Below are 57,671 nucleotides of genomic sequence, written 5' to 3'. Positions count from 1 at the left end.
TCTACCACCCTGATCCATTCGCCCGACACCGGTTTTCCCAGCCGATCCGCTCGGGGATCCGGCCTGCTGTTCAGCGCCTCAACGCGCAGCCCAGGACCCCGAGAACCGCAAGGCAGGCTTCTGACGCACAGACAGCTGACGGCCCGCCGGAGCAAGCCGACGGACCGTCACGCTTTGGCCTTTCAGTCCGCGGCAGAGCCGGCCCCCGGGTGGCCCACCACCACAGGCACCGGCACTGCGCGACAGACTCACAGAGGACGACGCACCACCGGCCAGGCCGCCGTCACGGGGCTGCGGCATGTCAGGCGGTGCCGAAGACACCCTTCTTCACACCGTGAATGAACGCGGCGAACCCCTCGGCGCCGAAGGTCAGCGCCGGCCCCTCGGGATCCTTCGAGTCCCGGATGGGGACGGAGCCGAGGATGTTGGCGGCCACCTCGACGCACGCACCGCCGTTGCTGCTGTAACTGGACTTGAACCACTCAGGGGTGGGGGTCACGGGAGCTCCTTCCGCGCTGTCCAATCAGATCGATGGATGCGCCCCGCGAGAGCGCGCCTCCATCCGTAGATGATGGCAGGCAGTCAATAGCGGACGCACGGCTTCGGGATGACGCTCGAAACTCTCGGAGTAGTCACCGACGCCCCTAGCGGGAACGAGCCCGCCGACCAGCGCACCAGCACCAAGCTTCCCTCCGCTACACCCAGCCGCTGCGCGTCAGCGCACTCTTGACGATCCACCAGACTGACGATCTGACATTCAGCCTGCCTTGACCCGGGCCGCCCAGTATCGGAGCATGACTACTGGACCAGTCCACCGAGCAAGTTAGGAGCAAGGTATGGCACTCCCGAAGTATGAGCAGATCGCTTCAGACCTGCGCGGCCGTATCGTGCGGGGAGAACTGTCACCTGGTGATGCACTTCCCTCCGAGCGGGAGTTGACCGAGCGTTGGAAGGTCTCCCGAGCGACGGTCGTCAAGGGGCTGGAGGTCCTGCGGAACGAGGGTCTGATCGAGACTCGGCAGGGCCTTGGCAGCGTCGTTCGCGAGCGCGCTCCACTCGCTCGAACCGCAGGTGAGCGCTACCGAACGGCCGTGGAGACCGGCAACATCTACACGTCGGGCGAGTACGCCGAGATCTTGGCGGCGGAACTGGTTCCGGCCCCGGACGACGTCGCGGCTGCGCTCGGCATTCAGCCGGGCGAGCAGGTTGGGCGCCGGCACCGCCTCACCTTCGAAGGCTCGACCCCCAGCGCTCACAGCATCTCGTGGTTCACGGCTGATGTGATCGAGGCGGCCCCGCGGCTACTGCTTCGCGAGCGGGTTCGAGAAGGAACGACTCGCTACATCGAGATGCAGACCGGTCGTCGCCCGCACAGCGGCCGCGACTTGTGGGGCTCGCGCCTGGCGAACGATGAGGACCTGGCCCTGCTGCGACTTGAAGCGCCGAGCGCGGTCTCGGAAGTACGACACACGGTGTACGACGCCGATGGCAAGCCCCTGGCGTACGAGGTCGGCATCAACCCGGGCGACCGCTGGGCTCGCACGGAGGAGTACAGCCTGACGAACTGACGTCTCGTCAAGCTCTTTCAAGGCCCCCGCCATTGGCAGGGGCCTTTTTCTCGTTCGGCTTGACTGGACCAGTCAACCGGTGGACTATTCATGTGCGCTGTGTCACGCACTGATCACGCGGCTCGCCGCTGCGCGCGACACTCCGTTGTGCAGCAAGACCCCCGCGACCGTCCTACCGGCCCGGGGGAATGGCCAACCTGACGGAAGCAGGCCGACATGCAGGATGCTAATGGTCCATGCGTGGAACTGGTTGTGATCCACCAAAAGCCGCCGGGGCTTTCGCAACCGGTGGCGCTCGGATGCTCGGCGTGGCTTCCGAGCAGCAAGAGAGCGGCGCCCCTGGCTCGCGCGCTTCTGCGAGCCTTCCTCAGAAAATTCTCCATCTCTGAACTGTTCAGCCCTGCTGGCGAGTTGGTGATCAGTGAGCTGATTGCGAACGCTGTTGTCCACGGGTCCGCGGGGTTGGATGAACCGATCTTCTTGTGGTTCGAGGGATCCAGCGAGTGTCTGCGGATCGAGGTGCGCGACTCCAGTGCCGAGCCGCCGACGGTCCGCCCGGTCGAACCGGAGGATGAGTCCGGACGGGGGCTCTGGCTCATCAACGAGCTCGCGCTGACGTGGGGGCATGGTCCCCGTGACGACGGTCCCGGCAAGCGCGTGTGGGTGAGCATCGCGCCGGCGCACATGGGTCTCTTGTGACTTGGGGCGCTGCGTCGGGCGGCAGAGCCCAGAGGACCAAGTGCCGGACCTGTGAGGGTCTGGCCGCGTTGGAGGCGACGGAGGGTCGTTCGGATCGGGCGGTCGCTTCGGCGATTCGGCGGGCTCGGGCCATCCATGCTCCTCTGTGTCCGAGGGGGCAGCGATGACGGAGGGTTCGCCGCTTGATGGCATCGGGCCGGAGGTGTGGGCGTTCCTGTGGGTTGAACCGGATCACACCCGCAATCACCGGGCATTCCCTCGGGAGCACCTGGCCCTGCTGATGGTGAGTGAGGAGTACCGGCAGGCCGTGCGTGACAGCGTCGTGAGGACCGCTCAGTTGGTTGCGCGTCACGGTCTTCCCGCCGGTCTTGACGATGGCGAGGACGACGGTCTGAGCGGCTGGTTCAGCTGACGTTCTGACGGCTCCCACACTGCTCATTCGATGGAGCTGGGCGGTGTGGGGCTCCTGGGAGGCGCTGCCTCCTGGGGGCGCGCCCGCGATACCTGATGCGTCCGGGTGTCGGGGCGAGGGGTTCGGCGCCGGGTTGACCGGGTCGGCGCCGGGTCCGGATCCCGCTGAGTGGCTAGTGAGCGCAGTGGCGGGACCACTTCTGATCGCTTCTCAGGTGCCACGTCCCTGAGTTGAACCGGCCATTCACGTTCCTGGAAGTTCGAGTGCAAGGAGAGCCATGTCCAGTACCGGCGGGTCGAGGGGCAGGTTGGGGTGTGGGTCGCGGGTTCTGGCGGCCTTCGACAAGGCGGGGAGGCCGCACGCGGGCGTGGCCGCCCGAGTGGCCGCGCGGCTCATCACCGAGCGGGAGCCGGACGGGGACGGGCGGCAGCAGAAGGAGGGACATGAAGATCGATGACCTCACCCACGTCTGGTTGGAGCGCGACGGCGCGGCGACCTGGCCACAGGAGGACCAACTGCTGGAGTGCTCGTGCCCGCTGCGCGCGGCGGGGGGCTGCGTGACGGCGGGCAAGGTGCTGCCGGCACTGGGGGCGAGCTTGTCCGACTCGCGCGGCAACCTCGGCCGACTGGTGGCGGTGCGACGGGAGTTCGGCGCCACGGGTCACGTGGTGCGCACGGCGGTCGGGCTCCACAAGGCCGGGTCGCTGAGCCTTCGTTCGCGCTCATGGGTGTATCAGTGCGCGGTGGACCCGGCGGATCGGGTTCGGCCGGTGAAGGGGCGCTGGATCTCCCCCAGCCGGGCGTACTTGACCGCGCTGTACGAGCGCACGGGCTCGGTGGACGGAGTGGCCGACGCGCTGCGCATCTCCTCCGGGTTGGCCCGCCGGGTCATGCGGGACGAGGAGGTGCCGCTGCTCCCTCGTGGCACGCGGGCGTCGTCAGACCCGACGCACACGAGGCCTTGATCCGGCCATTGGCCGTCGTCTTCTCCAGTGATCAACGTGACGAGCGAAAGGAAACGATCTTCATGGACAGGTCGAACTACGTGAGCCCGCCCCCGCGTCGGATCGGGGCGCAGGCGGTGCTGCTGCACCCGGACCACGACCAGGTGATGGTCCTTCGGATGCGGGAGCGCCGTTGCGGTTGGCTGCCAGGTGGGCACTGTGCCCCGGACGAGTCGGCGTTGGTCGCGGTGCAGCGGATCGTGCGGTTGCAGTTGGGCATCGCGGTGCCGTTCGGCGGGGCGGACCTGGCGGTGGTGGACTACTCGCCGTCGAATCGGGAGCCGGAGGCGCGGGAGGGATACAACTTCGTCTTCGTGCGCCGACTAAGCGTCGAGCATGCGGGATCGGCCCGGCCGCAGGAGGTGGCGGGGCCGGACCTGCTCGGCTACGACTGGGTGCACGTGGGCGAGTTGGCGAACGCGTGCCTGCCGTACCACGTGCGAAGGATCACGGGAGCGCTGGCTGCCGTTGGGACGGGGCCGGTGCCGGGCCGGTTCCTGATGCAGGGGCAGGTGGCGTAGCAGCGAGTCGCTGATGGTCCCGGCCGGCGCGCCCGGAGGCCTCAGGCCCGCAGCAGGTCGGTCGAGACCGTCCAGAGGCGCTCGGCGAGAGCGGGATCGAGCGCCCATTGTTTGACGCCGTGCGGATGGTGCGCGAGGTCGGCGTCGTTCGGCACGGTGTAGGCCTCCCGCGAGTCGTCGAGGTAGTGGCCGCCGGAGTGGGCGAACTGTGGGGCGACGGCCGCGACCATGGTGGTGGCGGCTCCCTGCTGGACCGTCTTGTACCTGAAGACACCGGCGGCCTCGGCCGCGTCGAGCGACTGACGCTGCTGCGTGGTGAAGTTCCGTTGCAGACCCGTCGCGACACCGCCCGGGTTCACTGCGTTGGCGACGATGCCGTCGGACGCCCACCGGCGGGTCGCCTCGACGGCGAACAGGGAGTTCGCCGTCTTCGACTGGGCGTAGGCGATCTGCGGGTCGTAGCTACGCTTCTCGAAGTGGAGGTCGTCGAAGTCGACGCCGGACCGCATGTGCGCCGTCGAGCTGAGCGAGACGATCCGCGCCCCGTCCCGCTCGGACGCGCCAAGAGCCAGGGCATCGTGCAGGCCGATGGCGAGTGCCAGGTGCCCCAGATGGTTGGTCGCGAACTGCAACTCCCATCCCTCGCGGGTTCGTTCGAGACCACCGGTGACCACGCCCGCGTTGTTCACCAACAGGTGGAGCGGGCCACTCCACGCGGCGACGAACGAGCTGACGGTGGCTTGGTCGGCCAAGTCCAGCCGGCCGACTCGGGGCCGGCCCCTTCCGGTCGAGCCCTCGATCGATCCAGCGACGGCGTCACCCGCAGCCGTGTTCCGCACGGCGAGCGTCACCTGCGCCCCGGCTGCGGTCAACGCGCGAGCCGTCTCGATCCCGATTCCGGAGGAGGCTCCCGTCACGATCGCGCGGATGCCGGTGAGGTCGACGCCCCGCACAACGTCGTCCGCTGTGCTGGAGGCGGTGAAGGAGGTGGAGAGGGGTTCGCGAGCCGTCATGACAGCGAGGCTATACAGACTGGATGGACACCGGACACCACGGGGCCGGGTCGAAGGGTCGAAGGGTCGAAGGAGTTGATGGGCGGCTTCGAGGAGGCGGACATTCTCGACACCGATCACAACCCGCTGTACGGCAGCGCCCTGCGAGCGGGCTGCGCCCCCAGCTGAGAAGACAGAGCGGGAGCACAACCCGCGGGCGTGGGCCGTCCGTTACTCCTAGGTGAGCTGCACGCCGCCGGGCTGGACCGCGCCCCCGCCGGTGAAATCACCCGGGTCCGGGGAGACGGTGGAGCGGTTGATGACCCCGCCGATGTTCGCCGGGGCCGGGGCGCTGTTGGTCGAGTGCACGCCTCCTGCCAACGGGCGGGCGGTGCCGTCAGCGCCGATGCTCACGCCAACGGCCGGGGCAGTGACGCCTGCGGCGAGAGCGAGGACTGCGACGGCCTTGGTGAAGCCTCCGGTCATGCCTCCGGGCATAGTTCCCCCTTGGTGCGCGACCCTCCCCCCTGGTGGGCCTCTGCGCAGTGAGTTTACCTGCTGCCTGGCAACCGCGCGGGCTGTTCCGCACGCTACCGGCAGTGCCAGCAGCGCCAGTTGGAGCTACCGAGGTGTCAGCGATCCCCAACTGCTTGACCAGGTAGCCTGTCACCACCAGCGGCACCTGCCACGGGTCAGACATGAACTGCCCCAGGAACCGCACCGTCGTCAACTGCGCCGCGAAGCCCGGCCGGTTGTGCGCACGCCGCCTCGCCTCCAGACGGCACCAGCGGCGTCTGGAGCCGCTACGCCCCCGGCGACCACACCGGTGAGCCGGCCCGTTGTATCCCGGTTGGCCACACTCGCCGCTCTGGCAGTGACTCGCGCATCGCGCCCAACACGGTGTTGCGGACGTGGAGTTCGAAGACGTCCAGTAGCGCGGTGCTCATGTGCATCCTGGTGCGCCCAGGACCCGCAGACCTCCCGGCACTCTGTGGTGGGTCAGGCCTTGGGCCAGGCCAGGACCATGGGCGGGCCGGGCCATTCCAGCAGCCCGCCGGCCCGCTCGACAAGGCTTTCGAGCGCGCCGAGCGGCGCAACCAGGTGCTGTTCAGCGAGGACCCGCCGGAGGGCTGGTTCGAACTCTGGCTAGCACGTCGGAACCACCGGCAGTTTCGCCATCTACCTGTTCAGCGACCTGCCGGGCGACGGCGTCGCCTATACGGAACAGGACATGGCCTTCAAGGACCAGCCCACGAAGCTCGCCCGCCACAACCGCCAGTTTGAGCTGCTGATGTCCCAAGCACTCGACCCGCAGGCGACCCGGTCATACTTGCAGGCAACCCTGAAGAGCAAGAGCAGTTGGGCTGACTGAAAGGATGATCATGCAACATGGCACCACCCTCGACCAGGGCGGCTACAGCTGGGCCAAGTCCAGCTACAGCAGCGAGGCCGGCAACAGCTGCGTCGAGGTCGGCCGCACCCCTGCCGGCGCCATCCCGGTCCGCGACACCAAGCAGCACGGCCGCGGCCCGGTCCTGAAGTTCGAGCCCGCGGCGTTCCAGGGCTTCCTCGACGCTGTCAAGGCCGGGGAGTTCCCGGTCCAGCTGTAACGGGTGAACAGGTGAGTGGGTGGACCCTGACGACGGAAGCGCCAAGGTCCACCCACTCACCTACATACCATTCGGCTGTGACAAAGAGCGCAAGCACCCCTTGCTGCAATTCCGGTATGCATACCGTAATTGTCAACTGACGCCTGGTCAGCAATAGCCGTGGACCCGAGAAAGCCGCGAGAGCGCGGAGCTGCTGCTGCACGGCTGGCGCGGCGACCCTCGCCGATTTGCGCGCGGGGCATACGGCTCGCCGGACGCGGTGCGACGACGGCCCCGGAGGTGCCGCGGATCGGCCGGACCAACGCCGACATCCTCTCCTGGGAGACCCAGGAGACCTGGCCCGAGCTGCGGCCGGCCTTCGATCGTGCCACCCGTGAGGAGACGGAGGTGCTCGGACTGCCCCACCTCCCCCGTGAAGCTAGCCGCCTGAGCACCCATCAGCACTCGTCACGTCTGAGCGGCGAGCGCGGCGCCCAGGACCGCGACGCCGACCGCGAGCCAGGTCGGTCAACCTGCGCACACGGACAGGCTCTGCCACCACACCCCCAACGGTCGGACCCACGGACGTCGCCGCACCTCCAACCGCCCGCAGCACCAATCCGGCGAACCATCCCGGTCAGAGCAACTAGCCGAGGTCGCCGCAGAGGTTGTGGACAGTGCCGTGCACGAGCGTGACGGTCTTGAATCCGGTCGCGCTGTACTCGATCCGGTAGACGCCGTCGATGGTGTAGAGGCCGCGCGGCAGGTTGCTGCGGCCCGCGGGCGCGAGCGCGATGACCGGCCCGACCACGTGCCAGACCATTGAGCCGTCGGTGCCGTAGTCGATCACAGCACTGCCACTGGCGTCCACGAGGGTGCTCGCGCCGGTGGCGGCGTTGCTGACGTTGAGGAACAGCGCACCGGTGGCCAGCTGCCGCTCGGGCTTGCCGTCCGGGTAGGTCTCGACGACCTTCGTGCGCACCTGATTCACCGTCACGTCCCAGTGCACGGGGAAGTCGCACAGCAGCCCGGCGGGCGCGTCATATGACGGCGGGATCGGATCGGGCACCCAGCCGTCGTGTGACGCGGCAGACGGCGCGGACCGCGCGTCGGCGCTGCTCGCGGCGGCGGACACCGTGCCACCTGCGAGTAGGGCGGAAACGGACAGGGCAACCACCAGGAATCGACGCACGAGTACTCCTCATCCTCTGCTTCTGCTGACTGACAGTGAGCGGCAGGGCAATGACTGCCCGGCCGAGTTCCACTGTCCGCCCCGGGATACGCGGCGCATATCCCTAGACCTAGGGGGAGCCGGTTGCGATACTCCTGCGGTGTCCCCCGCGCCCGCGCCACTGCTCGTCGCCCACGCCGCGCGGCAGGCTGCCGCACGCGCTGACAGCCTGGCCGACCTCGGTGGCGAGCTGGCCCGCCAGCTGCACCGGCTCGTGCCGCACGACGGGTACATGCTTTCCGGCAAGGATCCGGTCACCGGCGTCGGCTGCTTCCTGGTCGAGCACCAGGGCTACAGCTGCGCCCACTTCCGCCGCATCAAGGCGGCCGGGCTGCTCGATCAGCAGCCTTACCCGCCCCGGCGACCCGCCGACCGGCCCACGAGCCGCCCAACTGTCGCGGTGCGGGACACGACGGCCACCGCGCCGCCGGGCGTCGTGCCGCTGCTCGACAGCATGGCCGACGACGGCTGGGGCAGCGAGATGCGGCTCGACCTGGTCGATCGCGCCGCGCACTGGGGCACGCTGATCCTGCTGCGCGAGCGTCGCCGCCCGCCGTTCACCCCGGCCGACATCGACAACGCGCGGCAGGTCGCGGCGCCGCTGGCCGCCTCGCTGCGCGGTTACGTCGGCCGCGCCAGGCCGCATCCCCTGCGCACCGCGATGCCGCCCGGCGTGCTCGTCATCGACGAGAACGACGGCCTCGCCTCCGCGACCCCGACCGGGCGCGAATGGCTCCGGACGTGCTTTCCCGACTTGATCCTCGACACGGACGAGGACCTCTCTCTGACCCTCTGGAACGTCGCGGCCGCCGCCCGCCGCCAGAGCGAACCCGTGCTCAGCCGCATCCCGACCAGCCACGGCTTCGCCGCGCTGCAGGCCCAACTGCTGACCGGCGCCCGACGCGGCGAGGTGGCCGTCACCATCCAGGCGGCCGGTGCCGGCCAACTCCTGCCCGCGGTCGCCGCGTGGTACGGCCTCACACCCCGGGAACGCACGGTGATCGACCAGGTCCTGGACGGCCGCTCCAGCAAACAGATCTCCCACACCCTCGACCTGTCGCAGCACACGACCAACGACCATCTCAAGGCCATCTACCGCAAGATCCGGGTGAACGGCCGCGACGAGTTGGTCGCTACTCTCTCCTGCTGATCGGCCTATCCGTGCACGACGAGGTAGCCGTCGCGGTTCAGCACGACACGGAAACCGTCGTCCTTGGCGGCGACGATCAGCTGGTCGCGCTGCGCGGGCGTGAGCGGGAAGGCGTCGTCGTCCGCGCTGTCCTCGGAGATCCGGTCCACGTTCGGCAGTTCGCGAGGATCGAGCAGGGTGCCCCTGCCACCGCCGCCGCTCTCCCACCCGTCAGCTGACCGCCCTGAACCCGCCGTCTCCGCCAGGCAGCCCCCGCTACCGTTCCCGCACGGTCGAATGGGTCTGGGCACACGTCAAGCGCGCCCTCGCCAACCTCGCCGTGGTCGCGCTCGACCGACTCGAAGCCCTCGTCCGCAACCGGCTCAAGCGCCCGCAGTACCAGCCCGACACCCTCAACGGCTTCATAGCCGGCACCGGCCTGACCCTCGCCCCCCAACGTCACCCTGACGAGCCGAAGCCAGTAAGTATCCAAGAACGGCTCGCTCCACTGGGTCGTCCTCCGCCCTGAATTCCGGTGCCCCCTGGTCGGCTCGGCGAGCTGCGCGGCTGATGGGGAATCACTTGCCTTTCCGCCTGGGGAATTGGCTCTCCGTCGACAGCGGGCATCTGCTCGCTGATGACGGTGCACCCGCTACGGCGGGCCTTCGCGCGAGCTGGGGCCAGGGTTGCACCGGCACCGGAGGTAGCCGAACCGGTGCGGCCTCGACGTACGGTCGATCACAGCTCACCTGACCTGCACCGGGACAGCCCGTATCACGCACTCGCCCGCACTGGGACCAGGTGCTAGGAAGAGGTTTACGGACGGGTTTTCCGTCGATTCTGGGCTCCAGCCGCGTCCAGGTTCATCGGAAAAGGGTTGGCGTGATCTTTTGAGTTCGCAGGAAGGAAAGCGCACCCGGGTGGAGCACGAGCGCGAGGCTCCTCACCGGTCTCCAGCGGAGCGTCTGCGCTCCGTGCCGGGCCTTCGCAGTATCGCGGGTCAAGTGTTCGCCTCGCAGGTGGTGGTCGTGGTGCTTCTCATCGCCGCCGCGGTTGTCGCGCTGGTCCTGCAGGCTCGGCGTGACAGCGAGAACGAGGCCGGTCGGCGGTCACTCGCCGTCGCTGAAGCAGTCGCTCACGCCCCGGGGACCGTAGCGGCGCTGACCAGCGCGGATCCAGCCGCGGTGTTGCAGCCGCAGGCACAGGGAACGCAGCAAGCGGCCGGTGTCGACTTCATCGTGGTGTGGGGCTCGAATGGCATCACCTACGCCAACCCCGACACTGCCATGATCGGCACGCATGTCACCGGTTCGGGCACGCCCCCGGACAAGGCCTCGACGCTCACGACCAAGACGTCCGACGGCTTGGCCGTGGTGGTCGCGCTCGTCCCCGTCACCCAACCGGAGGGTCCGGCCGTCGGCACGGTCGGCGTCGGCATCAAAGTCAGGAACGTGCACAACGCGGTGGACCGACAGCTGCCGGTGGTACTGGGAACGGCAGCGGGGGTGCTGGCGGTGGCCGCAGGCGGGACGGCACTGGTATCGCGGCGGTTGCGGCGTCAGACCCGAGGGCTGGGGCCGGCCGCGATGACCCGGATGTACGAGCACCACGACGCCGTACTGCACGCGGTGCGCGAGGGTGTGGTGATCGTCGACGGGGACGGGCAGTTGCTGCTGGCCAACGACGAGGCGCGACGACTGTTGGACCTGCCGCCGGACTGCGAGGGGCGGCCGGTCACCGGGCTGGGCCTGGAGGCCGGGGTGGCCGGGCTGCTCGCCTCGGGGCGGGTGGCCACGGACGAAGTCCACCTGGCCGGGGACCGGTTGCTGGCCGTCAATGTCCGATCAACTGGCCCGCAGGAACCGCCGGGCTGGGTGGCGACCTTGCGGGACACCACCGAACTGCGGGCGCTCGCAGGCCGGGCCGAGGTGGCGCGGGAGCGGCTCACCCTGCTGTACGAGGCGGGGCTCAGGATCGGCACCACCCTCGACGTGGCGCACACGGCCGAGGAACTGGCGCAGGCGGCCGTCCCACGGTTCGCCGACTTCGTCACCGTCGAGTTGCTGGACCTGGTGTTGCGCGGAGAGGAGCCGGCCGGCGCGAGCACCGAGATGCGGCGTGTCGCGGTCAGTGGCATCCACGCCGATCACCCGCTGATCCCCGTCGGTGAACTGATCCGGTTCGCCCCTTCCACTCCGCCGGCCGCCGTGGTGGAGCACGGCCGCGCGGTGATCGAGGCGGACTTGCGGGCTGCCCACGGCTGGCGGGCCCAGGACCCGGAGTCGGCTCGCAGGATCCTGGCGTACGGGCTCCACTCACTGATCACGGCGCCCTTGCAGGCCCGCGGGGTCGTCCTGGGGATGGTCAACTTCTGGCGGGCCGAGAACGATCCGTTCGAGCAGGACGACGTGACCTTCGCCGAGGAGCTGGCGGCCCGGGCGGCGGTGTGCCTGGACAACGCCCGCCGGTACACCAGGGAACACGCCCTGGCCGTCGCCCTGCAGCGCAGCCTGCTGCCCCACGGGGTGCCCGAGTTGTCCTCGCTGGAGGTCGCCCACCGATACCGGTCCGCCCAGCCCGGTGTGGGCGGTGACTGGTTCGACGTCATCCCCCTCCCGGGCACCCGGACGGCCCTGGTGGTGGGAGACGTGGTCGGCCACGGCCTGCACGCCGCGGCCACCATGGGCCGCCTGCGCACCGCGGTGCACAACTTCTCCGCTCTCGACCTGCCTCCCGACGAGATTCTCGCGCGCCTCGATGAGCTGGTCGCCCGGATCGACCGGGACGAGGCTCGCGAGGAGCAGGGAGCGGGAATCACCGGGGCCAGGTGCCTGTACGCCATCTACGATCCGGTCTCCGGACGGTGCACCGTGGCGCGGGCCGGCCACCTCGGGCCCGCCCTCGTCGGCCCCGACGGCACCGTGACGTTCCCGGATGTTCCCCTCTCCCCGCCCCTTGGCCTGGGCGGGAGCCTGCCGTTCGAGGTCGCCGAGCTGCAGCTGGCGGCGGGATCCAACCTGGTGCTGTACACCAACGGGCTCGTCGAGGACCGCGACCGAGACCTCGACGTCGGTCTGGACTCGCTGCGGGATGCACTCGGCGACGCTGCGGGGCGGGCCCCGGAGGAGACCTGCGAGGCGGTCTTCAGCGCGATGGTGCCTGCCCGCCCCCGCGATGACGTCGCACTGCTGGTGGCCCGCACCCGGCTGCTGGACCCGGTGAGGGTCGCCGACTGGGACGTCCCCAGCGACCCGGCCGCCGTCGCCCCCATCCGCACCGAATGCGCCCGTCAACTGCAGGAGTGGGGGCTGGAGGAGATCCAGTTCAACACCGAGCTGATCCTCAGTGAGCTGATCACCAACGCCATCCGGTACGGCACCGAGCCGATCCATGTCCGGCTGCTTCACGACCGAAGTCTGGTCTGCGAGATCTCCGACGCCAGCAACACGTCCCCCCACCTGCGGCGGGCCCGAGCCTCCGACGAGGGCGGACGGGGGTTGTTCCTGGTCGCTCAGTTCGCCGAACGCTGGGGCACCCGCTACACATCCCGCGGCAAGGTCATCTGGACCGAACAACCTCTTCACGACGGGGTGGGGGAAGAAACCGGCGGCGATCTTGGCGACATCCTGCTGGCGCAGTGGGACGACGACCTGCTCTGAACACGGGTGTTCCAGGGGGCGGACCGGCTGCACGCTCTCCGGGCACCGCGCTAATCGCGGGGCGCGGCGCTTGCGCACCCCGGGCAGCAGGTGCTGGCGGTTCCCGGCGTCAGTACGGTCACCTGCCCATCGGGCCATTCGATGCGTGCCCGCGTGCCGGTGGGCACCGTGGTTCGCACCTCGAAGCGCGACTCGTGCAGCTCCCAGCGGATCGCCACCCTGCCGTACGGCGACTCGTGGGCCGCGCCGGCCCAGGTGATCCCGCCGCCCGGTCGTGGCCGGAAGACGATGTCGCGGTAGCCGGGGGCCGCAGCGGTCAGGCCTGCGACGGTCGTGTGCAGCCACTCCGCGACCGCGCCGAGGGCGTAGTGGTTGAACGAGGTCATGTCGCCCGGGTTGACGGTGCCGTCCGGGAGCATGCTGTCCCAGCGCTCCCAGACCGTCGTGGCGTCGTGCTTGAGTGCGTACAACCAAGACGGGCACTCCTGTTGGAGGAGCAGGGCGTAGGCGGTGTCGGTGTGCTGAGTGGCGCTCAGGGCCGGGGCCACCAACGGCGTACCGATGAAACCGGTCTGGATGGTGTGCCCGCCGGCCGCGACGAGTTCGGCGAGCCGCTCCCCTGCCTCCGCCCGGGCAGCGGGGCCGGGCAGCAGGTCGAACTGCAGGGCGATGGCGTACGCGGTCTGGGTGTCGCTGGTCATTCGCCCCTCGGACGGCACGTACTCGTCGATGAACGCCTGGCGCACCCGCAGCGCGAGTGCCTCGTACCGGAGCCGGTCGTCCTCGTGGCCCAAGACGCCGGCCATCAGCGCCAGGTGCCGTGCGGACCAGGCGTAGTACGCCGTGGCGATGAGATGCCGGTCGGTTCGGCCCGCGCCCGGATCCTCCGGCGGGGCAGCGGGGTCCAGCCAGTCACCGAGCTGGTAGCCGAGGTTCCACAGCCCGGAGGGGCCCGCGAGCCCGGTGACGAGGTCGACCCAGCGCCGCGCGCTGTCGTACTGCGCGGCCAGCAGGCCTGCGTCGCCGGAGTCGAGGTACAGCGCCCACGGTGTCAGCGTTGCCACGTCTCCCCAGCCCGCACCCGGCCTGGCCGGGGTCCACTGGGAGCCGCCCGGTATCGCGGGGACGTACCACGGCACGGTGCCGTCCTCCAGCTGTTCGGCGGCAAGGTCGCGCAGCCAGGACGAGAGCATGCCGTGGCAGTCGTACAGGAAGCCGGCCGTCGGCGCGAAGACCTGGATGTCGCCGGTCCAGCCGAGCCGTTCGTCGCGCTGGGGACAGTCGGTGGGCAGATCGACGAAGTTGCCCCGCAGACTCCACACGACGTTCTCGTGGAGGCGGTTCACCTGTTCGTTGGAGCAGCTGAACCAGCCGGTCCTGGCCATGTCGGTGTGGTGGACGCGAGCGACGATGTCGCGCTGCGGATCCCCGCCGCGCCAGCCGGTGATCTCGGCGTACCGGAATCCGTGGAGGGTGAACCGCGGCTCCCAGGTCTCGGCCGCCGCGCCCCGCAAGATGTAGCGGTCGACGGACAGCGCACCGCGCAAGGGGCGCACGCACAGCTCTCCGTCCTGGAGCACTTCGGCGTGGCGCAGGATGACGGTGTGTCCGGACGGACCGCTGACGGTGATGCGGACCCGACCGACGAGGTTCTGCCCGAAGTCCACCAGCAGGCGGTCCGCATCGAGTGTGGTGATCCGGATCGGGGCGATCTCCTGGGTGCAGCGGACCGGTGGGCCAGTAGGGGCGAACAGCGTCGCCGGGTCCCGGGGGACCGGGCCGACCGGCGACCAGTCGGTGTCGTCGAAGCCGGGCTCGGACCAGCCCGGCCGTTCCTCTCGTGCATCGTAGGTCTCGCCGTCGAGCAGGCCGGAGGCCAGGACCGGCCCGAACGCCGCACGCCAGGAGGCGTCGGTGCCGTGCACCGTGACGGTTCCGTCGCCGTGGACGATTTCGAGCTGGGCGAGCAGGGCGACGCGGTCGCCGTAGAGGTTGGCGTGGCCGCCGTGGAAGCCGAGCCGTCCGCGGTACCAGCCGTCGGCGAGCCAGGCGCCGATGGCGTTGGCGCCGGGCCGGACGTGGTCGGTGACGTCGAAGACCTGGTAGCGCAGCCGGTGTGCGTAGCTGGTCCAGCCGGGCGCGAGTGCGTGGTCACCCACCCGTCGGCCGTTGATCTCGATCTCGTACAGCCCGTGTGCGGTGACGTAGAGCCGTGCGCGCTCGATGTCCGAGCCGGCCCCGAACTCCTTGCGCAGCAGGGGCGGACGCCGCACGCCGTCGAGTTGCTCGGGCCACTGCGGCGAGACCGCCTGCGCCGTCCAGTCCGTGGGCTTGAGCAGGCCCGTCTCCAGTTGCAGGGGGGCGCTCCAGGAGCTGGCGGTGCGGTCGGCGCCGCGGACGCGGACGCGTATCCCGCAGCGTTCACGCGACTGCAGCGGGGCGGCCGGCCAGGGGACGAGGACGGAGTCCGCCGAGGTGACCCAGTCCGTGCGGTGGGCTCCGCCGTCACGGGTGAGTTCGATCTGGTAGGCGTGCTGTGCCCAGCCCGCCGGAGCGGTCGTCTTCCAGGAGAGCCGGGGCGTCGGCTCGCCGATGCCGAAGGGCTCCCGGTGGTGCTCGGCGGTCGGCGGGGCGACGAGCGGGGCCGGCTGAGGGGTCATCCCTTCACCGCCCCGGCCGTCAGGCCCTTCATGATGCGCTGGTTGATCAGCAGGTACAGCACGAGAGCTCCGAAGACGTTGATGCAGATCGCGGCGAACAGCGGCCCGTAGGCCGTCTCGCCGTACTGCCCGGTGAAGTTGAGCAGACCTACTTGCACGGTGCGCAGGTCGTCGTTGTTGGTGAAGGTCAGTGAGATGAGCAGGTCGTTCCAGATGAAGAAGAACTGCACCAGTGCCACGGTGAAGACGGCGTTGCGGACCATGGGGAAGGCGATCCGCCAGAAGGCCGTGAGGATGCTCGCGCCGTCGAGGGCCGCGGCCTCGAAGACCTCGCGCGGGATCACCCGGAAGTAGGTGGCCATCATGAAGACGGTCAGTGGGAGTCCGGTTGCCGTGTAGGTGATGATCAGCGGCCAGAGGGTTCCGGACAGGCCGGCCTGGAAGTAGACCCGGAAGAGCGGCAACAGGATCATCTGACTCGGCACCATGATGCCGAGCAGGAACACCAGCAGGACCCGGTTGCGTCCGCGCCAGACCATGACCTCCAGGGCGAAGCCGGCCGCGGTGCCGAGCAGGATGATCAGGGCCAGCGACGGGATGGTGGCCAGCAGGCTGTTGCGGACGTAGAGCGCCACGTGGCCGGTGGTCCAGGCGTCGGTGTAGTTGTGGAAGCTCCAGCTCTTCGGAAGCGCCCAGGCGGGGTCCCCGACGAACTCGCTCTGGCTCTTGAAGGAGCTGAGCAGCAGCCACAGCAGTGGCGCGAGCTCGACCACCACGAGCAGGGTGACGAGGGCGTTGCGCACCAGTCGGCGGGTGCCGCGGCGCAGGCGAAGGGCTGCCGGCGCCGGCGCCCGGGTCGGGACCTCGCGCCGCGGTGCCGCGATGGAGTCGATCATTGGAGTTCAGCCCTTGCTCGGGTCGCGTCGCGAGAAGCGGAAGATGATGAGGGTGACGCCCAGACAGACCACCGTGAGCAGCAGGGCGATCGTGCTTCCGTAGCCGTAGTCGCCGTAGTTGAACGCGGTGCGGAACATGTACAGCGTGAGCGGCGTGGTGTCGCTGCCGGGCCCGCCGTTGGTCAGGGCCAGCACCGAGTCGAACACCTTGAGCGTTCCGTTGATGCTGAACACGAGCGAGGACAGCAGCACGGGCCAGGACAGCGGCACGATGATGTGCCGGACCAGCCGCCATCCGGTGGCACCGTCGAGCCGCGCCGACTCGATCGTCTCCTCCGGGATGTCGAGCAGTCCGGCGTAGATGAGCACGGCGTAGAAGCCCATGGAGCGCCACACGTCCATCACGACCAGCACGAGGAAGGCCCCCGAACTGCTGGCGAACCAGTCGCCGTGGTGGATGCCGAGCGCCTCGACGGCGATGTTGGCCAGGCCGTTCTGCGGTGCGACGGCGAAGAGCTTCTGGAACATCAGCGCCACGGCGACCGTCGGCAGGATCACCGGGAAGAACACCAGCGTGCGGATCAGCGCGGACGACCGGCGCAGGACGAACACGTACAGCAGCGCGAGCAGGTAGCCGCAGAGCACTTGCGCGACGGTGACCGCCAGCGCGTATGTGAGCGTGAACATCAGGGCGCTGTGAGCTTCCTGGTCGTGCCACAACTTGACGAAGTTGCCGACCCCGCCGAAGGAGAATCCCTCGATGACGTTGCCCTTGAAGAAGGTGTAGCCCAGGGACCAGCCCATCGGGACCAGCATCACCAGCGTGTACACGAGAAGCGCGGGACCCAGTAGGACGAGGATGGCGCGGCGGTCTCCCAGAACGGAACGCATGTCGGCTCTCTCAGAGGGGTTCGGTACAGGTCGCGGAGGGTGGGGCCGGGTCAGCCGTTGTCGAGGTCGTTCTGCACCTTCTGCATGAAGTCCCGGGCGGAGATGGCTCCGGTGACCAGCGGTGCAGCGTTGGTCTGACTGGTCTCGGTGGCCTTGGTGTTGAAGAGCGCCTCGAACCACAGCGTGCTGGTCGTGGTCCTGCCGATGGTGTCCTGCACCAGCTGGGTGAGCGGCGGCAAGGTGCCGGTGTCGCCGGCGGGCTTGAAGCCGGAGATCGTGCTCTGGTCCTTCAGGGAGGCGGCACCGTAGTTCTTGGCCGTGCAGGAGAGCCAGTCGCCGACCTTCGCGTTGTACGACTTCGCCGAGACGGCGACCGGGAGACCGACGTTGGCCGGGATCTGGTCGGCACTCCCCTGTCCCCCGGCCACGGTCGGGAACGGCATGAAGCCGACGTTGGCCGCGCCGATCTGGTTCTTGGTGGCGTCGTTGAAGTCGCCGAGCTCCCAACTGCCCATGTAGAACATGGCGGCCTTGCCGGTCAGGAACTCCTGCACCGAGGTGTCGTAGTCGATCGAACCGACGCCGGGGCCGAAGTATCCCGCCTTCCCCAGGTCGGCGACGGCCTGCGCGGCCTTGACGTACGCCGGGTCGGTCAGCTTCGCCTTGCCGTCCGCGACGGCCTGGAGGGCGTCCGGGCCCAGCTCGCGGTAGAGGTAGCCGCTGACGAGCCGGGTGATCGGCCAGCCGGCCTTGCCGGACGCGGAGAAGGGTATGACCCCCGCGCTCTTGAACTGTGCGGCGGCGGCCACCAGTTGGTCGTAGGTGGTCGGGACCGCGACACCGTGATCGGCGAAGATCTTCTTGTTGTACCAGATGCCCTCGATGTTGAACTGATAGGGCATCACATCGAACTTGCCGTACAGGTTCTCCACGGTCTTGACGGCGGCGGGCTGGATGTCGTCCCACACTCCGAGGTCCGTCAGCGTCTTCTGGAGGTCGAGGACCTGGCCGGCCTTGTCCAGCGTCTTGGTCAGCGCCGGCGCGTTTCCTGCCGCGAACTGCACCGGCAGGGCGTCCTGCCCGGCGAGAAGCTGCACCTTCTGGTCGACGTCACCGATCGGGAGGGTCTGGACCTGAAGCGGAAGAGCCGCGTTCTGCGCCTTGCACGCGCCCGCGCCCAGCGAGGTGAGCTCCTGCTGGACGATGTGGTTGTCGTCGTTGATGGTCAACGAGAACGCCTTGGCACTGCCGCCCGACGAGCTCGCACCCCCGCAGCCGCTCAGCAGGAGGCTCGCGGCGGTAGCGGTCGTCAGGGCGGCTACGAAGCGGGATCTGGGGGTCAGCTGCACGGTGACTCCTCGTGGTGCACAGCGCTTTGAAGCGCTTCAAATGATGCCCGGAACCTACGGCGTGCTACAACGCCGTGTCAAGGATGAGGCGTCGATGTTTCCGAACCGCGTCCGCGCGGTCGCAGGGCGGCTGCCGGCCCTGCTCCACGACCGCGAGCCGTCGAGGAACAGCCCCGGGCGGGGGCGAGACACTCGTACCGTCTCGCCCCCGCCCGGGGTCATCGTGCCGCGAGGGCGGGAGTGCTGCGGGTGCGCAGCGTGCCCGTCGGCGCGGTGGTCACCAGACCGGACTCCAACCATCGCTGCCGGCCAAGTAGTTGGCCGCGGTATAGTCGCCGGCCTGGGCATCCGCCAGCTGCGGCCGGTTGGAGTTCACGCCGGCTCCCGCGCCGCCGTTCTGGTACTCGGCGAACCGGGCCTGCCACCAGTGGAAGTCGGGGGTCATGTCCGTCCACGGAGCGGCGGTGATGAGCCCCGCGGGGAGCGTGGTGTCGCGGACCACCAACTGGCCGACCGCGGTCGGCGTGTTGTGCCACGGCCGGCCGAGGGTGAAGGTGTTCGGCGCCGCCGAGGAGAACAGGTTGCTGTTGGTGATGAGCATCCCGTACTTCTGCGACGAGTCGGTGTTCGGCGCCACGACGTTGCCGCCGAGCGCCTGCCCCCGGTCGATCTCCTCCAGGTTGTCCTGGTCGAACACGGCGGTCGCGTTGCCGAACAGGAAGTCCACGGTGCCGGCGATGAAGTCGTTGCGGAAGTACTGCCGGTTCTGCACGCCGGTCGTGTTGTTCACGGTCTCCACGGTGTCCTGGGTGCCGATGAACCGGTCGTTGTTGTACACTTGCCGGTCCCCCAGGGCGGCCACCGCGACGGCCTGGGTGGAGTACTGGTCGATCTGCGGGTTGGCGTTGGGATCGAACGAGTTGACGATCGTGACGCCGGTGACGGCCAGGTCGGACGAGCGGAAGGTGGCCGTGGCGCTGCCCGTCGTGCCGTAGGGAGTGCCGTCGGGCTTGAGCATCCCGTGAGCGTTGCCGTAGGTGATCACGACGTCCTCGGGGTTGCCGGTGGAGCCCTGGATGGTCAGGTTCGTCAGCTTCGCCGGGACGTTGATGACCTCGTGGTAGGTGCCCGGGCGGATGGTGATGGTGTGGGCTTCCCCGTCAGCCGGTATGGAGTCGATCGCGGCCTGCACGGTCGTGAACGTCCCGGAGCCATCGGCTGCGACCACCGCGGGATCCACCTGCAGGAGGCCTCCACCCTTCGGGTTGTACGCGACCGCCAGCTGCTGCCTGATCGCGTCGAGGGTGAGGAGGACCAGGCTGGTGTTGATGTAGTACTGAACGCGCGGGGGCGTCACGGAGTTGATCACCTGTCGCACGTAGTTCGACAGGCTGGACCAGTTGTTCTCGAAGTCCATCGCGGTCGCGTCCTGGGTCGTGGAGTCCGGCTGGGACGCACCGGATCCCTGGATCGGCAACGGCTGGTTGGCCTGGAGGCCACCGTTGTTCACCTGGGTTCCGATATTGGCGGAGATGAAGTCGAATCTGGCACCCTCGGCGAACATCTGGATCAATCCCATGATGGCCCACGCCTGATTCCCCGCGCTGGCGTAAGCCGTGCCCGGCACCGCGCTCAGAATTCGCGTGTAGTCGTTGAGCTGATTCGGCCCGAAGCGCTGGTTCCCGCGCGATTCACCGGCGAGCCGCTCCAGGTACCCGTAGTCCCCCTGGGCGACAGTCGTGTTGTCGATCATGTCGGGTGCGACGCCGAGAGGGTTCAGCGGGTTGCTCGCGTTGGTCGGGTCGTCGGTACTGCCGCCCATCGAGAAGTAGACGCCCGTGCGCTCGTTGAGGTAGCCGATCACGTAGAGGTTCGCGGCGTTCACCACGAGAGTGGTCGCCCCGTAGTCTCCGATGATGCGGAGCCGGAAGAAGTCGTTGTTCTGGCGCTCGTTCCCGACGGAGTAGGTGAGGTCCCCGTTCGTGACCCGGGTGCGGATCTCACTGATGACGGTGTTGTACGTGTTCACCCACGCCGTGTGGTCCGCGGGGTTCGCGTTCTGCCCGCTGAAATCCGCCGTTTTCTGGTCCCAGTAAGGGGCGTTCGTCTCTGCCGCGTGTGCCGTCGATGCCGCGCCGAACGGGCTGATGACGCCCACGAGCAGGGCGAGCAGCACGGTGACGACGACGGAGAGGGTCAGTCTCGCGCGGCTGCGCGGTGGCCTGACGGCAGTGATGGCTGTGCTCACATTCGGTCCTCGTGGTGAGGGGCGACAGGTGGTCGCCTCAGGTGTGGCCGGCGGGCGTCCAGGGGACGGTGCGCCGAGTCGCCAGGGTGCGCACGAAGTGGTCGTCGGCCGGTCGAGGCCCTCGTGGTGGGGTTCGACCGCCTCGATGTGCGTCTGTCCACAAGGATCGAGCGCGGGGCCCCCCAGGACCATAGGTACTTCTACGGGGTACGACGAGCGGGTGCCCGTCCTGCCGCCCACCAGGTCGCGATCTGGGTGCGGCGGCCGAAGGCGAGCTTGGCCAGGACGTTCTCGACGTGGCCGTCCACCGTGCGCGGCGAGAGCTTGAGCGCGGAGGCGATCTGACGGTTGGTCATACCGTCGGCCACCAGCGCGGACACCTGCTCCTCGCGGCGGGTCAATGGCTTCCGGATGGTAGGCGCGGCAGCGTTCTCGGGGGCGGTCCCCAGAGCGTGCGCGATGGCCTGGGCCGGGGTGTCGTGACGGCCGCCGTCCGCGAGCGCCTTCTCGTACGCCGCCGGTCCCAGCGCGGCGACGATCGCTTCCTCGCAGCGGGCATGGTCCTCGACCACGACCGAGCCGAGCGCGGCGATGGTGGTGTCGACCCGCCTGCACAGGGCCCGCGTGGCGCCCAACAGGCTTGCGGCCCGCTCGTGTTCCCCGCCGGCGGCGGCGAGAGAGGCGAGCAGTCCGAGCACCAGCGCGGCTGCGACGTAGTCGTGGAAGTCCCGCTCGATCTCCAGTGCGGCCCGGGTCAGCGCCTTGCCCGCCTCCCAGTCGCCGCGCACCCATGCGTCGTAGCCCAGGGCTCGCAGCGCCAGCGCGCACCCCCACCGCTCCCCGTGCGCCTGAGCGAGGGCAACCGCCTGCCTGCCGTCGTGCTGGGCGCGCTCGTCCCCCAGGCGGGTTCGGACGACGGCCAGCTGGAACAGCACGAAGACGGCTCCGGCCGTCTCACCCAGCTCCCTGTGTGCGTCGACCGCGACCTCGAACAAGGGCACGGCTTCGGCCAACCGCCCCTGGAAAGCCGCCACCGAGCCGCGCAGACCCTGGACGTAGGCGCGCACCAAGGGGTCGTCCAGCTTCTCGCCCAGGTCGTCGGCCTCGTCCAGCCATCGCTCGGCCGCTGCTCGGTCGCCTTGCAACAGCGCGACCCAGGCAGCGGCCCACAGCGCCCGGGCGCGGGTCGGGGTGGGCTCGGGCGCGCCTGCCAGCGCCCGATCGAGCTGTCGCCGCCCTTCGCCGAGGAACCCTCCGACGCACCAGTGGAAGCGGAGCGCGGTGGCGAGTGCGAGCGTGGCCTGCGGATCGTCGCCGCAGTCCAGGGCCTCCCTGAGGTTGGTGTGTTCGGCCCGCAGGACGGCCAGGCCCTGCGCTTGGCCCGGACCGCACCAGCTGTCGGCGAGGCGCTGGGCGAGGGTGAGGAAGAAGCCGCGGTGCCGCCGCCGCAAGGCGTCGTGTTCGCCGGACTCGGTGAGCCGCTGCCGCCCGTAGTGGCGGATGGTCTGCAGTAGTTGGAAGCCGGGCCGGCCCTCGCGCCGGCAGGCCACGACGACGGACTGGGCGACCAACCGGTCGAGGAGATCGGGCACGTCGTGCCGGTCGATGCCGGCGCCGGAGCAGACGTCTTCGGCCGCTTCCAGGCCGAAGCCGCCGACGAAGACCGACAGCCGGCTCCACAGCAGCCGCTCGGCCGGGGAGCACAGCTCGTAGCTCCAGTCGATCGCCGCGCGCAGCGTGCGCTGGCGCGGCCGTGCGCTGCGGCAGCCGCCCGTGAGCAGTGCGAACCGGTCCTCCAGACGGTGTGTCACCTCTTCGACCGTCAGGGTGCGCAGCCGGGACGCGGTCAGCTCGATGGCCAGCGGGAGCCTGTCCAGGTCGGCGCAGAGCCGGGCGGCGACCTCCCGGCCGTTGACCTCGTTGCCCCGGTACTCCGGCAGGACGGCAGCGGCCCGCTCCCGCAGGAGTTCGACCGCCTCGTCCGGTGGCAGGGGCTCGACGGTGAAGACGCGCTCGCCCGTGATGCCCAGCGTCCGGCGGCTGGTCGCCAGGACGCACAGCTCCGGGGCGGCCGAGAGCAGCGCCTGGGCCAGTTCGGCGCACCCGTCGACCACGTGCTCGCAGTTGTCCAGCAGGATCAGCGACCTTCGCCCGGCCAGCTGCCGCGCGAGCTGGTCGAACACCGGCCTCGCGCCCAGGTCCGGCACTCCGAGCGCATCCGCGGTCGCGTTCGCGACCCCCGACGGATCCGACAGCGGCGCCAGGTCCACCAGCCACACCCCGTCCGGGAACCCCTTCCTGGAGGCGGCGGCGGCCTCCAGCGCGAGCCGCGTCTTGCCCACGCCGGCCACTCCGGTGAGGGTCAGCAACCGGGCCGCTCCAAGGAGCCGACGGATCCCGACGATGTCGCGCTGCCTGCCCACGAAGCTGGTCAGGGGCGAGGGCAGGTTGCCCACCGCCGAGATCACGCCGCTCACGTCGTTCCTCGTCTCCCTCCGCCCGCGCCCGGTCTGCCCGAGTTGTCTCCCGGATGCCAGGGCACCGCACCTGTGTGTCGGCCGTGTGACCCGGCGGTGAACGATGGGCCTCGGTGGGTGTGATGCGCGCCCCACTCGGCGAGCTGGAGACTCCTCCGAGCGAGTCCAGCGGGGGGACTCGGGGCGGAACCGGCATCATGTGGGAGGCTCGGGGAGAGAGGTGGGTGACCGCGTGACCGCGCCGCTTGTGAAGCTGCCTGTTCCCTTCACCTCATTCGTGGGCAGAGGGCGTGAGTTGGTGCAGGTCCGTCGCCGGTTGGCAACGGCGCGGCTGCTGACGCTCACCGGGGTCGGTGGGGTGGGCAAGACCCGGCTCGCGCTGGAGGCGGCGGCCGCGGTCGCGAGGTCGTTCCCTGGCGGCGTCTGGTGGGTGGACCTGTCCTCGGTGCGGGACCCGGCGGCGGTGGCGGGCGCGACCGCGGCGGCATTGGGTGTGCCGGATCGGGACGCCCGGTCGCTCCTGGATCAGCTTGCGGCGCATCTGGCCGGCCGTCGGGCGCTGCTGGTGCTGGACAACTGCGAGCATGTGGCGGAGGCCTGTGCCGACCTGGCGCACACGCTGCTGTCCGCCGCTCCGCAGCTGAGCATGATGGCGACGAGCCGGCAGACGCTCGGCCTCGTCGGTGAGTACATCCTCCCGGTGACTCCCCTGCCGCCCGAGGAGGCGGTCGAGTTGCTGCGGGAGCGGGCGGTGGCCCTGCGCCCGGACTTCCAGGTCACCGACGCCAACCGAGCGGCGGTCGCTCGGCTCTGCGCGGACCTGGACGGGGTTCCGCTGGCGATCGAGTTGGCCGCCTCCCGGCTGCGGACGTTGACGGTCGATCAGGCGGTGGAGCGGCTGGAGGACCGCTTCGCGTTGCTGACCGGCGGCAACGGAACGGCTCGTCCGCACCAACGCACGCTGCGGGCGACGATCGACTGGAGCTGGGAGCTGTGCGATGCGGCCGAGCGGTTGCTCTGGAGCCGGCTGTCGGTCTTCGCGGGCGGCTTCACCCTGGCCGCCGCCGAAGGCGCGTGTGAGGGAGACGGGATCGCCCGCGGTCAGGTGCTGGACCTGCTGGACCGGCTGATCACCCAGTCCATCGTCCTGCCGACCGAATCCGAGGCACAGCCCCGCTACCGCCTCCTGGAGGCCATCCGCGAGTACGGACGGGAGCGGCTCGCGGAATCCGGTGACGAGGAGAAGCAGCTGCTGCGCCACCGTGACTTCTTCCTCGCCCTCGCCGAGCACATCGACAGCCACTGGTTCGGCCCCGGCCAGGCGGAAGCCCTGGCCCGGTTCCGCGCCGACCACGCCAACCTGCTGGCGGCCCTCGACTGCGGCGCGGACATCCAGACCAGGCTCACGCTGGCCGCAACCCTGCGGTACCACTGGTACGCCGGCGGATTCCTCGGCGAAGGGCGGCGCCAGTTCGAACGCGCGCTGGCGGCGGCGCCCGGGCCCACGCCGGCCCGCGCCCGGGCGCTTTCCGTCGCCGCCTGGGTGGCGCTCATGCAGGGCGACCTGGAGCTGGCCGACCGGTGGCTGGACGAGGCCGACACGCTGGGCGAGCGGCTTAACGACCCCTCCGTACGCGCTGCGGTGACGGGATTCCGTGGGACGGCCGCACAGTACCGGGGACGGGTCACGGAGGCCGTGTCCCGCTTCCAGGAGGCGGTGGAGGCCTACACGGCGCTGGGCGACGGGCCCGCCGCGGCAGCCTGGCAACTCTCCCTGGCGCAGGCCCAGGTGTATGCGGGGGACCCCCGTGCGTCGGAGACGGGCAGTAGGGCGATCGCCGCCGCCGAGGGGTACGGCGAGCAGTGGGCCCGTGCACACGTACTGGTCGCGCTGGGCTACAACGCCTGGGCGCACGGCGAGTTGGAGGCCGCCGAGGCGTTGACGCGGACCGCACTCGCGTGCGTGCGGAGCTTCAACGACTACGTGGCGGTCGCGCTGATGCTGGAACACCTGGCCTGGGCGACCGCCTCCGGCGGCGATCACCTGCGGGCAGGGCGGCTGCTGGGCGCCGCAGGGGCCTTGTGGCAAGGCATCGGCACGACCCTCTCCGCCTTCGACCCGCAACTGGCCGACCACCACCGACGCTGCGAAGACCGGGTCGTCCAGGCCGTGGGACCGGCTGCCTACGCCAAGGCACTGGCCGAGGGGGCCGGCCACGACACCCCGTCCCGGGCCGTCGACTTCGCCCTCAGCGCCGGCACCGCCACCCCTGCGGTGCCCGCCGACCTGCCGTCCCCGCTGACCCACCGGGAGCGGGAGATCGCCGCGCTGGTGGCCCGGGGAATGAGCAACAAGCAGGTCGCCTCCTCCCTCGGCCTCTCCACCCGCACGGTCGACACCCACGTGCAGAGCGTGCTGCGCAAACTCGGCTTCGGTGGCCGGGCCCAGATCGCCGCCTGGTGGACGACGCAGCAAGCAGCCGAGTGAGCTGCCCGGTTCAGTTGGGCGCGCTGGCGCGAACGACCAGTTCGGGCTCCAGCACCACGGTGGCGTGACGGTGCCGCTCCCCCGCCTCCACCTCGTCCATCAGCAGCCGCATCGCCTCCTGGCCCATCATCCGGCCAGGCATGTCCACCGCGGTCAGCGGCACAGCCGCCGAACCCGCCGTGCGGTTGTTCTCGCACCCGACGACCGCGACCTGCTCGGGCACCCGGACACCCGCCACGGTGTGCAGCTCGTGGATGATGCCGTTGGCCAGCTCATCGGTGACGACGACGAGGCCGTCCGGCAGCTCCTCAAGGGCTCGCCGGGCTAGCCCTTGACCGGCCAGGTGCCCATCCGCCGTGGTCAGGCCGGCGGCCGCGATCTCCTCCAGCACCACCCGGCCGCCCGCCTCCTCGACCGCGGCGCGCACCCCCAGGCGGCGGTCCCGAACGGGCTGGTAGTCGTCGTGCGCGGCCACGAAGGCCAGCCTCGTCCGCCCGGTCTCGATGAGATGGCGGGCCGCCAGGTACCCGACCTGCTCGTTGTTGACGAGCACCGCACAGCAGGTGCCCCGTTTCGGTGCGAAGTTGAGGAGCACGATCTGCCGCCCGTGCGCACGCACCCGGGCGATGCCCGCGGTGGAATCCTGCATCGGTGCGAGCAGCATCCCGGTGACCCGGGACTCGTCGAAGAGGTCCAGGTACTCGTCCTGGAGCGTCATGTCGCACGCGGTGTTGGCCAGCAACAGCTTCGAACCGGTAGCGCGAGCAGCCTCCTGCGCACCGTGCACCATGTCGATGAACAGCGAGTTCTCGATGTCGGCCAGGACCATGCCGATACTGCTGTTCGAACCCGAGGCCAGCGACCGCGCGGCGTCATTGCGCACGAAACCCAACTGGGCGATGGCCTCGCGAACGCGCTGCGCCGTCGCAGGGCTGACCTTCGCCGGATGATTCAGCACATTCGACACCGTGCCGAGCGAGACGCCCGCAGCCGCCGCGACATCCTGCATGCTCGGGCCACCCTGCCCGTTCGCTCGTAGACGTGCGGTTGTCACGATGCTCCCCGGCCTCCAATCTCCTCTGGTCCTGCGACGTGACTCGCACGGGCGCCGGGCCGATGCCCACCAGGACGATACACCCAGGTTAAAGCGCTCCAACAGTCTTAGGGCCGGGATGCCGCAAGCGACCTGAGAACCTGGTGACCGACGAGCCAAGGCGACGCGCACTCGGACGGCGCCGGAGAAATCTGCCAGGACCGCGTGCGCATTCTCTTGACGGCCGCTTCGGCCCGTGTCAGCCTCAGCACCGCTGAGCCGGTTGAAGCGCATCAATCCACCGGCTCCACCGAGCGGCGATGCCACCGCGTGCCCTCCCCCAGCAGCAGCCCCACTCCGACTGCGCTTCCGTTCTGCGCTGGAGCACCTCCCTGCAACCGCTCGCGCCGTCCCCCACCCCCACTCGCGAGGGAGTCACGAGACCATGAACACGAAACGAAACGCCTGGGCGAAAGCCGCTGCAGCGGGCGCCATCGCGGCCCTGATGCCGTTCGCGATTGCGGCCGCACCGGCAGGCGCCGTCACCTACAGCGGCGGCGTGATGTGGACGCCGCCGAGCGGCGCCCCCTCCTACGGCTCGCTGTACGCCCACGCGATCAGGCTCCAGCACAGCACCGACGCGAACGGCACCCTGCTGGCCTCCTTCGAGCAGTACTCCGGCAACGGGATGCCGGTCTTCCGCAGCACCGACTCCGGGCACACCTGGACCCAGATCTCCACCATCCACGACCAGGTCAACCCCTGGAACAACATCCAGCTCGAACCGGTCCTCTACGAACTCCCGCAGGCCATCGGCACGTTCCCGGCGGGCACCATCATCGCCGCGGGCGACTCCATCCCCGCCGACAACTCCAAGACCAAGATCGACATGTACGCCAGCACCGACCAGGGGGCGACCTGGAGCTTCGTCAGCTCGATCGCCACCGGTGGCGCGGCCGTCGCCTCCAACGGCTACACGCCGGTCTGGGAACCGTACTTCCTGGTGGCGAACAACAAGCTGATCGCCTACATCTCGGACCAGCGGGACCCCGCGCACGGCCAGAAACTGGGCCACTTCACCACGACCGACGGCATCAGCTGGTCGTCCGAGGTCGACGACGTCAGCTACCCCGCCTACAGCGCCCGGCCGGGAATGGCCATCGTCACCCGCATCGGGAACGGCAACTACCTGCTCACCTACGAGTACTGCAACGCCCCGACCGGAGGCTGCCCCGTCTACTACAAGATCGCCGCGGACCCGGAGGCGTTCGGCTCGGTCACCGGCGTGCAGCTCGTCACGACGGACAACATCCACCCGCAGGCGAACCCGTACGTCACCTGGCTGCCCACCGGCGGTCCGAACGGCACGATCGTCGTCCAGGCCTACAGCGACAACCAGCTGTACGAGAGCACGGACAACGGCACGACCTGGGTGCGGATGTTCTCCAACACCGTCAGCGGCTACAGCCGCGGCCTGCTCCCCCTCGCCGACGGCAAGAGCCTGCTGGTCACCCGCGGCGGCGTGCTTACCACCAACGGCACCAACAAGGTGACCTACGGGATCGACGACTTCGGGGGCGGCATCTCGACCGGAGCCGCCTACAAGGTGCAGAACACCCTGAGCTCGCAGGTGCTGGGCGTGCCCGACTCCAACGCGGGATCCCCCGTCGTCCAGGCGCCCGACAACGGCACCCCCGACCACAACTGGCAGTTCCAGCTCCAGAGCAACGGGTACTACCGCATCTACAACACCTACAGCCAGAAGTACCTCGCCGTCCCCGGCGGCTCCCTCGATTCGGGCACCGGCGAGGTGCAGTGGACCACGACCGGCGGCGCCGAGCAGGACTGGTCGGTCCAGCCGTCGCCGGCCGGCGGCTACACCATCACCAACCGGCGCAGCGACCTGGCACTGACCATGGCGACCGACGCGAACGGCCAGACCTCGACGGACGAGCAGGTCACCCAGGCCCCACTGACATCCGCGACCAACCAGCGGTGGAACCTCCTCCAGACCGCGGCGCCGGACTTCACCACCGGCCAGTTCGTCCTTACGAACGTCAACAGCGGCAAGTACGCCGAGGTGGCCGGCGGCGGCAAGGGCACCCAGGCGGACCAGTACCGCAACGTCAACCACCCGGACCAGTACTGGACGTTCACCCGGGCCGGCTCCTACTGGACGATCACGAACGCCTACTCGGGCGACGACCTGGACTCGGCCGGAGCCACCGGCAGCGGCAGCGCCGTGGTCGAGCAGCCGGCCTCCGGTGCGACCTCCCAGCAGTGGTCCCTGACCGACACCGGCAACGGCGACTACCAGGTGGTGAACCGGGCCAGCGGGCTGGCCCTGACCGTCGTCGGCGCGGCCACCGGCGACGGCGCGCTCCTGGACCAGGAAACCTCCTCCGCGGCCTCCGTTCAGCGGTGGACGATCACGAAGATCAACTGACGCACCACCAACCCACCGGTCGCGCAGCCCGCCGGATCCGGCGGGCTGCGCGACCCGGTCGCAGGTTGAGTCGATCGGCGTCGTCGGACGGGCCCGTCCGCCGCTCGGTCGCGGTCAGCTCACGTGCCGGAGACCGTTGAACAGCAGATCAGCGAGCTCCGCGAAGGACTCGGCGGCGGACAGTCCCGTGCGCTCCAGCAACGTGCCGGACTGCACGGCCTCGATGGCGAGCGCGACGACCTGGGCCGCGACCGTTCCGTTGGTGGCACGGAACACTCCGCCGCGAACTCCCTCGTCGATCATCTCCCGGATGCGCTCGGCCGCCCGGGCCGTGTTGCGGGCGTAGATCTGCGCCGTGGGGGCGTACGTGACCATGTCCGCGTAGAACGCCGGCGAATTGCGGCGCATGGCTTGGGCCACGCCCTCCAGGTAGGTGGTGATCTTGGCCTGGGGGTCGTCGAGTTCGGCGACCGCCTGCTCGATGCGGCGGGCCTCGCTTCCGAAGAAGTGCTTGGTGGCCGCGACCACCAACTGCTCCTTCGTGGAGCCGACGCCGTAGAGCGTCGACTTCGAACACCGCAGTCTGCGAGTGAGGTCCTCGACGGTCACCGAGGTGAAGCCCTCGGCCAGGAAGATGTCGGTGACCTGCGCCAGCAGATCCTCACGCCGCTCCGCGTTGACCCGGCGCCTGCGTGGGGTGTTCAACGGCGCGGGAGACACCGAGCCATTCGTGCGCATCATGGCCCTGAGTCTGGCACAGGGCCGCCGAGCGGACGGATGTCAGGGCTTGCCCGAGGGTACGTTTATGGGTACGTTCTCGGTCATTAAAGTACCCAACCTGAGGAGCCGTGATGGTCGACCCGACCACGCGCACCACGGAACTGGTGCGGAGCTACTCGGCATCATCGCTGGACGTGGCCCACCTGCTGTGCGACCGCCACCCCGACAACAGCATCGCTGCGCGAGTGGTCGACGAAGATCTGGCCGTCACCGCAGTCACCTACGGGTACCTGGCCGAGTCGTCGCGCCGGTTCGCCGGTGTACTGAGCGGGCGTGGCATCGGGCCCGGTGACCGGGTGGCGACGCTCATGGGCAAGAGCGTCGACCTGTTGACCGTCCTGGTGGGGATCTGGCGCGTCGGGGCGGTCTACGTTCCGCTGTTCACCGCCTTCGCCGAGTCGGCGGTGACCGACCGGCTGCTTCGCTCCGGTACCCGTCTGGTGGTCACTGACGCCGCCCAGCGGCACAAGATCGGCGAGGGCCCGTGGGAGGTGCTCCCGGCCGACGCGTTGTCCGCCGAAGTAGCGCGGACCGAGCCGTGGGAGGCGGGCTCGGTCCCCGTCGGCGGAGACGGCGCGCTCGTGCACATGTTCACCTCCGGTACCACCGGATCACCGAAGGGAGTGGTGCACCCGGCGCGGTACGTCGGTGGATGGCACAGCTACCTGGAGTTCGGTCTCGGCGTCGGGCCGGGCAGCGTGTTCTGGTGTGCCGCCGATCCCGGCTGGGCCTACGGCCTCTACGCCGCGATCATCGCGCCCCTGGCCGCAGGGGTGCCCACCGTGCTGCTGCGCGGCGGATTCTCCGCGGAGACCACCCTCGGGGTGCTGTCGCGGCTGAAGGTGACGCACTTCGCCGCTGCCCCGACCGTCTACCGAGGGCTGCGCAACTCTGGCCGCATCGAGGTCGGCGAACTCACCGTGCCCCACCTCTCCAGCGCCGGCGAACCACTGACGCCGGACGTGAACGCGTGGACACCCAGGGCCCTCCGCGCACAGGTTCACGACCACTACGGGCAGACCGAGCTCGGCATGCCGATCGGGTTTCCGCACCACCCGAAGCTGTCCGTGCCGGTGCAGGACGGCGCGATGGGCGTCGCTCTGCCCGGATGGGCAGTGACCGTGCTGCACCCGGACCTTGACGAACCGACGGAGCCCGGCACTGTCGGCAGGCTGGCCGTCGTGGTGGCGGACAGTCCGTACCTGGCCTTCAGCGGGTACGCCGACGGTGACGACCACGGTCGCTTCGCCGGTGACGGCCGCTACTACGTCACCGGCGACACGGCGAGCATCGACACCGCTGGCGTGGTGCGGTTCTCCGCCCGCGACGACGACGTGATCATCATGGCCGGCTACCGCATCGGCCCCTTCGACGTGGAAGCGGTGCTGGCGCAACACCCCGCGGTCGCCGAGTGCGCCGTGATCGCCGCACCGGACGAGGTCCGCGGCGAGGTCGTCGAGGCCTACGTCGTGACCGCCGCCGACAGCGCCGTGACGGAGGACGAGCTGCAGCAGTGGGTGAAGGACCGCTACGCCGCACACGCCTACCCGCGCCGCGTCCATTTCGTCCCCAGTCTGCCGAAGACCCCGAGCGGCAAGATCCAACGCGTCGAACTCCGCAAGCAGCGCCGCGCAGAAGTCCTCGGCGAGGAAGGCTCCCGATGAACCGATCCAAAGTCCTGGACGTCGACCAGTCAGGCCCCGTGCGGGTGCTGACACTGAACCGGCCGCACTGCCGCAATGCCCTCGACGCCGCACTGATCGACGCCCTCGACGGCGCGCTGACCGCCGCCGAGGCCGACCCGGGCACACGTGCGATCGTGCTGCGCGGCGCCGGCCGGAGCTTCTGCGCGGGCGCCGACCTCCGTCACCTGTTGGACCTCGGCACCGGCGGTGAAAAACCGACCGCGTTCCTCCGCACCGTGTCCGCGCTGGCCACCCGGCTGGAGAGCAGCCCGCTGCCGATCGTCGCCGGACTGCACGGCCACGCGGTGGCCGGCGGCATCGAGCTGGCGCTGGCCTGCGACATCGTGGTCGCCGCCGACAGCACGCTGATCGGCGACGGTCACATCCGCAACAACCTGCTGCCCGCCGCGGGCGCGGCGGTACGGATGCCGCGCATCCTCGGCCTCGCCACCGCACGGCGGCTGGCCCTGACCGGCGAGCTGATGCGCGCCGACCGGCTGGCCGGCACCGGCGCCGGCTGGCCGCACGAAGTCGTCCCCGAGAGCGAGGTCACGTCCACCTCGCTGAGGATCGCGGGCACCCTCGCCGACGCGCACGGGCCGGCCCAAGTCGGCTACAAGCGGCTGATCGTGCAGACGACCGCCATGCCCGTCCCCGCCGCACTCGCCCTGGAGTTGGACGTGTTCGACGAACACTGGACAACGCACGACGTGGCAGCAGCGCTGAGGAAGTTCGTCGACCGACCCACCCACTCCCGAACGGAGCAGCCCGCATGAACCGGTTCACCGACCAGGTCGTCGTCGTGACCGGCGGCGGCCAAGGCCTCGGTGCGGCCATGGCCCACCGCTTCGCCGCCGAAGGCGCCGTCGTGGTGATCGGCGACATCGACCAGGACACCGCTGCCGAGCAGGCCGACCGCCTGCGAGCGGAGTTCGACCGCCCCGCCGAGAGCACGGGCATCGACGTCACCGACTCGGCCGCGGTCACCGCATGGATCGACGGCGTGGCCGCCCGCCACGGCCGGGTGGACGTGCTGATCAACAACGCCGGGATCATCCGCGACAACCGGATCACCGACATCAGCGACGCCGACTGGCGGGCCGTGCTCGACGTCTCGCTGACCGGCGGCTTCTACTGCGCACGAGCGGTGGTCCCGCACATGCGCGCCCGGCAGTACGGGCGCATCGTCTCGTTCAGCTCGATGAGTTGGCGCGGCAACTTCGGCCAGGCGAACTACGTCGCCGCCAAGGCCGGCATCGTCGGCCTGACCCGCACCATCGCACTGGAAACCGCCCGCGACGGCATCACCGCCAATGCCATCGCGCCCGGGCTGATCGACACCCCGATGCTGGCCTCGATGAACGCCGCAGCGCGGGAGAAGCTCATCAGCAAGGTGCCCAAGCGCACCACCGGCCGCCCCACCGACATCGCCGAGGCTGCGGCCTTCCTCACCTCACCGGCCGCCGGCTACATCACCGGCGTCGTCCTCGACGTGGACGGCGGGCTCGGCATCGGCTCGTCCATCCGCTAGCGAAACCGCAAGGAGCACAAGACCATGACCGGTTCCCACCCCCCGGTGACCGTCCCCGAGCGCCAGGTCCCCGTCCCCGGCACGCTGAGCGCGCCCGCCCAGGCTGTCATCGCCATGGGCAATCCGCTGACCCCCAAGCCGTGGCCGCCGCTCGACGACCGTGAAGCCGTGCAGGCGTTCATCGCCGAGCGGGACGCGATGATCCCCCAGGGCAGCGCCGGGCCGATGGTCGCATCGTGCTACGGCACCGCCGACACGGGCGTGCAGTGCGAGACCGAGCGCATCGAGCTCGACAACGTCGGCGTCTACCAAGCCGTACCCGAGGGAATCGCCGCGGACGACCGGCGCGTCTACCTGGTCATCCACGGCGCCTGGATCAGCGGCGGCGGAGAGCTGGCCCGCACCGGAGCCGCGATGACGGCCGGTGCGCTCGGTGCACGGACCTGGGCGGTCGACTACCGGATGCCCCCGTTCCACCCGTTCCCGACCCCGCTCGACGACTGCCTGACCGCCTACCGCGCCCTGCTGGAGAAGCACCGCCCGGAGGAGATCATCATCGGCGGCATGTCGGGCGGGGCCAACCTGACCGTGGCCACCATCCTGCGCGCCCGCGACGAGGGGTTGCCGCTGCCGGCCGCCGCTGTGGTGAACACACCGCCGATCGACCTCACCAAGGCCGGCGACACCCACCACACCAACGAGGGGCTCGACATCTCCTACAGCGCGGACGAGTTGGAGATCGTCTTCCAGCTCTACACGAACGGCCACGACCGCCGCGACCCGTACGTCTCCCCGCTGTTCGGCGACTTCGCCAAGGGCTTCCCGCCCACCATCCTGACCACCGGCACCCGCGACTTCCTGCTCTCGGACACCGTGCGCCTGCACCGCAAGCTCCTCACCGCCGGGGTACCGGCGGAGCTGCACGTGTGGGAGGGCGCACCGCACTTCATGTTCCTCGGCATGGCCCCGGAGGACCACGAGCGGGCAGCGCAGGTACGGCAGTTCTGCGAGCGGCAGTGGGGCGGTGCGGCATGAGCGTCATCACCACGGTGCGCGGAGACATCGCGCCCGCCGATCTCGGCTACACCAGCATGCACGAACACCTCAACGCCGACATGTCGTTGATGCTGGCGCTGGCCAAGCGCTACGGGGCGTCCCCCGTGCCGGCCGAGCTGCTCTCCCTGACGAACGAGAACCTCGCCTTCCTCCGTGACGGCGGCGCGGCGCTGTCGCCCGAGAGTTCGACCCAGGGCGACGTCGACTTCACCACGGCCGAGCTCGGCTACTTCGCGAAGATCGGGGGCAGGGCGGTCTGCGACGCGTCGCCGATCGGCCTGCGCGGCGATGTCCGGGACCTCCGGACGGCTTCCGAACGCGCCGACGTGCACGTGGTGTTCGCCACCGGCCTGTACGTCGCCGACGCCCGGCCCACCGAGTACCAGAACCTGACCGAGGACGAGCAGGTGACCTTCTTCCGTCGGGAGGTCACCGACGGCGTCGGCAACACCGGGCTGCGTCCGGGCTTCCTGAAGTGCGCCCTGTCGGCGACGGATCCGTCCGCTCCGCTGCACTCGGTCGAGACGACCACGCTGCGTGCCCTCGCCCGGGTGTCGGCCGAGACCGGGCTGAGCCTGCATGTGCACACCGCGTTCCCGATGTCGCGCGCCCAGGTGCTGGCCGGCGTCGACATCGCGCTCGATGCCGGCGTGAGCGTCGAACGGCTCGTCATGATGCACATGGACTCGTTCTTCCGCCCCTGGGACGCCATGGCCGCATACGTGGGGGACATCGCAACGCCACGCACCATCACCACCGACACGCCGCGCGCCGTGCTCGACCGCGGGGCCAACATCGGCCTGGACGCGTGGTCCTCGACCGTGCCGGTGCTTCCCGACGACTACGACCGGATGAAGGGCCTGGTGGATCTGATCCGCGGCGGATACGGCTCCCAGATCGTGCTCGGCCACGACACCACCAGCAAGCCGCACGGAAGGTCGTACGGCGGCTACGGCTACACCAGGTTCGGTCAGTTCGTCCCCCCGATGCTGCAGCAGCTCGGCTTCGACGACGAGGTCTACCGGCGCCTGGTCGTCGACAACCCTGCGCGGATCCTGGCTCACTGAGCACCCGTCGAGACGGCTCCCGCGCACGGCGCCTGCCGTGCGCGGGAGCCGTCTCGACGTGGGCGCCGCAGCGCGGTACGGCGACCAGCCTCCGGTTCCCGGGCCGGCTCAGGCGGCGAACGCCGAGGCATTCAGTCTCGTGACTGCACTCTGGCGTTGTTCGTCATTGGTCCGGCCCCAGTGCAGGTTGGAGTAGTCGACACGTCGGCCGTCGGGCAGCTGGAAGTCGATCCTGCATCCCTGCGGGGTGGCGGAGCGGCAGGTGCACCAGACGCCGTCCGCCCGCCAGCCCAGGACCGAAGGCCACTCGCACAGCAGCTCGACGAACTCCGAACATGACGGGCCGTCGGTAGTCTCCAGACGCAAGCCCTCCAACCCGGTGGCCCACGCATCGGTGCTGTTGATCTCCCCGGGCCCGGCAGTCGCCCGCACGCGCCGCAGGATCGCGGACAGCGCCGGCGCCTCCGCACTCGTGGTCTGCCAGGCCCGGTGTGCCGCACGTTCTACCGGGGCCCAGCCGACGCCGGTGAACGGCTGCGAGCCACAGCTCGCCAGCAGGTCGGTGATCCGCTTCCACCAGCGGGTGTTGAACCCCGTCAGCAGCACGTTGGCACCGGTGCCCGGCCACGCGAGTGTGACACCGCCCGCGCCGACACGGCCACGCAGGCCGGCGACGCCGATGACACAGTCACGAGGATCGTCGTCCTCACCGGCTACGGCGGCCTGCCGCGGCAGGAGCCGCTCGACCCAGTGGCGCACGACGTACGGCTCGTCGAGCAACCGGATCGTCAGTCGGCCAGACTCCGGGCGCACTTTCACGATGCCCAGTGGGTGGGATGACAGGCCACCCATTGTGCAGGCCTTCTGAAAGATCGCCGCCTCCAAGGCAGCCTGGTCCGGGTGGCCAGCCGCCGGGATCGCGCACCCGTCCTGGCCTGCCTGCCGCAGCGCCTGGTGGGACTCCCCCGTGCACCGCTGACGGTGCACCGACGAAGGGTCGATGGTCGGTTGAGGCATCGTCAGCTCTCCGCGCCGGCTCCTCCCCCGACATGTCGACGCTGTGAGTCACATTCCGCTGCGATCCCGCGATGAGCAAGCTTCTGGCCGGTCCTCGGCGCCGGATACGGGGGGTCTCCGATGCGCGGCCGGGCGCTCGTGGGCCCGAACCGATGGAAACGCACAATGCCGACCCGGTCAAGACGACTCGCCACAGACACGGTCGTGATCGCGGTTCGAGCTAGGGGTACCCAGTCATCGCCCGGGACGGTGCGTGGCGGGATCAGGGCTACCCAGCTGCTGCACCCGCCGGCACGGCTCACGACCGCTGACTCGCCGCCATCGAGGATGCCGGGCCCGGGGCGGGCAGGCGAAGGGAGGTCGGCCGCCTGGCGGAATCAGCTCCGGGTCACGACAGGCCGACCCGGCTCGCCGCCGCCGCCCAGGCCCGCTGCCCTGCGCGCGGGGTGTAGCGGCGGACGTGCTGTGTCCGGGCCACCAGGCGGCGCATGTCTCCGCGGTCCCGGACCAGCCCGTTGGCGCGCGCCTGGATGAGGACGTTGCCGAGCGCGGTGGCCTCGGTGGGGCCCGCCAGCACCGGCAGGCCGGTGGCGTCGGCGGTGAGCTGGCACAGCAGGTCGTTGCGGCTGCCGCCACCGACCAGGTGGACCACCTTGATCTCCCGGCCGGCCAACTCGGCGGCTTTCCGCAGGGTGTGCCGGTGGGCCAGGGCCAGGCTTTCCAGGATGCACCGCACGACCGCGCCCCGGTCGTCCGGCAGGGTCTGACCGGTGCGCGCGCAGTGGGCGGCGAGGCGGGCCGGCATGTCGCCGGGCGCGAGGAACTCCGGTGCGTCCGGGTCGACCACCGCGGCGAAGGGCTTCGCTTGGGCCGCCTGCGCGAGCAGCACCGGCAACTGCGCGGGAGTGCCCTTGGCTTCCCAGGCGCGCTGACTCTCGCTCAGCAGCCACAGTCCCATGATGTTTCGCAGGTACCGGACGGTGTTGTCGATGCCGAGCTCGTTGGTGAAGTTCGCTGCCCGGGAGGCGTCGGTCAGTACGGGCGCGTCGAGTTCCAACCCGGCCAGCGACCAGGTGCCGCAGGAGATGTAGGCGAAGTTGCCGCCGGTCGCGGGTACGGCCGCGACGGCGGAGGCCGTGTCGTGCGAGGCGACTGCGGTGACCGGCGTCGTGGCCGGCAGTCCGGTGTGTGCGGCAGCCTGGGGCAGCAGCGTCCCGACTCGGTCGCCAGTGCGGCGCAGCGGCGGAAGCAGCCCGGGGTCCAGTCCGAGGGCGTGCATGATCGGTTTGGACCAGGTGCCGGTCCGGGCGTCGTACAGGCCGGTGGTGGACGCGTTCGTGACCTCCGCACCGATGCTGCCGGTGAGCCAGTGGCCGAGCAGGTCCGGGATGAGCAGCAGGGTCCGGGCGGCCTGGAGCTGGGGTGTGTCGGCAGCCGCGGCGAGTTGGTAGACCGTGTTGAAGTCGAGGTGCTGCAGGCCGGTGATCCGGTAGAGGTCCGCGGCCTGTATCCGGGCCCAGACCTGCTCGACGACCGTACGGGTTCGCGGGTCGCGGTAGTGGTGCGGGTTGCCGAGCAACTCGCCGCTCGCATCGAGCAGACCGTAGTCCACGGCCCAGCTGTCGATGCCGATCGAGGCGATCTGCGCGATCCGCGCCGCCTCCCGCAGCCCGTCCAGAGCTCCCTGGTACAGACCGAGGATGTCCCAGTGCAGGCCCGTCGGCAGTTGCACGGGCGTATTGGGGAACCGGTGAACCTCGGTCAGGTCGAGGTTGTTCGGGCCCACTCGACCGACGACCACCCGGCCGCTGGTGGCGCCGAGGTCGACGGCGGCGAAGGCCGTCGAGAAGGCGGAGGAGGTTGCGGAGGTCACGGTGTTCGCCCTTGTCGTACAGGTGGGTAACGGAGGAGGACCGGTGGCGGACACCGGGGAGACGCCGCCACCGGTCCGGTCGGAGGTGACTCCGGGTCAGCGCAGGAACGCTGCTGCGACGCCGGCGTCGACGGGGATGTGCAGGCCCGTGGTGTGCGTCAACTCGCCTCCGGTCAGGGCGAACACGGCGTTGGCCACGTGGTCGGGCAGCACCTCCCGCTTGAGCAGGGTGCGCTGGGCGTAGAACTCGCCGAGCTTCTCCTCCTCGACGCCGTAGACGGCCGCGCGCTTGGCGCCCCAGCCTGCGGCGAAGATCCCCGAGCCGCGGACGACCCCGTCCGGGTTGATCCCGTTGACACGGATGCCGTGCTCCCCCAACTCGGCTGCCAGCAGCCGTACCTGATGTGCCTGGTCGGCCTTGGTGGCGGAGTACGCGATGTTGTTGGGGCCTGCGAAGACGGCGTTCTTGGAGGCGATGTAGACGATGTCCCCGCCGAGCCGCTGCTCGATCATGACGCGTGCTGCCTCGCGCGAGACCAGGAAGGAGCCGCGGGCCATGATGTCGTGCTGAAGGTCCCAGTCCCTGGCCGTGGTCTCCAGCAGCGGCTTGGAGATCGAGATGCCCGCGTTGTTCACCACCAGGTCCACCCCGCCGAACGCGAGCGCGGCCGCCTTGAACGCCTCGGCGATCTGCTCCTCGCTGGTGACGTCCACGGTGACTGGTACAGCTCGGTCCGGCCCGCCGAGTTCCTCGGCGACCCCGGCCGCGCTCTCGGCGTTGAGGTCCGCGACCACGACGCATGCGCCCTCGGCGACCAGCCGGTGCGCGATCGCCTTCCCGATCCCGGAGCCCGCGCCGGTCACCAGCGCCACCCTCGACGCCAGCGGCTTCGGCTTGGGCATCCGGATGAGCTTGGCCTCCTCCAGGAGCCAGTACTCGATGCGGAACTTCTCCGCCTCCTCGATCGGCGCGTAGCTGGAGACCGCCTCCGCACCGCGCATCACGTTGATCGCGTTGAGGTAGAACTCCCCCGCCACCCGGGCGGTCTGCTTGTCCTTGCCGAAGGAGAACATGCCCACGCCCGGTACCAGCACGATCGCCGGATCGGCGCCGCGGATCGCGGGCGAGTCCGTGGTGGCGTGCCGGTCGTAGTAGGCCTGGTACTCGGCCCGGTAGGCGGCGTGCAACTCGCGCAGCCGGTCGCGGACCTCCTCCACCGGCGCGCCGGCCGGCAGGTCGAGGACCAACGGACGGACCTTGGTCCGCAGGAAGTGGTCCGGGCAGGAGGTGCCGAGCGCCGCCAGCCGCGGGTGCTCGGCGCAGGAGAGGAACTCCAGCACCGGTGCGGCATCGGTGAAGTGACCGACCTGCGGGTGGTCGGTGGAGGCCAGGCCGCGGATCAGCGGGGCGAGCGCGGCGGCCCGCTCGCGGCGCTCCGTCTCGGGAAGTGCCTCGTACCCGGTCAACAGCGGCCCGAAGGGCTCCGGCTTGCCGTGCTCGGCAAGGAACCGCTCGGCGGTCCGGATGATGTGCAGCGAGTTGGACTCGCATTCCTCGCTGGTGTCACCCCAGGCGGTGATGCCGTGCCCGCCGAGGATGCAGCCGATCGCCTGCGGGTTGGCTGCCTTGGTCGCGGCGATGTCGAGTCCGAGTTGGAAGCCGGGCCTGCGCCACGGCACCCAGACGACGGTGTCGCCGAAGCACTGCGCGGTCAGCGCCTCGCCGTCGGCGGCCGTTGCGAGGGCGATGCCCGAGTCGGGGTGCAGGTGGTCCACGTGGGCGGCGTCGACCAGGCCGTGCATGGCGGTGTCGATGGACGGCGCCGCGCCTCCGCGGCCGTGCAGGCAGTAGTCGAACGCGGCGACCATCTCGTCCTCGCGCGCCACGCCCGGGTACACCTCGGCCAGGGCGCGGAGCCGGTCCAGGCGCAGCGCGGCGAGCCCTGCCGCGGTGAGCGTCCCGAGGTCACCGCCGGAGCCCTTGACCCAGAGCAGTTCGACGTCCCGACCGGTGACCGGGTCGGTGGCGCTGCCCTTGGCGGAGGAGTTGCCGCCGGCGTAGTTGGTGTTGCGCGGATCGGAGCCCAGCCGGTTCGAGCGGGCGAGCAGCCCGGCGACCTCGGTGTGCGGAGTGGCAGTCATGGGAGCGATTCCTTCGGTGTTCCCGGGAACGAGGGATGGTGCCGGTCGCGCCGTACCCTCGGCGGCGCGACTCGCGGTCAGTGGGCCAGGTGAAGACCGACCGGCCTACGCGCCCCAGCCGGCCTGCAGGCCGCCGACCCGCTCGGCGACGATGCGCTCCTGCCAGCCGGAGGCCCGGTAGGCGGCGAGTGGGTCCGGGTGCAGGCCCATCTCCTCGCGGACCTCGCGCAGCAGCGGGCGGACGTCGGTGTTGTAGGCGTCCATCAGCACCGCGTTCGCGCCCAGCACGTCGCCGGCCTGCTGTGCGCAGCGCAGGGCGTCGGTGTCGACCAGCAGCGCCTTGGCCGTCGCCTCCTGGACGTTCATCACCGAGCGGATCACGGCCGGGATCTTCGCCTCGATGTTGTGGCACTGGTCGAGCATGAACGCGACCTGCGCCTCGGGGGCGAAGCCGCCGTTCTTGGCGACCTCGTGCAGGATCCGGAAGAGCTGGAACGGGTCGGCCGAGCCGACCATCAGGTCATCGTCCGCGTAGAAGCGGGAGTTGAAGTCGAATGCGCCCAGCTTCCGCTCGCGCAGCAGGAACGCGACGATGAACTCGATGTTGGTGCCCGGCGCGTGGTGGCCGGTGTCCACCACGACCCTCGCCCGGTCGCCGAGCTTGAGGCAGTGGGCGTACGAGGTGCCCCAGTCCGGGACGTCGGTGGTGTAGAACGCGGGCTCGAAGAACTTGTACTCAAGGATCATCCGCTGGTCCTCGCCCAGGCGGGCGTAGACCTCGGACAGCGCCTCGAAGAGCCTGTCCTGCCGGGCGACGATGTCGTCCTGTCCCGGGTAGTTGGTGCCGTCCGCGAACCACAGCTTGAGGTCGCGCGAGCCGGTGGCGTCCATGATGTCGACGCATTCCAGCAGGTGGTCGACCGCCTTGCGGCGCACCTTCGGGTCCGGGTGGGCGACGCTGCCCAGCTTGTAGTCGTCGTCCTGGAAGGTGTTGGAGTTGATCGCGCCCAGTGTCAGGCCGCGTTCCTCGGCGTGCGCTGCGAGTGCTGCGTAGTCCTCGACCTTGTCCCACGGGATGTGCAGGGAGACGAACGGGGCCACGCCGGTGGCCGCGTGCACCTGTGCCGCGTCGTCCAGCTTCTCGAAGGGGTCGCGCGGCACCCCCTGCTGGGCGAACACCTTGAAGCGCGTACCGGAGTTCCCGTAGCCCCAGGACGGGGTCTCGATCACCTGGGCCTTGAGCGCGGTCTTCACCGTCGCATGGTCCGCCATGGCCGTTCCTCTGCAGTGGAGTCTTTGAATCGTTTCAATGGAGAAGCTAGAACCCATCTCGATGGACGTCAAGAGCAGCGATGGTTGGCTATACGTGTGGAATGAATCGTTTCATTAGCTCCTGATCACAGCGGGAGCGAGGGCGAGTGCGGACCGGCCGACGGAGGTGCTTGAATATGGACACCGCACGGGCATCACGACTGGGGAGGGCTGGCGCGCGACATGGTCCGCATCAAGGAGGTCGCCCGGGAGGCGGGCGTGTCCATGGGCACGGTCTCGAACGTCCTGAACCGGCCGGAGTCCGTCAGCGAGGAGACCCGGCTCCGCGTGCAGTCGGTGATCTCCCGGCTGGGCTACGTCCGCAGCGAGTCGGCCCGCCAGCTGCGGGTCGGATCGAGTCGCATCGTCGCGCTGCTGGTGCTCGACATGCGCAACCCGTTCTTCGTCGATGTCGCCTCAGGTGCCGAACAGGCCGCACGAGAGGCTGGGCTCGGCGTCATGGTCTGCAACAGTGCACAGAACCTCCGGGACGAGGCGGACTACCTCGGGCTCTTCACCGAGCAGCGCGTCCGTGGCGTACTGGTCACCCCGGCGGACGGGTCCGGGCGGAACCTGGAGATCCTGCGCGCGCAAGGCATCCCCTACGTGCTCGTCGACAAGGCCACGGCGGGCACGGACGGCTGCTCGGTCTCGGTGGACGACGAGGTCGGCGGGAGGCTCGCCGCCCGGCATCTGCTCGCGATCGGACACCGATCGATCGTCTACGTCAGCGGCCCCTCCCACCTCTCCCAGGTCCGGGACCGCCGCACGGGGGCGCTGGCCGCGCTGGCGGAGGCGGGACTGCCGGCCGAAGCGCTGGTCGAGCTGCCCGTGGACCGCCTCGACGTAGCAGCGGGGCGTGACGCGGGCGCCCGCTTGCTCGGACTTGAGCCACGGCCGACTGCGGTGTTCTGTGCGAACGACCTGCTGGCGCTCGGCGTGTTGCAGGCGCTGTTCGCCGCCGGTGTCCGCGTGCCGGCCGACATCGCGCTGGTCGGCTACGACGACATCGAGTTCGCCGCCGCCGCCGCGGTCCCACTCACCTCGGTACGGCAGCCGGCCCTGACGCTCGGGCGGCAGGCCGCCGAGCTGCTGATCGAGGAGACCGGACCTGATCGGCAGGATCACCGGCACCGTCAGATCGTCCTCCAGCCCGAGCTGGTGGTCCGGCAGTCGAGCCTGCGCAGCCGCTGACCCGGCGAACCGACCTCCCGTCAGCTCCGCGTCCCCGCCTTCGCCGCGCTCCCGATGTCCTGCGGGAGCTCGCCGAGCGCCGGGACCACTGAGGTCAGGAACGCACGGATCGTCGACTCCAACCGCACCCCCTCCCGGTCGAGGAGCCATTGCGCCTGCAGGCCGTTGACGAGCGCGACGGTCATCGCCGCAAGTTCCTCGGGATCGGCGGTGGAGCGCAGCTCACCGCGGTCGGCCAGGGCTCGGAACGCCCTTGCGTAGAACTGCCGGAGCATCCGGTACCGATCGGCGTAGTAGCCGTGCGCCGGGTGACCGGGCGAGGTCGCCTCGCCCGACAGGACGCAGTGCAGTTCCATCAAGCCCGGCTGGAGCTCGTTCTCCAGGATCACCGCGAGCAGGCCGTCCAGGGCCTCGACGGGGTTGTGGCTCGGATCGAGGGCACTGGCGGACCGGAGGTAGTGCGTACTGCGCTCGTCACGCAGCTCCAGTACCGCGGCGAGCAGGTCCTCCTTGCGGGCGAAGTGGTGCAGCAGTCCGGTGTAGCTGGTGCCGGCCCGCCGGGCGATGTCCTTCATGGTCGCGCCGTGGAAGCCCGTCTCGCCGAAGGCTTCGGCGCAGGCCTCGACGATCCGTCGCTTGATCGCCGCCGTCTTCGCGTAGGGCCCTCGCGCGCTGGTCGCCGTCACGGGCTCCCCTCTCGCAGCATTGAAATCCGTATTACGATTCGTGTTTCATGGTAGCGCGCGTCCCTGCAGACGACGACGCCCACTCACAGCGCCATCACGGCAGCCCGCCGCGCGACAGCGGCCACCACTCCACGCGAAGCTTGCAGAAGAGGCATCCCATGTCCACCAGTGCGACCCACCTGACCTTCGAGTACCTGCGCGACCCGGTCGGCGTCGGCGTGGCCCGCCCCCGGCTGTCCTGGATCACCGAGACGACCACACCGAACTGGACCCAGCGCGCCTACGAGATCGAGGCACGCGGTGAGGTGGTCCGGGTGGAGTCGGCGGAGTCCGTCCTGGTCGAGTGGCCGTTCGCACCGCTCGAATCCCGCGAGCGGGTCACCGTCGGCGTCCGGGTGGCCGGGCCGGACGGCGAGTGGACCGACTGGGCCCGTGCGGACGTCGAGGCGGCGCTGCTGCGGACCGACGACTGGAGCGCGGTCTTCGTCAGCCCCGGCGAAGGCTCACTGCTGCGCAGGGAGTTCCAGGTGCGGCCGGGCCTGCGGTCCGCGCGACTGTACGCAACGGCGCTCGGCGTGTACGAGGCGGAGCTCAACGGCTCCGTGGTCGGCGACCACGTGCTGGCCCCCGGCTGGACCTCCTACCAGCAGCGGCTGCGCTACCAGACCTTCGACGTCACCGGGCTGCTCGTCGAGGGGCCGAACTGCATCGGCGCCACCCTCGGCGACGGCTGGTACCGGGGGCGCCTCGGCTTCGAGGGCAAGCGCGCGCTCTACGGCGACCGGACCGCCTTCCTCGCCCAGCTGGAACTCGCCTACCAGGACGGCACCGTCGAACGCATCGTCACCGATCGCTCCTGGACCGCCTCGACCGGCCCGGTGCTCTCCAGCGACCTCTACGACGGCGAGCAGCACGATGCCCGGCTGGAGCGGCCCGGCTGGTCCACGGCCGACTTCACCGACACGGGCTGGGAGGAGGCGCTGGTCGTCGAGCACGATCTGACCACGCTGTTCGCGGCCATGAGCCCTCCGGTGCGCCGGACCGAGTTCCTGACGCCGGTCGCCACCACGGTCTCGTCCTCCGGCGCGACGATCCTGGATTTCGGGCAGAACCTGGTCGGCCGGCTGCGGATCACCGTCCGGGGCAGCGCGGGTGAGCGCGTCACCCTGCGCCACGCCGAAGTGCTCCAGGACGGCGAGCTCTGCACCGCACCGCTGCGCACGGCGCAGGCCACCGACACCTACCTGCTCGGCGGCGGCGCTGCCGAGGTCTGGGAGCCGCGCTTCACCTTCCACGGGTTCCGCTACGCCGAAGTGACCGGCCCCGTCGAGGACGCCGTCGCCGTCGTCTGCCACACCGACTTCGAGCGGACCGGCTGGTTCGAGTGCTCCGACCCCCTGGTTGAACGACTGCACGAGAACGTGGTCTGGAGCATGCGCGGCAACTTCCTGGACGTACCTACCGACTGCCCGCAGCGCGACGAGCGGCTCGGCTGGACCGGCGATCTCCAGGCCTTCGCTCCCACCGCGGCCTTCCTGTACGACAGTTCCGGCTTCTTCGCCTCCTGGCTCGCCGATCTCGCCATGGAGCAGAGCGACGACGGCATCGTGCCGTTCACCGTCCCCAATGTCATGGGCCCGCCCACCGCAGCCGCCGCCTGGGGAGACGCGGCAGTGACCGTGCCCTGGACCGCCTACCAGCGCTACGGCGACCGTGAGCTGCTGGCGTCGCAGTTCCCGAGCATGCGCGCCTGGGTCGACAAGCAGCGCTCCCTCGCCGGGGAGAGCCTGCTCTGGGACACGGGCTTCCAGTTCGGCGACTGGCTGGACCCGACCGTGCCCGGTGACCGCTCGGACCTCGCGAAGACCTACCCCGAGATCGTCGCGACCGCCTACTTCGCACGGTCCGCCGAGTTGGTGGCCCGTGCGGCCGAGGTCCTCGGCGAGCGGGAGGAGGCACGGGAGTACGGCACGCTCGCCGCGCGCGTTCGTGCCGCGTTCCGCGACGAGTACGTCACGCCGTCCGGCCGCCTGCTGTCCGACTCCCAGAGCGCCTACGCACTCGCGCTGAGGTTCGGCCTGGTCTCCGACGAGGGTGCCCGTGGCCACGCGGGGAGCCGGCTGGCCGATCTGGTGCGCGGCGGCGGGTACAAGATCGGCACCGGTTTCGTCGGCACCCCGCTGATCTGCGACGCGCTCACCGACGCGGGTGCCACCGAGGTGGCCTACCGGCTGCTGCTGCAGCGCGACTGCCCCTCCTGGCTCTACCAGGTCGTCAGCGGGGCGACCACCACCTGGGAACGGTGGAACAGCCTGCTGCCCGACGGCACGGTCAACCCCAGCGGCATGACCTCCTTCAACCACTACGCCTTCGGGGCGGTCGCGGACTGGCTGCACCGGGTCGTCGCGGGGGTGGCCCCTGCCGCCCCCGGCTATCGCAGGCTGCGTCTGGCCCCGCGCCCCGGTGGTGGCCTGACCAGCGCGAGCGCCAGGCTGCGCACCCCTTACGGGCTCGCCTCCTGCGGGTGGTCGCTGGCGGACGGGACCCTGACCGTCGAGGCGGTCGTCCCGGCCAACACCTTCGCCGACCTCGACCTGCCCGGCCGTCCGGTCGAGACGGTCGGGTCCGGCACGCACCGCCGCAGCGTGCCGTTCGGCGGCGACACTGCGCCGCGCGGACCGCTCACCCTCGACAGCACGATGCGCGAGGTCTCCGACCGACCCGAGGCCCAGCAGGTGATCACCGAGGTGATCGTCGCCTGGCGGCCGGAGGTCGCCGAGCTGATGGCTGCCGGCACCTCTTCCAACGTCAACCCCGCGACCACGGTCCGCGAGGCCCTGGCCATCCTGCGGAACGAGGAGATCCTCGCCGAGATCGAGGCCCGGTTCGCCGCTCTCTGATCACGCGCTCCGGTCGCCGGTGCGTCGTCGATGGCGGCGCACCGGCTCCGTGTCAGGCCGAGTCACGCTCCACCACGTGCGGTCGCGAGGCGAGTTCAGGCTGCTGCGCTTCCCCGCCCCGAAGCGCGGCCGCCACCGCCTCGGCGGCGTGCCGCGCCGCGTGGGACAGATCGAAGGCGATGGTGGTCAGCGGCGGCACGGCGAGCGTGGCGGTGGGGATGTCGTCGACGCCGATGACGGCCAGTTCGCCGGGGACCGTCAGGTTCCGGGCGCGTGCGCCCGCGAGAACGGCCAGCGCCGTCTCGTCGTTGTAGGCGGCCACGGCCGTCACCGACTGGGCCTGCCATTCGGCCACCGCCCGCGCGGCGTCCGTGGTCAGCAGGTCCACCGTCAGAGCCGCCGGTGGTGCGCACCCCGCATCCGTGCAGGCCTCCTCCATGCCGAGCAGCCGCTCGGTCGCCATCCGCCGGGGGGCTCGCTGGCCCGGCAGGGCGTAGCCGAGCCGCCGGTGCCCGCGGCTGATCAGGTGCTCGGCCTGGAGCCGCCCGATGAGCCGGTCCGGTACGGCGGAACCGCCACCGAGCGAGAACACCGCCGCCACGCCGACGCGGCGCAGGGCTGACACGGTGTCGGGGGCGAACTCCTCCAGTCCGACCAGCGCCGAGGCGTCGACGCTGGCGCAGACGTCGGCGAGCGACCGCCCGTGCACGCCGGCCAGGTGGGCCACCATGGTCAGCCCGTGCCCGGCCAGCGCCGTCGCGAACTCCTCGGCGAAGCGGCCGGCGCTGACGGAGATCGGCAGGTAGGGCATCGAGAAGAGGACGATGTCACTGCGCCCCGCCGCCAGCGCCCTCGCGGAGGCGTGCGGACGGTAGTCCAGGCGCTTCGCCGCTTCCAGGACCCGCCGTCGGGTCTCCTCCGGGATCGTCTGTCCGGGCTTGTTGTTGAGGACGAAGCTGACGGTGGTCTGTGAGACCCCGGCGGCTCGCGCGACATCCACGCTGGTCGCCCGCTTCGCGGGTCGTGTCATCAGTCCGGTCCGTCCCCTCGAATCCGCTGGTTGAGCTGCGTCGCCATGATAGGTGCCCGGCAGAGCCCGACCGGCAGACCGCGTTGCGCCCTTGTGACGAGTGGCGCGTTGCCGTTGCACGCACGGCTCGTTAGCCTTGAGGTCCACCCTACTAATACGCATTAGTATGCGAAACCCAGCTGCCGCCCAGCGCCGGTGCGGCACTGCAAGGAGCGTGATCCATGGCCTTCTCCGACGGCTTCCTGTGGGGCGCGGCGACCGCCGCCCACCAGGTCGAAGGCGACAACGTCGACAGCGACTTCTGGGCGCTGGAACACGCCGCGAACTCGCCCTTCGCCCAGCCCAGCGGCGAGGCGTGCGACCACTACCGGCTCTTCCGGCAGGACATCGCGCTGCTGGCCGGGCTCGGGTTCAACAGCTACCGGTTCTCGATCGAGTGGGCCCGCGTGGAGCCCGTGGACGGGCAGGTCTCACAGACTGCCCTCGCGCACTACCGCGAGGTCCTGCAGGCCTGCCACCACGCCGGAATGACACCCGTGGTGACGCTGCACCACTTCAGCAGCCCGAGCTGGCTCCAGCGGCTCGGCGGCTGGGAGTACGAGGGCACCCCCGACAGGTTCGCCGCCTACTGCCGCACGGTGATGAGCGAACTCGGCGATCTGATCCCCTACGTGTGCACCATCAACGAGGCCAACATCGGCCGGGTCATCCGCCGCATCATCGCCGGCGGCGGCGAGGGCCGTCGCCCTGCGGTGGAGCAGGCTCCCGTCGGCCTGGACGCGCGGGCCGCCGACGTCAGCGCCGAGAACCCGGAGGCGGCCCGGTCGGCCACCGCACCGCCGGACATGGCGGGAGTCTTCCTCTTCTCCTTCAGCGACACGGCCTTCGAGATCATCACCCGCGCCCACACTGCGGCGCGCCAGGTGATCAGGGAGGTCAGCCCGGACACCGAGGTCGGCCTCACCCTCGCCCTCCAGGACGTGCAGACCTTGCCCGGCGGCGAGAGGCTCGCCGCGGAGACCTGGGCGGAGCTGTTCGAGGACTTCCTGCCGGCCATGGCCGGCGACGACTTCCTCGGCGTGCAGAACTACTCGCGGATCCGAGTCGGGCCGGACGGGGTCGCCGCGGCACCCGAGGGTGCCGAACTCACCCAGATGGGATACGAGTTCTACCCGCAGGCCCTGGGCAACGTACTGCGCCGCTGTGCCGCCGCGGGCCTGCCCTTGATGGTGACGGAGAACGGTCTCGCCACCGACGACGACGAGCGCCGGGTCGAGTTCATCCAGTCGGCGCTGGAGGGCGTCGAGGGTGCGCTGGCCGAGGGCATCGACGTGCGCGGCTACCTGCACTGGTCAGCACTGGACAACTTCGAGTGGATGCACGGCTATCGGCCGAAGTTCGGGCTGATCGCCGTCGACCGGGCCACCCAGCACCGCACGGTCAAGGAGAGCGCCCGCCACCTGGGCGCGATCGCGCGCCGGAACGCACTGCGTTGAAACGGGGGCGGCGCGGGCGCCGAGGACTTCCGTCCTCGGCGCCCGCGCCGCCGTCCGTACCGCCCGGCTACCGGGCCTGCACCACCACGGCCACGGGCTCGCAGTCCGTGGCGCTGACCCTGAGGGTGATCTCCCCGGGACCGGTGGCCCGGACAACGGCCAACACACGGCCCTCGTAGGTGGTGTGGACGGGGGCGGTGTACGGCTCCTCGGTGGCCGGGCGACCGCTGCCGAGCCCCTGCAGCACGGCGGGCCCCTCGACGTCGACGGTCACCGGACGGTCGACGTCGTGCCTGGCGTTCCCCTGATGATCCGTCAGCATGATGGAGACGAAGACGAGATCGCCCCCGTCCGCGCCGATCTGCCCGCGGTCGGGCCGAACCGCGAGCCCGAGCGGCCCGGTGGCCGAGACGAGGCTGCTGCGTCCGTGCTCCTTGCCGTCGCGGTAGGCGACCGCGACGAGCTCGCCCGGCCGGTAGACGGTCTCGAACACGGCCCGGAACCCGTTGGTCTCGCCCGCCGCAGCGCGTCCCAGCGGGACGCCGTCCAGCAACAGCTCGACCTCCTCGGCATCGCTGTAGACCTCGACGGTGATCGGCTCACCGTCGGAGCCGTCCCAGCTCCACGAAGGGACCACCTCCGGCCAGGACCACGGCCCGGCGACCAGTCGGCGGCCGTGGTTCTCGGGCCGGTGCACCGCGATGTACGGCTCGGCCCGCAGACCGAAGACGGTCTCCCGGTAGTAGGACGGCGGGCGCCGCCACCCCGTGATGTCGATGTCACCGACCCAGGCGGTGAGCCACGGATAGGCGCCGGCGATCCCCGCGACCTGCCCCGTCTCCGACTCGCTGTCGGCGTACTTGACCCGGCCGACACCCGCCTCGCCCAGGTAGTCCCAGCCGGTCCAGGTGAAGTCACCGATGACGTGGCTGTTGTCCAGGACCAGCCGCCAGAGCTCGTCGATCCGCGTGGGGTGCGTCTCGGTGCCCACGATCACGCGATTGGGGAAGAGCTCGCGGTCGACCTCGTAGCGCAGCTCCATGTAGTTCATCCCCGCCACGTCCAGCACCCCGAAGGACTCGGCGGTCGGACCGGTGACCAGCTCGGACGCCGCGCTCTCGCGGATGGCCTCGCTCACGGCCACCATCATCGCGTTGGGCCCGAGGGTGTCGAACTCGCCCGCGAGACGCCCCTGCGCGGCCATCACGGCGGCCATCATCGCCGCGCGCGGAATGTTGACGCCGTTGGTGACGAACCGCGTGTCGTCCAAGGAACGGACCTTCTCGGCGATCCGACGCCCCCACACCGCGCCGTGCGGGGTGGCGGCCTCGGGAATCTCGTTGCCGATCGAGTAGAGGACGACGCTGGGGTGGTTGGCGTTCTTGCGGACCATCGCCTCGATGTCGTGCTCCCACCAGGTGGGGAAGGAGAGCGCGTAGTCGAAATCCGACTTCGGCACGGTCCACATGTCGAAGGCCTCGTCCATGACCAGCATGCCGAGCCGGTCGCAGGCGTCCAGCATGACCCGGCTGAGCGGGTTGTGGGAGCTGCGGATCGCGTTGAAGCCGGCCTGCTTGAGCAGTTCGACCCGGCGCTCCTCGGCTCGGGCGAAGGCGGCCGAGCCCAGCACGCCGTTGTCGTGGTGGATGCACGCGCCGCGCAGCTTGACGCTCTCGCCGTTGATGCGCAGCCCGTGCTCCGGATCGAGCTGGAGGGTGCGGATGCCGAAGACGACGCGGTCCTGGTCGACGGCTTCGTCCCCGGACACGAGCACGACGGAGGCCGTGTGGAGCGCAGGGCGCTCAGGGCTCCACAGGGCGGGATCACGCACGTACAGGCGCTGGCGGACGGTCGCCGGCTCCCCCGGCAGCACGGTGACGGGGACACTGCCGGAGGCAACCTGCCCACCCTCCTCGTCCTGGATGCCGACGCTCACGTCGAGGCTGACCGGCCGGAGCCCGTCGTTCTCGACCACGGCGGACAGCTCCACGACCGCGCTCCCCGCGTCGGCGTCCCGCGTGGTGACCCGCACCCCGTCGAGCGCGAGACGCACCGGGCCACCGACGACCAGGTGGACGTCGCGGTGGATGCCCGCACCCGAGTACCAGCGGGAGTCCTGGTGGACACGGCACTCCACGCGGATCTCGTTCTCCTCCCCGAACCGCAGGAAGGAGTCGGCGCGGACGGTGAAAGCGGTGTAGCCGGAGGGGCATTGGCCGGCGTAAGCACCGTTGATGTACACCATGGCGTCGCGGTACACGCCCTCGAACTCCAGCAGCACCCGCTGGTCCCGGAGGTCGGCCGGCGGTGTGTAGGACTTCCGGTACTCGTAGACCCCACCGGGGAAGAAACCGCTCGCGCCGCCCGCGGCAGGGTCTCGGCGGCGCCCGATCATGGCATCGTGCGGCAGCCGGACGTCCTGGTAGGCGGGAGCGATCCCACCCATCTCCAGGAAGCGGTTGACCTTCTCGCGAGCCTGCCAGCCCTCGTTGAACGGTGTGCGGATCATCGTGTGCCTCTCTGCAGAGCTTTCATGGTGCGGACCACCCCTGTGCCGGCGCCACTCACGCCTCGCCGCGCCAGCGGCGGCGGACGGCGAAGGCGGCGGCCTTGGGCTGGCGGTCCCGCGTGAAGACGCCCTTCTTGTTGCCGTCCACACGGATCAGTCCGGGGCGGGTCGCGAAGTCGGCGAAGTTCCAGATGTGCTCGCCGACCACTGCGTCGACACGGTCGAAGACGCGGTGGCACATGGCGAGGAGCGAGGACTGGTACTCCTCCGACCAGGGCACGTCGAGCAACGAGTGCAGGCCGGCGAGGGTGTCCCCGCCGTACTCGGTGACGAGGATCGGCTTGGCGTGCCGGTCGGCCCAGGCCCGCAGGTCGGCCTCCAGCGCCGCCTCCGCGGCCGGCAGGTCGTCCATGAACGCGTACCAGCCGTAGTACCGGTTGACCATGACCACGTCCGCCAGCTCGGTGACCAGACAGCGGTCGGCCGACACCATCATCACGTTGGCGAAGCCCACCGGGCGGGTCGGGTCGAGCTTGCGCGCCTCGGCGAAGAGCGGAGCGAAGTAGTCGCGTGCCTCCGGCACCCCGGACTCGGGCTCGTTGGCGATGCTCCACAACACCACGCTGGGGTGGTTCCGGTCCCGGGCGATGAGTTCCCGCACCGCCTGCAAGTGGGTCTGCTGCGTGGCGGAGCCGATCGCCTGCTCGGAGTAGGTCTGGGTCACCGTACGGCTGGGCGACGTCGACATCTGCACGTTGAGGCCGACGGCCGCGGTCTCGGAGATGACGACGATGCCGTTGCGGTCGGCGTAGTCGAGCACCTCCTCGGCGTAGGGGTAGTGGGCGGTGCGGAAGGAGTTGGCGCCGGCCCACTTCATCAGCTCGAAGTCGTGGACCATGAGCACGTCGTCGTGGCCGCGCCCGCGCACCGCCGTGTCCTCGTGCTTGCCGAAGCCCCTGAAGTGGAACGGCTCGCCGTTGATGAGGAACCGGGTGCCGCGCACCTCGACGGTGCGCACGCCCACGGGCAGCGCGTAGCTGTCCACCAGCGCGCTCCCGGCCTCGTGCAGCCGGGCCTCCAGCCGGTAGAGGTAGCCGTCGCCGGGAGCCCAGCGGTGCACGTCGCCCACCCGCAACCGGCCCTGTGCCCCCGAGCCGGAGGCGACCTCGTGACCCTCCGCGTCACGCACGACCACGCAGACGTCCTGCGCCCCGGTGTGCTCGACCGTGTAGTGGATCAGACCGTCGGCGCCGTCCAGGCCGGTCTCGACGTTGACGGAGGTGATGTGCGTGCGCGGGGTCCGGCAGAGCCAGACCGACCGGTTGAGGCCGGCGTAGTTGAGGAAGTCCTGGAAGTAGTTCTGCGTGCGCCCGCCGGGCCCGTCCTCGATCTCGCCCGGGGGGATCGAGCTCCAGGTCAGCTCGTTGTTGACGACCACCGTCACCCGCGCCTCCTCGCCGGGCTGGACGTGGTCGGTGATGTCGGCCTCGAACGGCGTGTACCCGCCCTCGTGTTCGGCGACCTGAACGTCATCCACCCAGACCACCGCCCGGTGGGTGGCCGCGTCGAAGCGCAGCACGATCCGCTCCCCGGCCCAGGCGGACGGGATGCGCACCCCGGTCTGGTACCAGGCGTCCCCGACGTGATCGCGCACGGACTGGTCCGGGACGACGTCGTTGTAGCTCGCCGGCACCGGCATCTGCCGCGCCTGCGGCAGCGCCGACCGCCACCAGCCGTGCCGGCGCCCGTCACCGACGGCGTCGAGCCGGAAGGCCCAGAGACCGTTCAGCGACTTGCGTTCGCGCGTCGGTCCGTCTTGGGGACGCAGCATGGTGACTCCAGTCGTCGAAGGGGAAGTCCCTGCGCGCCTCGCGTGCTGCGCCAAAGCAGGGCCAGTGAACTAATACGCATTAGTTCACGCTACGCCGCCACCCTACCCACCTGGCGCCCGAGCCGGGCAAGGCCGGGTGCCGTAACGACTCCGCAACACTGACCACAGCTGAGAGTTTTCTGCGTTACTACCTCGTGACGCATCGATGTCTTGCCGATATCCGATCAGGCGACTAGCTTTTGGGCCACTCCACTAACACGTATTAGTGACACGGGCCCGTCTTCGGCCTACCCCACCGAAGAGCCCCGCTCGACGGATCGTCGCCGCCTCGCCCTCAGGCACGACCCCCCGCCCCCGCGGCCAGACCGCGGCATCACGTTCACCGCCGGCCCAAAACGGCGCGTCCCATAGCATCGGCATCGGAGGACCCCCACGTGACCACCGAAACCACCGCGCCCCCGGCAACAGGGAGTGCATCCAGACTCGGCGCCCGCCTGACGGTCGCCCTCGTGTGCATGGTCTGGGCCGCCCACAGCAGCTCGCTCATCGCCCTGCTCGCGGGCAACAGCACCGCCCAGATCGCGACCCACTTCCGCACCACCCAGATCGCCTGGTTCTCGCTCGCGCCCAGCCTCCTCAGCATCCTCGTGGCGCCCGCGATCTACTGGGCCGCCACGATCTACGGCAAGCGGCGCGTCATGATGATCGTCGCCGGCGTGGCCATCGTCGGTGACCTGATCGCCGCGGTCGCCACGGACTACCCGGTGCTCGTCCTCGGCCGTGCGATCAGCGGTGTCTACTCCGGAGCCGCGGTACTGACCTACGCGATCACCCGCGACGTGTTCCCCAAGCGGTCGGTCGGGCAGGCCAGCGGAGCGCTGGCCGGCGGTGTCGCGCTGGTGGGCTTCATCGGTCCGTTCATGTCCGCGTGGATCCTTGACTCCGCCGGGTACCGCGGGTCGCTGTGGGCCATGGTCGGCATCACCGCGCTCACCCTGGTCATGCTGCTCGTCTTCATCCCCGAGAGCCCGGTTCGCGAGCCCCGCAAGCCGTTCGACTGGATCGGCGGTCTCCTGCTCGGTGCGGGCCTGACGGCCGCTGTCTACGGTCTGGGCCAGGGCACCAGCTGGGGCTGGACCAGCGGGCGCGTGCTCGGCCTGATCATCGGCGGACTGACCGCGATCGTCGCCTTCCTCTTCGTCGAGGGCAAGGTCGCCCACCCGGTGTTCCCGGTCACCCTGCTCCGGCGCCGTCCGGTCTGGTCGATGATCATCGTCACCTCCCTGGTCTCCTCGGCCATGTCCGTCGGCACGGTGGGATACCTGCTCGCGCTGATGCCGCACATCCCGCGCGTCTCCGCCGGGCTCGGCTTCACCGCCACCCACTACGCCGTCATCGGCCTGCCGAGCAGCGTGGTCATGCTGGCGACAGCCGTGTACGGAGGCTCGCTCGCCCGGCGCCACGACCCACGGCTCCTGCTCGCCGCCGGCTCCGCACTCTTCGCCGTCGGCATGGCGATCACCGCCGTCTACCACCACACCGCCAACCAGATCATGTTCTTCGGGCTCCCCGGCAGCGTCGGCATGGGCCTGATCATCACCGCCAGCCCGATCCTGGTCATCAGCGCGGTCAAGCCCGCCGAGCAGGCGCTCGGCAACGGCGCCCAGGGCATGGTGAGCGGCCTCATCGGAGCGTTCATCACCCAGCTCGCCTACGTGGTGCTGGCCCAGAACGCGCACTCGGTGCGGGGCATCCAGTTCTACAGCGACGCCAGCTTCACCAACGCCTACTGGCTGTTCGTCGGTGTGGGCGTCGTCGGTGCGGCCGCCACGTTCCTGATGCCGCGCATGAAGCGGATGGACGAGGTCGAGGCCGGGCAGGCCGCGGCCACCTCCTGACCTCCGGTCACCACGACCGAGCAGTACCCCCAACCCCTGGTCCCGGCCCCGGGCGCGCCCTGCCACGCGCGTGAGCGGGGGCCGGGACCGCTGGGACCCGCCTCGCGGGATCCCCGTGACGACATTCCAGAAGGAGAGACCATTCATGGACGGACTCAAGGACAAGGTCATCGTCTTCGCCGGCGCGGGCGGCCTCGCCGCGGCGACCGCCGGCTACCTCGGCGCCGGGGGTGCGAAGCTGATCGTCGGCGACATCAGCGAAGCGGCGGCCGAGCGCACGGTGCAGGTCGCCCGGGAGGCGGGCGGCGAAGGCCTCGCGATCGCGCTGGACATCTCGAACGAAGACCAGGTGAAGCGCCAGATCGACCTCGCGGTCAAGGAGTACGGCCGCATCGACGGCCTGTTCAACGTCGCCGCCAACATCCACCCCGACGAGGTGGCCCGCGACACGAACGTCATCGACATCGAGCTGTCGGCCTGGCAGCGAACCATCGACGTCAACCTCACCGGCTATCTGCTCACGTTGAAGCACGCGCTCCCCCACATGATCGCGGGCGGTGGCGGGTCGGTGGTCAACACCCTCTCCGGCGCCGTGTACGCGGGGATGCCGGACAAGGTGGCCTACTCCGTGACCAAGGCAGGCATCGGTGCGCTCATCCGGCACGTCGCGCGCCGGTACGGAAAGGACGGGGTGCGCTCCAACGGGGTGGCGCCGGGCCTGGTCCTCACCGAGGCGACCAAGCTGAACCTGCCCGAGGAGTTCCGGGACATGATCCTCACCGGCACGCCCTCCCCGCGACACGGGAAGCCCGAGGACATCGGCGCCACGGTGGCCTTCCTGCTCTCGGACCTGTCAGAGTGGGTCAACGGCCAGGTCCTGTGCGTCGACGGCGGAACCTCGATGCGCCCGTAGCGGTACAGAGCCAGGAGGGGCGGCCATGCCGATCAACCCGTACTACGACGAGCACATCCGCGCCCTCGCCGACGTCATGTCGGGCGCTCGTTCGGAGCAGGAGATCCGGGAACGGCTGCGGGAGCTCGCGCAGCACCGGGAGAGCCCGGAGCCTTGGACCAGCCCGGACGTCGCTGTGGGCGACACCGGCGTTCCCGGCCCGCACGGCCCCGTCCCGGTGCGCACCTACCGCCCCATCCGCCGACCGGCCACCAGCGCCCTGCTCTGGGTCCACGGCGGCGGCTTCACGGGGGGCGACCTGGAGATGCCCGAGGCCCACCGGGTCAGTGGGGAACTCGCGCTGCGCGCCGACGCGTTCGTGGTGTCGGTGGGCTACCGACTGGCGGGCGACGGCATCCGCTACCCGGTTCCGCTCGATGACGTGCACGCGGCCTGGTCGTGGCTGTGCACCACAGGCCTTCCTCCTGGCTCGGATGATCTCCCGATCGCCCTCGGCGGTGCCAGCGCCGGTGCGGCGCTGGCACTCGCGACCGCCCTGCGCACCCGCGACCACGGCGATCGCACGGCCGACGCGCTCCTGCTCGCTTACCCGTTCACGCACTTCCCGGCCCCCGCGCTCGACACCGCGACCGCGGTGGAGATGAGCACGCTGCCCGCGCTGGCGAGGTTCGCACCGCAGGGGATCGAGCACATGGTCCGCAGCTACGTGGGCAGGATCACCGATCTGCCCACGGACGCGCTCCCCGGCACCGCCCCGTTGGCGGGTCTACCGCGGACCCACCTCGTCCTGTCGGGCTACGACGACCTGCGCCCGTCCGGAGAGCTGCTCCACCGCCAGTTGGACGAGGTCGGCGTGCAGGTCACCAGCTACCTCGCCGACAGCATGCTGCACGGGCACCTCGATCTCACCGCGCCGCTACCGCAGGTCGAGGAGTCGCTCGACTTCTTCGCGGCCGCACTGCGCGAAGCGGTCCGCCCCATGAGCGGCAGTGCCGCCGGGGTCCGCGCCACCGCCGGCCTGCACACCGCCGCGCAGCAGACACCCCCCGTAGGCTGAGCCGCGAGTCGTACGGTCCGCGCCTGGCAGGGAGAAGGATTGATGGAGAGTCCGACCAAGCTCGCGTGGGTGGACGCCACAGCGGGCCTCGCGGGCGACATGCTGCTCGCGGCGCTGCTGGACGCCGGAGCTCCCCTGGCCGAGGTCGTGTCGGCGGCGGAGGCGGTGGTCCCCGGAGCGGTGCGGCTGTCACGTACGGAGGTGACCCGGGCCGGCCTACGAGCGAGCAAGGTGGACGTCGAACCGCTGGTCGAGGATCCGCCGCACCGCACGTGGCGGTCGATCCGCGCTGCGATCGAGGGCGCGGAGCTGCCGGAGCCGGTGCGCGACTCGTCGCTGCGGGTGTTCGCACGGCTGGCACGGGCCGAGGGACGGGTCCACGGCATCGCCCCCGACGACGTGC

43 protein-coding genes and 3 pseudogenes (1 of these 46 running past the window's edge) are annotated in these 57,671 nt (G+C 70.2%); 24 read left to right on the top strand and 22 right to left on the bottom strand.

What is annotated here, in order from left to right; genetic code table 11:
- Window positions 1-301 precede the first annotated feature (301 nt).
- Window positions 302-499, bottom strand: coding sequence for a DUF397 domain-containing protein (locus FHX73_RS30300; protein WP_145909076.1), 198 nt, complete (start codon window positions 497-499; stop codon window positions 302-304).
- Window positions 500-836: 337 nt separating this feature from the next.
- Here FHX73_RS30300 and FHX73_RS30295 point away from each other — a divergent pair, with 337 nt between their 5' ends.
- The 5 genes from FHX73_RS30295 to FHX73_RS30275 all read left to right on the top strand — a co-directional run bounded on the left by FHX73_RS30295 (window position 837) and on the right by FHX73_RS30275 (window position 4,204).
- The gene (locus tag FHX73_RS30295; protein ID WP_145909075.1) at window positions 837-1,568 is read left to right on the top strand and encodes a GntR family transcriptional regulator; all 732 of its coding nucleotides are present in this window, start codon (window positions 837-839) and stop codon (window positions 1,566-1,568) included.
- A gap of 240 nt (window positions 1,569-1,808) precedes the next feature.
- Window positions 1,809-2,267 (top strand): ATP-binding protein, encoded by a 459-nt coding sequence (locus FHX73_RS30290; protein ID WP_170305141.1) that lies wholly within the window; start codon window positions 1,809-1,811, stop codon window positions 2,265-2,267.
- Between the two features lie 163 nt (window positions 2,268-2,430).
- Window positions 2,431-2,679: a hypothetical protein gene (locus FHX73_RS30285; RefSeq protein ID WP_145909073.1), complete on the top strand. Its 249-nt coding sequence runs from the start codon at window positions 2,431-2,433 to the stop codon at window positions 2,677-2,679.
- 443 nt (window positions 2,680-3,122) lie between these two features.
- Complete coding sequence (locus FHX73_RS30280) at window positions 3,123-3,644, top strand: hypothetical protein (protein ID WP_145909072.1); 522 nt, start codon at window positions 3,123-3,125, stop codon at window positions 3,642-3,644.
- Window positions 3,645-3,706: 62 nt separating this feature from the next.
- On the top strand, window positions 3,707-4,204 hold the full coding sequence (locus FHX73_RS30275) for an NUDIX domain-containing protein (RefSeq protein WP_145909071.1): 498 nt from the start codon (window positions 3,707-3,709) through the stop codon (window positions 4,202-4,204).
- Window positions 4,205-4,245: 41 nt separating this feature from the next.
- Here the strand turns inward: FHX73_RS30275 and FHX73_RS30270 are convergent, their stop codons facing one another.
- The 3 genes and pseudogenes from FHX73_RS30270 to FHX73_RS47535 all read right to left on the bottom strand — a co-directional run.
- The gene (locus tag FHX73_RS30270; RefSeq protein WP_145909070.1) at window positions 4,246-5,217 is read right to left on the bottom strand and encodes an SDR family NAD(P)-dependent oxidoreductase; all 972 of its coding nucleotides are present in this window, start codon (window positions 5,215-5,217) and stop codon (window positions 4,246-4,248) included.
- A gap of 216 nt (window positions 5,218-5,433) precedes the next feature.
- Complete coding sequence (locus FHX73_RS30265; RefSeq protein WP_145909069.1) at window positions 5,434-5,682, bottom strand: hypothetical protein; 249 nt, start codon at window positions 5,680-5,682, stop codon at window positions 5,434-5,436.
- 139 nt (window positions 5,683-5,821) lie between these two features.
- Window positions 5,822-5,974: pseudogene (locus FHX73_RS47535) on the bottom strand (DUF4158 domain-containing protein); the annotation flags it as partial.
- 384 nt (window positions 5,975-6,358) lie between these two features.
- Here FHX73_RS47535 and FHX73_RS45045 point away from each other — a divergent pair.
- Both FHX73_RS45045 and FHX73_RS30255 read left to right on the top strand, forming a co-directional pair.
- Window positions 6,359-6,568: pseudogene (locus FHX73_RS45045) on the top strand (Scr1 family TA system antitoxin-like transcriptional regulator); the annotation flags it as partial.
- A 10-nt stretch (window positions 6,569-6,578) separates the two neighbouring features.
- Window positions 6,579-6,806: a DUF397 domain-containing protein gene (locus FHX73_RS30255; protein WP_145909068.1), complete on the top strand. Its 228-nt coding sequence runs from the start codon at window positions 6,579-6,581 to the stop codon at window positions 6,804-6,806.
- Window positions 6,807-7,431: 625 nt separating this feature from the next.
- Here the strand turns inward: FHX73_RS30255 and FHX73_RS30245 are convergent.
- Window positions 7,432-7,854 carry a hypothetical protein gene (locus FHX73_RS30245; RefSeq protein WP_145909067.1) on the bottom strand — a complete coding sequence of 141 codons (423 nt, stop codon included), beginning with the start codon at window positions 7,852-7,854 and terminating at the stop codon, window positions 7,432-7,434.
- Window positions 7,855-8,116: 262 nt separating this feature from the next.
- Here FHX73_RS30245 and FHX73_RS46565 point away from each other — a divergent pair, with 262 nt between their 5' ends.
- Complete coding sequence (locus FHX73_RS46565; RefSeq protein ID WP_145909066.1) at window positions 8,117-9,166, top strand: helix-turn-helix transcriptional regulator; 1,050 nt, start codon at window positions 8,117-8,119, stop codon at window positions 9,164-9,166.
- Window positions 9,167-9,171: 5 nt separating this feature from the next.
- Here FHX73_RS46565 and FHX73_RS45040 read toward each other — a convergent pair whose 3' ends face one another.
- The gene (locus tag FHX73_RS45040; RefSeq protein WP_170305139.1) at window positions 9,172-9,315 is read right to left on the bottom strand and encodes a hypothetical protein; all 144 of its coding nucleotides are present in this window, start codon (window positions 9,313-9,315) and stop codon (window positions 9,172-9,174) included.
- Between the two features lie 122 nt (window positions 9,316-9,437).
- Here FHX73_RS45040 and FHX73_RS46560 point away from each other — a divergent pair.
- Both FHX73_RS46560 and FHX73_RS30230 read left to right on the top strand, forming a co-directional pair.
- Window positions 9,438-9,611, top strand: a pseudogene (locus tag FHX73_RS46560) (IS630 family transposase); the annotation flags it as partial.
- A gap of 454 nt (window positions 9,612-10,065) precedes the next feature.
- Window positions 10,066-12,804 carry a SpoIIE family protein phosphatase gene (locus FHX73_RS30230; RefSeq protein WP_425461456.1) on the top strand — a complete coding sequence of 913 codons (2,739 nt, stop codon included), beginning with the start codon at window positions 10,066-10,068 and terminating at the stop codon, window positions 12,802-12,804.
- 50 nt (window positions 12,805-12,854) lie between these two features.
- On the opposite strand, the gene FHX73_RS30225 is transcribed toward FHX73_RS30230, so the two are convergent.
- The 6 genes from FHX73_RS30225 to FHX73_RS30200 form a co-directional block, all read right to left on the bottom strand.
- Window positions 12,855-15,464 (bottom strand): alpha-L-rhamnosidase, encoded by a 2,610-nt coding sequence (locus FHX73_RS30225; protein ID WP_145909065.1) that lies wholly within the window; start codon window positions 15,462-15,464, stop codon window positions 12,855-12,857.
- Entirely contained in the window at window positions 15,461-16,360 is a 900-nt protein-coding gene (locus FHX73_RS30220) for a carbohydrate ABC transporter permease (protein ID WP_145909064.1), read from the bottom strand. The genes FHX73_RS30225 and FHX73_RS30220 overlap by 4 nt, the downstream gene beginning before the upstream one ends.
- A gap of 6 nt (window positions 16,361-16,366) precedes the next feature.
- Window positions 16,367-17,164 carry a carbohydrate ABC transporter permease gene (locus tag FHX73_RS30215; RefSeq protein ID WP_246213956.1) on the bottom strand — a complete coding sequence of 266 codons (798 nt, stop codon included), beginning with the start codon at window positions 17,162-17,164 and terminating at the stop codon, window positions 16,367-16,369.
- 137 nt (window positions 17,165-17,301) lie between these two features.
- Window positions 17,302-18,600, bottom strand: coding sequence for an ABC transporter substrate-binding protein (locus FHX73_RS30210; protein ID WP_145909062.1), 1,299 nt, complete (start codon window positions 18,598-18,600; stop codon window positions 17,302-17,304).
- Between the two features lie 277 nt (window positions 18,601-18,877).
- On the bottom strand, window positions 18,878-20,848 hold the full coding sequence (locus tag FHX73_RS30205) for a pectinesterase family protein (protein ID WP_170305138.1): 1,971 nt from the start codon (window positions 20,846-20,848) through the stop codon (window positions 18,878-18,880).
- A gap of 200 nt (window positions 20,849-21,048) precedes the next feature.
- Entirely contained in the window at window positions 21,049-23,325 is a 2,277-nt protein-coding gene (locus tag FHX73_RS30200; protein WP_342795335.1) for an ATP-binding protein, read from the bottom strand.
- Between the two features lie 298 nt (window positions 23,326-23,623).
- Between FHX73_RS30200 and FHX73_RS30195 the strand changes: the two genes are divergently transcribed.
- Window positions 23,624-25,813, top strand: coding sequence for a LuxR C-terminal-related transcriptional regulator (locus tag FHX73_RS30195; protein ID WP_246213955.1), 2,190 nt, complete (start codon window positions 23,624-23,626; stop codon window positions 25,811-25,813).
- 10 nt (window positions 25,814-25,823) lie between these two features.
- Here the strand turns inward: FHX73_RS30195 and FHX73_RS30190 are convergent, their stop codons facing one another.
- Window positions 25,824-26,822 (bottom strand): LacI family DNA-binding transcriptional regulator, encoded by a 999-nt coding sequence (locus FHX73_RS30190; RefSeq protein WP_145909059.1) that lies wholly within the window; start codon window positions 26,820-26,822, stop codon window positions 25,824-25,826.
- Window positions 26,823-27,291: 469 nt separating this feature from the next.
- Here FHX73_RS30190 and FHX73_RS30185 point away from each other — a divergent pair, with 469 nt between their 5' ends.
- Complete coding sequence (locus FHX73_RS30185; RefSeq protein ID WP_246213954.1) at window positions 27,292-29,292, top strand: RICIN domain-containing protein; 2,001 nt, start codon at window positions 27,292-27,294, stop codon at window positions 29,290-29,292.
- Between the two features lie 114 nt (window positions 29,293-29,406).
- Here the strand turns inward: FHX73_RS30185 and FHX73_RS30180 are convergent, their stop codons facing one another.
- Window positions 29,407-30,033, bottom strand: coding sequence for a TetR/AcrR family transcriptional regulator (locus FHX73_RS30180; protein ID WP_145909058.1), 627 nt, complete (start codon window positions 30,031-30,033; stop codon window positions 29,407-29,409).
- A gap of 110 nt (window positions 30,034-30,143) precedes the next feature.
- Between FHX73_RS30180 and FHX73_RS30175 the strand changes: the two genes are divergently transcribed.
- From FHX73_RS30175 to FHX73_RS30155, 5 genes are read left to right on the top strand one after another with little or no spacing between them, the layout of a single operon-like run.
- Window positions 30,144-31,736 carry an AMP-binding protein gene (locus tag FHX73_RS30175; RefSeq protein ID WP_145909057.1) on the top strand — a complete coding sequence of 531 codons (1,593 nt, stop codon included), beginning with the start codon at window positions 30,144-30,146 and terminating at the stop codon, window positions 31,734-31,736.
- Window positions 31,733-32,533, top strand: a complete 801-nt coding sequence (locus FHX73_RS30170) for an enoyl-CoA hydratase/isomerase family protein (RefSeq protein WP_145909056.1) — start codon at window positions 31,733-31,735, stop codon at window positions 32,531-32,533. Before FHX73_RS30175 ends, FHX73_RS30170 begins: the two co-directional genes overlap by 4 nt.
- Window positions 32,530-33,288: an SDR family oxidoreductase gene (locus FHX73_RS30165; RefSeq protein WP_145909055.1), complete on the top strand. Its 759-nt coding sequence runs from the start codon at window positions 32,530-32,532 to the stop codon at window positions 33,286-33,288. Before FHX73_RS30170 ends, FHX73_RS30165 begins: the two co-directional genes overlap by 4 nt.
- Before the next feature lie 24 nt (window positions 33,289-33,312).
- The gene (locus FHX73_RS30160; protein ID WP_145909054.1) at window positions 33,313-34,323 is read left to right on the top strand and encodes an alpha/beta hydrolase; all 1,011 of its coding nucleotides are present in this window, start codon (window positions 33,313-33,315) and stop codon (window positions 34,321-34,323) included.
- Window positions 34,320-35,411, top strand: coding sequence for a phosphotriesterase family protein (locus FHX73_RS30155; RefSeq protein WP_145909053.1), 1,092 nt, complete (start codon window positions 34,320-34,322; stop codon window positions 35,409-35,411). Before FHX73_RS30160 ends, FHX73_RS30155 begins: the two co-directional genes overlap by 4 nt.
- A gap of 108 nt (window positions 35,412-35,519) precedes the next feature.
- Here the strand turns inward: FHX73_RS30155 and FHX73_RS30150 are convergent, their stop codons facing one another.
- From FHX73_RS30150 to rhaI, 4 genes are all read right to left on the bottom strand, one after another.
- Window positions 35,520-36,428 carry a hypothetical protein gene (locus FHX73_RS30150; RefSeq protein ID WP_145909052.1) on the bottom strand — a complete coding sequence of 303 codons (909 nt, stop codon included), beginning with the start codon at window positions 36,426-36,428 and terminating at the stop codon, window positions 35,520-35,522.
- A gap of 388 nt (window positions 36,429-36,816) precedes the next feature.
- Window positions 36,817-38,301: a rhamnulokinase gene (locus FHX73_RS30145; RefSeq protein ID WP_145909051.1), complete on the bottom strand. Its 1,485-nt coding sequence runs from the start codon at window positions 38,299-38,301 to the stop codon at window positions 36,817-36,819.
- A gap of 96 nt (window positions 38,302-38,397) precedes the next feature.
- Window positions 38,398-40,443 (bottom strand): bifunctional aldolase/short-chain dehydrogenase, encoded by a 2,046-nt coding sequence (locus FHX73_RS30140; RefSeq protein ID WP_145909050.1) that lies wholly within the window; start codon window positions 40,441-40,443, stop codon window positions 38,398-38,400.
- Window positions 40,444-40,548: 105 nt separating this feature from the next.
- Window positions 40,549-41,715 (bottom strand): L-rhamnose isomerase, encoded by a 1,167-nt coding sequence (rhaI, locus tag FHX73_RS30135; RefSeq protein ID WP_145909049.1) that lies wholly within the window; start codon window positions 41,713-41,715, stop codon window positions 40,549-40,551.
- A 222-nt stretch (window positions 41,716-41,937) separates the two neighbouring features.
- On the opposite strand from rhaI, the gene FHX73_RS30130 reads away from it, so the two are divergent.
- On the top strand, window positions 41,938-42,948 hold the full coding sequence (locus FHX73_RS30130) for a LacI family DNA-binding transcriptional regulator (RefSeq protein ID WP_145909048.1): 1,011 nt from the start codon (window positions 41,938-41,940) through the stop codon (window positions 42,946-42,948).
- Between the two features lie 20 nt (window positions 42,949-42,968).
- On the opposite strand, the gene FHX73_RS30125 is transcribed toward FHX73_RS30130, so the two are convergent.
- A complete protein-coding gene (locus FHX73_RS30125) occupies window positions 42,969-43,634 on the bottom strand; it encodes a TetR/AcrR family transcriptional regulator (RefSeq protein WP_145909047.1) in 666 nt (221 codons plus the stop codon).
- Between the two features lie 158 nt (window positions 43,635-43,792).
- On the opposite strand from FHX73_RS30125, the gene FHX73_RS30120 reads away from it, so the two are divergent.
- A complete protein-coding gene (locus FHX73_RS30120) occupies window positions 43,793-46,534 on the top strand; it encodes an alpha-L-rhamnosidase (protein WP_145909046.1) in 2,742 nt (913 codons plus the stop codon).
- A 52-nt stretch (window positions 46,535-46,586) separates the two neighbouring features.
- Here FHX73_RS30120 and FHX73_RS30115 read toward each other — a convergent pair whose 3' ends face one another.
- Window positions 46,587-47,564 carry a LacI family DNA-binding transcriptional regulator gene (locus tag FHX73_RS30115; RefSeq protein WP_145909045.1) on the bottom strand — a complete coding sequence of 326 codons (978 nt, stop codon included), beginning with the start codon at window positions 47,562-47,564 and terminating at the stop codon, window positions 46,587-46,589.
- A gap of 221 nt (window positions 47,565-47,785) precedes the next feature.
- On the opposite strand from FHX73_RS30115, the gene FHX73_RS30110 reads away from it, so the two are divergent.
- Window positions 47,786-49,060, top strand: a complete 1,275-nt coding sequence (locus FHX73_RS30110) for a glycoside hydrolase family 1 protein (protein WP_145909044.1) — start codon at window positions 47,786-47,788, stop codon at window positions 49,058-49,060.
- Window positions 49,061-49,127: 67 nt separating this feature from the next.
- On the opposite strand, the gene FHX73_RS30105 is transcribed toward FHX73_RS30110, so the two are convergent.
- Together FHX73_RS30105 and uidA are read right to left on the bottom strand one after the other, a co-directional pair.
- A complete protein-coding gene (locus FHX73_RS30105; RefSeq protein WP_145909043.1) occupies window positions 49,128-51,569 on the bottom strand; it encodes a glycoside hydrolase family 2 TIM barrel-domain containing protein in 2,442 nt (813 codons plus the stop codon).
- 55 nt (window positions 51,570-51,624) lie between these two features.
- Entirely contained in the window at window positions 51,625-53,400 is a 1,776-nt protein-coding gene (gene uidA, locus FHX73_RS30100; RefSeq protein ID WP_145909042.1) for a beta-glucuronidase, read from the bottom strand.
- A gap of 434 nt (window positions 53,401-53,834) precedes the next feature.
- Between uidA and FHX73_RS30095 the strand changes: the two genes are divergently transcribed.
- The 4 genes from FHX73_RS30095 to larC all read left to right on the top strand — a co-directional run.
- Entirely contained in the window at window positions 53,835-55,298 is a 1,464-nt protein-coding gene (locus FHX73_RS30095) for an MFS transporter (RefSeq protein ID WP_145909041.1), read from the top strand.
- 145 nt (window positions 55,299-55,443) lie between these two features.
- The gene (locus FHX73_RS30090; RefSeq protein WP_145909040.1) at window positions 55,444-56,211 is read left to right on the top strand and encodes an SDR family NAD(P)-dependent oxidoreductase; all 768 of its coding nucleotides are present in this window, start codon (window positions 55,444-55,446) and stop codon (window positions 56,209-56,211) included.
- 25 nt (window positions 56,212-56,236) lie between these two features.
- Entirely contained in the window at window positions 56,237-57,268 is a 1,032-nt protein-coding gene (locus FHX73_RS30085) for an alpha/beta hydrolase fold domain-containing protein (RefSeq protein ID WP_246213953.1), read from the top strand.
- 42 nt (window positions 57,269-57,310) lie between these two features.
- Window positions 57,311-57,671: the 5' end (the start) of a nickel pincer cofactor biosynthesis protein LarC gene (larC, locus tag FHX73_RS30080; protein WP_145909039.1), read on the top strand. Its footprint extends 851 nt past the window's final position; 361 of the gene's 1,212 nt are visible here — the first part of the coding sequence; its start codon is at window positions 57,311-57,313; the stop codon falls past the right edge of the window.

The sequence above is a fragment of the Kitasatospora viridis genome (assembly GCF_007829815.1).
Classification (GTDB): Bacteria; Actinomycetota; Actinomycetes; order Streptomycetales; family Streptomycetaceae; genus Kitasatospora; species Kitasatospora viridis.
Note: the sequence above shows the minus strand (reverse complement) of the source record. Positions and strands in the feature narration are given on the sequence as shown.

Excerpts from the sequence above, each read along its gene's own strand:
- FHX73_RS30215 (WP_246213956.1), bottom strand. The coding sequence starts at position 17,164 with ATGGGCTGGTCCCTGGGCTACACCTTCTTCAAGGGCAACGTCATCGAG.
- FHX73_RS30295 (WP_145909075.1), top strand. The coding sequence starts at position 837 with ATGGCACTCCCGAAGTATGAGCAGATCGCTTCAGACCTGCGCGGCCGT.
- FHX73_RS30225 (WP_145909065.1), bottom strand. The coding sequence starts at position 15,464 with ATGACCCCTCAGCCGGCCCCGCTCGTCGCCCCGCCGACCGCCGAGCAC.
- FHX73_RS30185 (WP_246213954.1), top strand. The coding sequence starts at position 27,292 with ATGAACACGAAACGAAACGCCTGGGCGAAAGCCGCTGCAGCGGGCGCC.
- FHX73_RS30110 (WP_145909044.1), top strand. The coding sequence starts at position 47,786 with ATGGCCTTCTCCGACGGCTTCCTGTGGGGCGCGGCGACCGCCGCCCAC.
- FHX73_RS30115 (WP_145909045.1), bottom strand. The coding sequence starts at position 47,564 with ATGACACGACCCGCGAAGCGGGCGACCAGCGTGGATGTCGCGCGAGCC.
- FHX73_RS30130 (WP_145909048.1), top strand. The coding sequence starts at position 41,938 with ATGGTCCGCATCAAGGAGGTCGCCCGGGAGGCGGGCGTGTCCATGGGC.
- FHX73_RS30275 (WP_145909071.1), top strand. The coding sequence starts at position 3,707 with ATGGACAGGTCGAACTACGTGAGCCCGCCCCCGCGTCGGATCGGGGCG.
- FHX73_RS30270 (WP_145909070.1), bottom strand. The coding sequence starts at position 5,217 with ATGACGGCTCGCGAACCCCTCTCCACCTCCTTCACCGCCTCCAGCACA.
- FHX73_RS30220 (WP_145909064.1), bottom strand. The coding sequence starts at position 16,360 with ATGATCGACTCCATCGCGGCACCGCGGCGCGAGGTCCCGACCCGGGCG.
- FHX73_RS30140 (WP_145909050.1), bottom strand. The coding sequence starts at position 40,443 with ATGACTGCCACTCCGCACACCGAGGTCGCCGGGCTGCTCGCCCGCTCG.
- FHX73_RS30175 (WP_145909057.1), top strand. The coding sequence starts at position 30,144 with ATGGTCGACCCGACCACGCGCACCACGGAACTGGTGCGGAGCTACTCG.
- FHX73_RS30120 (WP_145909046.1), top strand. The coding sequence starts at position 43,793 with ATGTCCACCAGTGCGACCCACCTGACCTTCGAGTACCTGCGCGACCCG.
- FHX73_RS30265 (WP_145909069.1), bottom strand. The coding sequence starts at position 5,682 with ATGACCGGAGGCTTCACCAAGGCCGTCGCAGTCCTCGCTCTCGCCGCA.
- rhaI (WP_145909049.1), bottom strand. The coding sequence starts at position 41,715 with ATGGCGGACCATGCGACGGTGAAGACCGCGCTCAAGGCCCAGGTGATC.
- FHX73_RS30155 (WP_145909053.1), top strand. The coding sequence starts at position 34,320 with ATGAGCGTCATCACCACGGTGCGCGGAGACATCGCGCCCGCCGATCTC.
- FHX73_RS30160 (WP_145909054.1), top strand. The coding sequence starts at position 33,313 with ATGACCGGTTCCCACCCCCCGGTGACCGTCCCCGAGCGCCAGGTCCCC.
- FHX73_RS30285 (WP_145909073.1), top strand. The coding sequence starts at position 2,431 with ATGACGGAGGGTTCGCCGCTTGATGGCATCGGGCCGGAGGTGTGGGCG.
- FHX73_RS30165 (WP_145909055.1), top strand. The coding sequence starts at position 32,530 with ATGAACCGGTTCACCGACCAGGTCGTCGTCGTGACCGGCGGCGGCCAA.
- uidA (WP_145909042.1), bottom strand. The coding sequence starts at position 53,400 with ATGCTGCGTCCCCAAGACGGACCGACGCGCGAACGCAAGTCGCTGAAC.
- FHX73_RS30180 (WP_145909058.1), bottom strand. The coding sequence starts at position 30,033 with ATGATGCGCACGAATGGCTCGGTGTCTCCCGCGCCGTTGAACACCCCA.
- FHX73_RS30255 (WP_145909068.1), top strand. The coding sequence starts at position 6,579 with ATGCAACATGGCACCACCCTCGACCAGGGCGGCTACAGCTGGGCCAAG.
- FHX73_RS30090 (WP_145909040.1), top strand. The coding sequence starts at position 55,444 with ATGGACGGACTCAAGGACAAGGTCATCGTCTTCGCCGGCGCGGGCGGC.
- FHX73_RS30105 (WP_145909043.1), bottom strand. The coding sequence starts at position 51,569 with ATGATCCGCACACCGTTCAACGAGGGCTGGCAGGCTCGCGAGAAGGTC.
- FHX73_RS30170 (WP_145909056.1), top strand. The coding sequence starts at position 31,733 with ATGAACCGATCCAAAGTCCTGGACGTCGACCAGTCAGGCCCCGTGCGG.
- FHX73_RS30150 (WP_145909052.1), bottom strand. The coding sequence starts at position 36,428 with ATGCCTCAACCGACCATCGACCCTTCGTCGGTGCACCGTCAGCGGTGC.
- FHX73_RS30085 (WP_246213953.1), top strand. The coding sequence starts at position 56,237 with ATGCCGATCAACCCGTACTACGACGAGCACATCCGCGCCCTCGCCGAC.
- FHX73_RS30280 (WP_145909072.1), top strand. The coding sequence starts at position 3,123 with ATGAAGATCGATGACCTCACCCACGTCTGGTTGGAGCGCGACGGCGCG.
- FHX73_RS30190 (WP_145909059.1), bottom strand. The coding sequence starts at position 26,822 with ATGCAGGATGTCGCGGCGGCTGCGGGCGTCTCGCTCGGCACGGTGTCG.